Consider the following 56,481-nt stretch of genomic DNA (forward strand, 5'->3'; position numbering starts at 1 on the left):
TGGCCACCCCGTGCACCGCGCCCTCGTCGGGCCCGGCGACATCATCGGCATCGGCCACTCCGCGTTCAGCCTGGTCGGTGACCAGCTCCAGGAGTACGTCGACACCGGCGAGGTCTCACTCGACGTCCAGGATCTGATCGTGGAGGTCGACGAGGGCCGCAAGACCCTGCTGGACGACGTCTCCTTCCCCGTCGGCGCCAAGACCCTGCTCGCCGTCGTCGGCCCCAGCGGCGCCGGGAAGTCGACCCTGCTCAACGCCCTCACCGGGCTGCGCCCCGCCGACCGCGGCACCGTCCTCTACGACGGCCGCGACCTCTACCGGGACTACGCCGAGCTGCGGGCGCGCATCGGGCTCGTCCCCCAGGACGACATCCTCCACACCCAGCTGACCGTGCGCCGCGCCCTGAACTACGCCGCCGAGCTGCGCTTCCCCGGCGACACCGCCAAGGCCGAACGCCGGGCCCGGGTCGAGGAGGTCATCGGCGAACTGGGCCTGGAGCAGCGCGCCGACCAGCCCATCCACAGCCTCTCCGGCGGCCAGCGCAAACGCGTCAGCGTGGCCCTGGAGCTGCTGACGAAACCCTCGCTGCTCTTCCTCGACGAGCCGACCTCCGGCCTCGACCCGGGCATGGACCGCTCGGTGATGAACATGCTGCGCGGCCTCGCCGACGACGGCCGCACGGTCATCGTCGTCACCCACAGCGTGCTCAGCCTGGACGTCTGCGACCGGCTGCTGTTCCTCGCCCCCGGCGGGCGCACCGCCTACTACGGGCCGCCCGGGGACATGCCCGGTTTCTTCGGCTTCGGCCAATGGCCCGAGGCCTTCGAGGCGTTCGAGAACGACAGGGACCGGGACTGGGCGGGCGAGTACCGCTCCTCGGCCCACCACCGGCAGTACATCGCCTCCGCCACCGACCAGCCGCGCCTGGGCGCGCCGCCCGCGCCGGAGGCGGCCCCCGCGCCGGCCAAGGCGCAGACCTGGGGCGCCCAGCTGTGGACGTTGATGCGCCGCTATGTGATGGCGCTCAGCGCCGACCGGACCTTCCTGATCATCATGGTCGCGCTGCCGTTCCTCACCGGCGCCATGGCCCGGCTGTCCTCCGGCACCCGCTTCGCCTCCGCCGACAAGGCCAACACCGTGCTGCTGATCCTCTGCGTGGGAGGCGTGCTGACGGGCGCGGCCAACGCCGTGCGGGAGCTCGTCAAGGAACGCGTCATCTACCGGCGGGAGCGTGCCGTCGGGCTGTCCCGCTCGGCCTATGTGATGTCGAAGGTCCTGGTGCTGGGCGTGATCACGGTGGCGCAGGCGATCGTCCTGGGCGTCGTGGGCCTGGGCGGGGTGGACACCCGGGCCCCCAAGGGGCAGGGCGTGCTCATGCCGCCGCTGCTCGAGATGACGCTCGCCCTGGCGCTGCTGTCGTTCACCTCCATGCTGCTGGGCCTGCTGGTGTCGGCGCTGGTGCGCAGGGAGGAGGTCACCATGCCGCTGCTGGTGCTCATCACCCTCGTCCAGGTCGTCTTCTGCGGCGGGATGATCGAGCTCAACGGCAGGCTGGTGCTGGAGCAGCTCTCCTGGCTGGTGCCGTCGCGCTGGGCGCTGGCCGCGATGAGCTCGACCATCGACTTCACCCACATCCCGCCCGAGACCGGCCAGCTCCCGCCGAAGGGCGGCGGCGGGGCCGATCCGCTCTTCCGGCACGCCGTCGGCACGTGGCTGCTCGACATGGGCATGATGGTGGTGCTGGCCCTCGTCTTCGCGTTCCTGGTCGCCCGGCTGCTGCGCCGCCACGAGCCGGCGGTGATGCGGAAGTGACGGCGCTGCCATGAGTACAGCCCCCCTGTCGTCCGGCGCGGTGCCGGACGTCCCCGGTTTCCAGCCGACCCACGTCGTGCCGAACGAGGGCCTGCCGACGTGGGCGACGCCCGACGCGGCCGTCCCCAGCGAGCCGCTGGACCCGCTGCTGCCGGTGCGGCTGCTGGCCCGGCGCGGCGACTGGGGTCAGGTGCTGTGCTCCAACGGCTGGTCGGCGTGGGTGGACGCCCGGCTGCTGGTCACCCTGCCGCAGCGGCCGCCCGGGACGGGCGGGGCGCTCGTCCGCACGGCGGACGCGCGCGAGCTGCTGGCCGGGGTGGAGGAGACGCTGGGCCGCTACCGGCAGGCGGTGGAGGACCTGACGGCGGGCCGGACGGACGGTGAGACGTTCCGGCTCACGACGCGGGACCTGCGGATCGGGGTGGTCGTGGCGGGCGAGGAGGTCTGGCTGTACGACGCGGCGCACGACCGCTGGTGCTACAGCGACGGCGCGACGATGACGACCGTCACGGGAGGCGAGCCGTCCCCGGACCGGGACGCGGGCGCCGACGCGGCGTGGGCGAGCGGCGCGAGCGCGGGCTCGACCCGCCTCGACGCAGGCGGCCCCGCCGCCGGCTCAGGCCCCACCGGGCCGGGGCCCGGGGCGACGCGGCTGAACGGCGGGGGCGCGAGGCCTGTCGGCGACGGCGGGGGATCCGGCGCCACCGGGGCCGGAGCCGACGGCTCCGGAGCCACCCGGCTCGACGGTGGGGGCCGGTGATGGCCGGCGAGGAGGAGGGGCGGCCCGCGCGGCCCGATGTGTCGCTCGGGGCCGGGCCCGGGGGGCTGATCGGGCATCAGGTCGCGAGCTATCGCGTCGAGAGCGAGATCGGCCGCGGCGGCATGGCCGTCGTCTACCGCGCCACGGACCTCCGGCTCGACCGCACCGTCGCCCTCAAGCTCCTCGCGCCCGAGCTCGCCCGCAACGACACCTTCCGTCGCCGCTTCAGCCATGAGTCGAGGGTGGCCGCCGCCATCGACCACCCCCACATCGTGCCGGTGTTCGAGGCCGGCGAGGTGGAGGGCGTCCTCTACATCGCCATGCGCTACGTGCCCGGCCAGGACCTCCGGGCGCTCCTCGACCGCGAGGGACCGCTGTCGCTGTCCGTCACCGCCCGGATCGCCGGGCAGGTCGCCTCCGCCCTGGACGCCGCGCATGCCCACGACCTGGTCCACCGGGACGTCAAGCCCGGCAACATCCTGGTCGCCGAGGGCACCGACGCCGACCACCCCGAGCACGTCTACCTCACCGACTTCGGGCTCACGAAGAAGTCCCTGTCGCTGACCGGCTACACCCGGGTGGGCCAGTTCGTGGGCACGCTGGACTACGTCGCGCCGGAGCAGATCTCGGGCAAGCCGGTGGACGGGCGGTGCGACGTCTACAGCCTGGCCTGCGTCGTCTTCGAGATGCTGACGGGGGCGCCGCCGTTCCGGCGCGAGGACGACATGGCGCTGCTGTGGGCCCATCAGTACGAGCCGCCGCCACGGCTCTCGGAGCTGCTGCCAGGGCTGCCCGCGGACGTCGACGACGTCCTGGCGACGGCGCTGGCCAAGGCGCCGGACGACCGTTTCGACAGCTGTCTGCGGTTCGTGACCGCGCTGCGGCGCACGGGGCGGGCCAGGCCGGCGCCGGAGGCGGCGGAGCCGCCGCCTCCCCCGCCGGACTGGGCGGCCGTGGTCTTCCCCGGTCCGGGTCCGGATTCGAGTCCGGGTCCCGGTCCGGGCCCGGGTCAGCGTCCCTGAGGGATCGTGAAGGGCAGCTGCTGGGAGTGGAAGGACGCGTCGCCGTTGCCGACGGAGAATCCCGCGTCCGCGCGGGTCACGTCGCGCGGGGCCGTCCGGGCGACGGCGACCTTCAGCCGGTAGACGGCCGTCTCGCCGGGGGCGAGGACGCGCTTGCCGGTGGTGGGCAGCAGGGCGGCGCTCATGCCCGGGTCGCAGCCGCCCGCGACCAGCGGGACGCGCACCCAGCCGCGGTCCGAGCGGTACTGGGACAGCGTCAGGTCCTTGGGCGTCAGGACGTGCGAGCCGCCCGCGCCGTAGGCGAAGTACGAGGCGTTCAGGGCCGGGTAGGCCCGGTCGGTGGTGTTCTTCACGGTGACCGTGACGACGCGCCCCGTCCCCCCGCGCCGCAGGGTGGCACCCTTGTCCCATCCCGTCACGGTGACGTTCGGCCGGGTGGCCTCGGCGGTACGGGCGGGGGCGCGGTAGGTGTGGCCCCGGCCGTCGTCGAGGGAGGCGGCGACCGTGAGGGTGCCGGGCCGGTCGAGGTCCTGGAGCCGCAGGGCGATGCCGACCGGGTGCCGGGGGCTCGCGTCCGGCGCGGTCACCGGGAAGGTGAGGACGCCCCGGGTGGGGAAGGATTCCGAGCCCGGCTTGGTGTCGAGGTCGACCCAGCGGCGGTCGCGCGGCTCGTAGCGCTGCACCGTCAGGGAGTCGGTGCTGAAACCCTTGCTGGCGACGTCGAGCCGGACCGTGCCCTTGGTGACGGGCGTGCGCAGGGTGACGCCGGAGTCCGACCACAGCCCGATGGGCAGCTGGCCCGGCATGCCGTACGCGAAGCTCTGCGCGGCCGTCCCGGTGAGGGCCGGCACGGGCGCCGGCTGGTGCGCGGCGGCCCACGCGGGCGCGGCGCTCGCGGCACCGGCCCGGTCCGGGCTGTCACAGCCGGCCTTCGGCGTGGCGCCGGCGGCCTGGCCCGGCGCCGCCGTGCCCATGACGAGCGCCAGCCCGGCGGCCAGCGCGGCCGCCGTTCTGACCGTGGCCTTCCGTACCGCCGACGACCGCCGCTGCGCGACCTTGAATGTCATGTACCGCCCCCCGCGATGTGGGTGTGTATCCCGTGCTCGGCGTACGTGTGTACGCGTCCGGCCTCAGAGAGGGCCGTCCACAGCTGATGGTTCCCCACGGGGAACGGAAATCCCACGTTTTCCGTCAGTGGCCGCGCAGCTGCTCCATTTCGCGCCGGTCGCGCTTCGTCGGCCGGCCCGCGCCCCGGTCGCGGACACCGGCGGGGGCGACGGCCTCGCGCGGCGGTGGCGGCGGGCTGTTGTCCTCGTAGCACTCGACGGCGACGGGCGCGCCGACGCGCTTGCGGATCAGGCGCTTGACGACCACGACCCGTTCCCAACCCTCCTGGCGCACCCGCACCTCGTCCCCGGGCCGGACGGTCTGGGCGGGCTTGGCCCGCTCGTCGTTGAGCCGGACGTGCCCGGCGCGGCAGGCCGCGGCGGCGGCCGAGCGTGTCTTGCTGAGCCGTACGGACCAGATCCAGGCGTCGATCCGTACCGCCCCTCCCTCTGTCTCCATGTCCGTAAGCCTAGGGGACCCCACCGACATGGCCGATTACCGTCGGCGCGGCCCCGCCGGACCCGGGGAGTCCGTTGACTTCTGCACCTTCCCGTGCGACTGATGTCGTGTTCACCTCAACCCCGCTCTCCGCAGTCGGCGGCGGCCGCAGGGGCCGCTCCCGGCCGGAAGGGAGTACGGCGATGAACACACCCACCATCGGCGACCGGCACCGCGGGCGCGCCGCGGCCGCCGCGGCCTTCGTGGCCGCCCTGGCGTGCGCGGGCCTCGGCCTGGGCGCGCCGTCCGCCGCCGCGGACACGGTGTCCGTCAGCTACACCTGCACCGGACCGGGCGCGCCCAGCGACGTCCAGTCCCTGCAGGTCACCGTGACCGCCCCGGCGAGCGTCCCGCAGGGCGGCACGGCGGATCTCACCGTCGAGGCCAGCACCCAGCTGAAGGTTCCGATCAGCGTCCCCGCGCAGGCCGTCACCGGGGAACTCGACCTGACCCTCGGCGGCGCCGCGTCCGGCACCGTGACGGCCACCGGCTTCACCAACCCCGACCCTGTGCCCAGCGGTTCGGGCGTGACCCTCACCGGCGGCACGGCCTCCGTCAAGCTCGACAACGCCGGCACCACGACCTTCAGCCCCGGCACGGCGAAGGTGCACGTCTTCGGCGTGACGGTGGAGTGCGCGGTCTCCGGCAGCGCGCCTGTGGCGGCGAGCACGCAGGTGACGGGCGGATAGTCGCCTCGCGCGCCGGGCGGTCACGCCGCCGTCCGGCGCCCACCGGCCGGACCCGCGCCGGTTCTCCCCGGCGCGGCCGGTCAGCGCGCCTTGCGCAGGAGGGTGAGCAGATGCCGGTGACGCGCGCGCCGGTCGACCGCGCCGGCCGGACGGCGGGGCCGCCGGTGCCTCCGCCGCCACGGCCTTCACGGTAGGGGCCGTGCGCACGACGCGCCCACGGCACGAGCCGGCCAGGCGGGCCCGGCTCCGCCGCGCCCGCCACGCGCGCGGTTCAGTCCTCCTCGGCCAGGCGCGCGAGGAGGCCGAGCGCCTCGACGACCACGGCCTGTTCGCGCTCGTCCAGGCGTTCCGCCAGGGCCCGGGCGATCCAGCCCTCGCGCTCCCGGCGGACCTCCGCCAGCCGGAGGCGGCCCTGGTCGGTGAGGGACATGATGGCCTGGCGGCGGTCGCTGGGGTGCGGGGAGCGCTCGACGAGGCCGGCTTCCTCCAGGGCGGCGAGGGTCGCGCCCATCGACTGCGGGCGCACGCGCTCGGCGCGGGCCAGGGCCACGGTGGTGGCGGGCCCCTCGCGGTCGAGCCTGCTGAGCGCGGCGGCCTGCGAAAGCGTCACGTCCGTGCCCTCGGAGGCCGCGCGCAGACGGCGCGTCAACTGCCCGGTGAGCACGCGGAGCCGGGCGGCCGCCTCGGTCAGTTCGGCGGACGGGGCGGGGGCGGCGGTGGGCTGCTCTCGGTCCTTCATCAAGCAAGGGTACCTTTCGAACGGCCGGTGATCCGGGGCCGGGGCGAACCGGTCCGGACGGACCTCACCCCGCGTCGCCCGGGCCGCGCGGCAGCTCGCGGTCCGCCAGGGTCGCCACCAGCAGGAGCGCGCTCAGCGCGCCCAGGACGAGGGCGAGGGAGTGGAGCCCGGACGTGGAGGCGCGGTCCCCGTAGAACAGGCCGATCAGGCTGGAGGCGGCGATGGCGCCCGTGTACTGCGCGGTGCGGAAGAGGCCTGCGGCGGTGCCCGTCTGCTCGGCGGGGGCCTGGGCGTACAGGGCGGTCTGATTGCCCACGGCGTTCAGCCCGTTGGGCAGCCCGAAGAGGGCGCCGAGGACGACGAGGAGCACCACGGGGCTGTCCGGCCCGGCGCACAGCAGCACTCCGGTGGCCACCACCATCGCGCCGGTGCCCAGCAGCAGCGGAGCGCGCACCCGCTTGCGGCGCGAGCCCAGCCAGGAGGCCACGGCGGCCACCACCGACATCGGCAGCATCAACAGCCCCGCGGTCGTCGTCGAGCGGCCCGCCGACTCCTCCAGCCACTGCGCGTAGCCGTAGAGGACGCAGTAGAGGACGAGGAAGGCCGTGGCGTAGCGGATGTAGGTGCGCACCAGTGGGCGGTTGGCCGCCAGCATCCGCAGGTCGAGGAAGGGGCGGCGGGCCCGGAGCTCCCATGCGACGAGCGCCGCGGCGAGGGCGCCGCCCAGCGCGAGCAGGGACCACCGGGGGTGGTCGAGGCGCATCAGGAAGAGCACGGCGGGAAGGGTGACCCCGGCGAACAGGGTGGCGCCCAGCGGGTCGAGGGCCGTCCAGGCGGACTCCCGTTCGCCGGCCGGGCGCGGGGTGTCCTGGGGCAGCCAGGCCAGGGTGAGCAGAAGCCCCACCGCCGCGAGCGGGGCGTTGACGACGAAGATGGCGCGCCATCCGGCGAGTCCGGTCAGCAGCCCGCCGAGGGCCGGGCCGACCGCCGCGCTGGCGAGGCCGGCGACGGTGAGGGCGCCGAGGACGCCGCCCGGGGGTTCGCGCCGGAGGCGGGCGGACTGGGCGCGGATCATGGCCATCGCGGCGGGGTAGGCGGCGGAGGTCCCGACGCCCAGGGCGACCCGGACCGCGATCAGCTCGCCCAGCGAGTCCGCCCGTAGCGCGACGAGCCCGGCCAGGGCCACCAGGACCAGTCCGGCCGCGTAGACGCGGCGGGGGCCGTACCGGTCGGCGACCTTGCCCATGGCGGGCTGGGCGACGGCGCTGGCCGCGTAGAGGCCGGAGACCAGCCAGGCGGTGCCGGCCGCGCCCGTGCCGAGCGCGCGGCCGATGGGGACGAGGGCCGTGGAGATCATGGTCGAGTTGACCGGGTTGAGCATCGACCCGATGACGATCGGCACCACGAAGCGGGGGCCGAAGCCTATGGATCCGAGCGGCCCGGACGAGGAAGGCGACATATAGGAAGGCTAACTTCCCAGAAGCTCACCTTGCAAGGTTGTCTTTCTATTGTCGTCTTTCCATGCGGACGATCAGCAGCGCGGCGTCGTCCGCCAGCTCGCCCCCCGTGTAGTCCCGCAGATCGGCCATGATCCGGTCCGCCAGCTGCCCCGGCGTCAGATCGGGCAGCGCCGCCAGCCGCTCGCCCAGCGGGTAGAAGGTCCCGGTCGCGTCGCGGGCCTCCGTCACCCCGTCCGTGTAGAGCACGAGTGTGTCGCCCGGCGCGAAGGGGGTGCGCAGGACGTGGTACGGGCCGGGGTCCAGCTGCCGCAGCGCCAGCGGCGGGTCGGGCGTGGGCGACTGGATCTCGGCGACCTCGCCCGCACGCCACAGCAGCGGCGGCAGGTGCCCGCAGTCGACCAGCTCCACCGCGCCGTCCCCCACCGGCACCCCGAGAAGCACGGCCGTCACGAACTCCTCCCCGGCCCCGCGCCGGACGACGGTGGCGTCCAGCCGCCGGGCGACCCCGTCGAGCCCGGGCTCGACCTGGGCGGCCTCCCGGAAGGTGCCGAGGACGTCGGCGGCGGTCTCCACGGCGGCCAGCCCCTTGCCCCGCACGTCGCCGAGCAGCAGCCGCGTCCCGTACGGCGTGCCCAGCACCTCGTACAGATCGCCGCCCACCCGCGCCTCGGCCGCCGCCGAGGCGTAGCGCACCGCGATCCGCAGGCCGCCGATCCGCTCCGGCGCGGGGCGCAGCAGGGCGCGCTGGGCGGCCTCGGCGACCGAGCGGGACTGGAGGAGCTGGCGCTCGCGGGTCGAGACGAGGACGACGTTGGCGGTGGAGACACAGGTGATGGCAAGCACGGTGGCCCCGGCCGTGAGGTGGACGGGCAGGGCGACGCCGGGATCGGCGAGGGCCAGCGGGGCGACGAGCAGCAGCGCGATCAGCCCGGTCGCCAGGGGGACGCGGGCGCTGCGGGTGCCGAGGCTGGCGAGCGCGGGGGCGGTGGCCAGCACCGGGGAGAAGGTCAGCGAGGGGTTGGTGGCGAGGTCCAGCGCGACGGCGGCGGCGAGCAGCACGTAGGCCGCCACGACGAGCGGGCGCACACCGCGGGGCAGCGTCGGGGCCGCCCCGGGCACCTCGGGGCCGGGGTCTCGCTTCATGGCTGTCTTCCACCCTAGGGGCCGGGTGGGGTGCCGCAACCGCTGTGACGGCCGTGACCGGCCCGGGGCCACCGCTCATGGCACAGTGCGCCTTATGACCCGAAAAAAGGCCATTGCTCCATAAAGGTGATCGTTGACCCGTTCGGCCGTGCGCCCCCGGGGCGGCGCTCGATGATGGGCCCGTGAGCGGCAAGGTGGTGACGCGCGACGTCCTGATCGTCGTGTACGACGGAGTGCAATTGCTGGACGTCGCGGGGCCCTTGGACGTCCTCGACCGGGCCGGCGGCGACGGGGACGGCGGCTACCGGGTGCGCCTGGCCTCGCTGGGCGGCCGGTCCGTGTTCACCTCCGCCGAGGCGCAGTTGGGCGTCTCGGCGGACCTGACCCGGATCCGCAAGCCGCCGGACACCCTGATGGTGGCCGGCGGCCGGGGCTACGCCGCCGCCGCGTCGGACCGCGAACTGGTCCGGCACGTACGGCGGCTCGCCACCGGGGCGCGGCGGACGGGCTCGGTGTGCACGGGGGCGTTCGTCCTGGCCGAGGCCGGTCTCCTGGACGGGCGGCGGGCCACCACCCACTGGGCGTTCTGCTCCGAACTGGCCGCCGGGTATCCGGAGGTATCGGTCGAGCCGGACGCCATCTTCGTCCGGGACGGCGCGGTCGTGACCTCGGCGGGGGTGACGGCGGGCATCGACCTCACCCTGGCGCTGCTGGAGGACGACCTCGGCCCGGAGGCGGCCCGTGCCGTCGCCAAGTTCCTGGTCGTCTTCATACAGCGCCCCGGCGGCCAGTCCCAGTTCAGCACCTGGACGCGCGGCGACCCGCCGCGCGGGGGCGCCCTGCGCGAGCTGGTCGAGGACATCGACGCCCACCCGGCGGGCGACCGGTCGGTGCCCACGCTCGCCGCGCGCCTGGGCATGAGCCGTCGCCACTTCAGCAGGCTGTTCAGCCAGCAGGTGGGGACCAGCCCCGGCGCCTATGTGGAGCGGGCCCGGGTCGCGGCGGCGCGGGCCCTGCTGGAGAGCACGCCGGACAGCGTCGACGCCATCGCCGGGCAGTGCGGCTTCGGCACGGTCGAGACGATGCGCCGCGCGTTCGTCCGCGAGACGGGGGTGTCCCCGGCCGCGTACCGCGACCGCTTCCGCAGGGTCTGACGCCTCGTCCGGTGCGCTCGTCCGGTGCGGCCACCGGCCGTCGGTCCATGCCGGGGATCTCGCGGATGATCTCCCGTGGTGCAATTCACGAGTGAACGCGATGGTCAATTCCGCTGGTCCCGCCGCTGATCCAACCGCTGGTCCCACTGGTGGGACGGCCCTGGGCGGCCCCGGCGGCGATCTCCACCTCGAGCTGCCGGACGGCCCCGGCGGGCGGCGCGGCGCGCTGATCCGGGCCCTGCGCGACGCCGTCCGCACGGGCCGGCTGACGCCCGGCACCCGGCTCCCGCCCTACCGCTCCCTCGCCGCCGACCTGGGCCTGGCCCGCAACACCGTCGCCGACGCGTACGCCGAACTCGTCGCCGAGGGCTGGCTCACCGCCCGGCAGGGCTCCGGCACCCGCGTCGCCCACCGGGCGGACCCGCCCCGCGCCGAGCACCTCCGCCGCCCCACGGCCCCCACCCCGCTCCGCGGTCCCGTCCACGATCTGGTGCAGGGCACCCCCGACGCGTCCTGCTTCCCCCGCACCGCGTGGGTAGCCGCCACCCGCCGCGCCCTGACGGCCGCGCCCAGCGAGGCCTTCGGCCCCGGCGACCCCCGGGGCCGCCCCGAGCTGCGCCACGCCCTGGCCGACTACCTCGCACGGGCGCGCGGCGTACGGACCGACCCCGAACGGATAGTCGTCTGCGGCGGCTTCGCCAACGCCCTGCGGCTGCTGGGCCGGGTGCTGGAGGGGACGGTCGCCGTGGAGTCGTACGGGCTCGGCTTCCACCGCGGCCTCCTCACCGAGGCCGGGCTGCGGACGGTCACCCTGCCCATCGACGAACACGGCGCGCGGGTCGACCTGTTGCCCGCCACCGGCGTGAGCGCGGCCCTGCTCACCCCCGCCCACCAGTTCCCGACCGGCGGCCCCCTCCACCCCGGGCGCCGGGTCGCGCTCGTCGACTGGGCGCGGAGATCGGGCGGGCTGGTACTGGAGGACGACTACGACGGCGAGTTCCGCTACGACCGCCGGCCCGTCGGAGCCGTTCAGAGCCTCGACCCGGAGCGGGTCGTCTACCTCGGCACGGCCAGCAAGAGCCTCTCCCCCGCGCTGCGGGTGGGGTGGATGGTGCTGCCGGGGCACCTCGTGGACCCGGTGCTGGAGGCGAAGGGCGAGCGGGAGTCCTGGACGAGCGCGCTGGAGCAGCTGACCCTCGCCGAGTTCATCGCCTCGGGCGCCTACGACCGCCACGTCCGCCGGATGCGCCGCCACTACCGGCGGCGCCGCGACCGGCTCGTCGCGGCCCTCGCGGAGTCCGCCCCGCACGTCCGGGTCACCGGGATCGCGGCCGGGCTGCACGCGGTGCTTGAGCTCCCGCCGGGCACGGAGCGGGCCGTCGTCCGGGCCGCCGCCCGGCGGGGGCTGGCCGTGGAGGGGCTCGGCGTCTACCGGTACGGGGAGGCGGCCGGGGTGCCGGGCGACGGCCTGGTCGTGGGATACGGCACTCCGCCCGAGCACGCCTTCGCGGGCGCGCTGGAGGCGCTGTGCGGGGCGCTGCCACCGGCGGACGGGGTACAGTAAAAAGCACCCTTTGGTTCATGATGTTGCCCTAAAGGACCCGAGGAACCGTACCGACCCGAGGAGCAGGCATGACAACCGGCACCGGCACCGTCGACACCGCCGACATCGGGACCTGGCTCGAGGCCGTGGCCGTCGACCCCTCCGTACGGGAGCTGCGGCCCGACTACCGGGCCCTGGTCGTCGTCGCGGAGGGCCTCGTGCCCGGCCCGAGCGACGACGCCAGTGAGAAGCTGCTCGCCGGGGCGGAGGAGACCGCCCGCGAATGGCTGGCGCACACCGCCCCGGAGGACCACCCCCACCTGGCCGCCTGGCGCGAGGCGTTCCGCGCCTTCGGCGCCAAGCCGCAGCGCACCCGCCCCAGCGCGGAGGCGCTGCTGCGCCGCGTGCCCGCCGCCGGGCTGCCCCGGGTGGACCGGCTGACCGACATCTACAACGCGATCTCGGTCGCCCACGTCCTGCCGCTGGGCGGCGAGGACCTCGACCACTACCGGGGCCCGGCCCGGCTGGTCCGCGCCACGGGCGAGGAGCCGTTCGAGACGACGGGCGGCGGCGAGAGCGTGACCGAGCTCTGCCCGCCCGGCGAGGTGGTCTGGCGCGACGACGCCGGAGTCACCTGCCGCCGCTGGAACTGGCGCCAGTGCGCCCGCACCCGGCTGACCCTCACCACCACCCGAGCGGTCTTCATCCTCGACGCCCTCGGCCCCCTCGACGACCCGTCCCTGACGACCGCCGGGGACGCGCTGATGATGGCACTCGGGGAGAGCAGCCCGGGGGCGCGGGTGGCCTCGCGGCTGGTCCGATAGGGGGCCGGAGCCCTGAGGGCGGTGCCGCTCGGCCGACGAGGCCAACGAGCACGAGATGCTGATGGTTCTGCTCCAGCGGATCGCCGCCCACCTCGACGCCCTGGCGGCCGAAACGCCCCGGTAGCAGTCGTCGGCGGCGTTCTCCCTGCGAGGTGGTGGCCATCCAGCCAGGCGTCAGGCGAGGACGCCGACGCGGGCGGCGAGCCCGCGTAGTTCCGTGGTCGTCCGCCCGGAGAGCAGCAGCCCGGAGACCAACGACTTCACCGCCGGGCGAGCGTGGGTCTCCTCGGGGGCGTGATGCTCGGCGGCCAGGAGTGCGCGGATGCAGTCGTCCCGGCGGTTCCAGCGGGCGAAGGCGGTGGCGACGTCGGTGTAGTAGCGGGCGCGGCGCTCGGTGCTGGGCAGGCTCCCGGGCGCCACCGCCTTGGCCGCGGCGAGCGCGGCCGCCGGGTCGCCGGCGGAGTTCTCCGCGGACACCAAATGCAGCTGAACGGTGGTGGGGCTGAATCCGCCGCCGTGGTCCCGCAGCGACGTCGCCTTGCCCAGCTCCTCGGCGATGGCGGCGGCTTCGCCGGTCAACTCCCGCATGCCTGCGGCGTCACCGGCACGGGCGGCGGTGTAAGCGGCGGACTGGATCAGCAGGCCCCGCTGCGCCGCGAGGACCCGAGCGCCGCCGCGCAGACGGGGATCGTCGGCGGCGGTGAGCGCAAGGGAAAGGGCCTGCTCGTGCCAGTCGGCCTTGCGGGCGAGTACGGCGAGCTGCCGCGCGGCCTCGGCGACCAGCAGAGCATCGTCGGCGGCTTCGGCGGCCTGGCGGGCACGGTCCGCGGCCATCCAGCCGAGCTGTTGTTCGTCCAGCTTGATCAGCATGCGTGTGGCCAGCAGGTAGCTGTGGGCCAGCAGTCCGTCGTCCTCTGCCGCCCGGGCGTGCGCGGCGCTCAGGAGCCGGGGCAGGCGGATGGCAAGACTGCTGTAGGCGCAGGCGCGGAAGTCGGTGAAGGCACGGGCCAGGTCGGTGCGCAGGACCGTGGCCGAAGGCACGGCGGTGTCGGTGTGGAGACCCAGCATGGCGTCGCGGACGCGCGCGACCAGGGTCTCACCAGTATCGGCTTCGGCGGCGGGTGTCTTGCCGGTGGGCAGGATCGGGGCGCCGACGGCCGCGGCAGCGGTGACCGCGAGATCGGCGAGCAACTGCCTGCGCCGCACCGGATCCTCCCCGTCTCCTCGACGAGCCGTCCCCGCCAGCCTAGGGGCTGGCAGGCGCGGGTAGGCGGTAGTCTGCACGACCGCGCGCCCGTGCCGGATCTCGGGTGGGTCGGTCAGGCCCAGGGCCTGCGCCGGGATACCGAGCGCTCCGGCGAAACGCCGCAGCACGGTGATGTCCGTCAGCGGCGAAACGCCCCGTTCGTAGCGGGATACCTGGGCGGCGGAGTACCCGGTCAGCGCGCCGAGCTGGGCCAAGGTCAGCCCATGTTTTTTACGCGTCAGCCGGACCAGCTTCCCGGAATCGCCGTCCTTCGCCGGTGCTGGCTGTGCTGGGACCGCGTCCATACCCGTCCCCCGTTCGCCGGGAGTGCGCCGCGGCAACCGTAGCGGTACCGGCCGCCCAGGGACAGGGGCTTTGCACCGGATGCAAACGGCTTTGCGGCTCACGGTTACGCCCCTGACGCCGCGTTGCCGGTCGCGGTGTCCTCGAAGGGCAGGCGGCCCGGACGGCGGGCCACCGCCGCGCATCCGAAGGGGGATGTGAGCGATGACCGTACGCAAGAGGGCGGTTGTGGTGGGGCTCGGTGGCCAGTCCACGGGAGACCATCTTCCCGGCCTGGCCGAGTGCCGCCTCGCCGAGCTCGTCGGCGTCTGCGACGTCGACCCCGATCGGATCGCCCCCGTGGCCGACAGGTACCACGTGCCGGGCTTCACCGACATCGAGCAACTGCTGAAGTCGGTGCGGCCGGACTTCGTCATCATCGCGGTCCCGCACCACTCCGGCCGGGAGGTCATCAAGGCGTGCGCCAAGGCGGGGGTGCACGTGCTGAAGGAGAAGCCGTTCGCCACCGACCCGCACGAGGCCGCCGACCTGGCCATGCTGTGCGAGAAGGCAGAGATCGAGCTGATGGTCACCGTCCAGCGCCGCTTCCACCCCGTCTACGCGGCCGCGCTCGCCCTGCTGGAGCGGATCGGCGACCCGTACCTGGTCGAGGGCCGCTACACGTTCCACTGCCCGGACCCGGCCGCCGGATGGCGTGGTCGCGCCGAGCTCGCCGGGGGCGGGGCTCTGGCGGACATGGGCTACCACCTCGTCGACCTGCTCCTGTGGTACCTCGGCCTTCCCGACCGCGTCCTCGCCGGCATCTCGGCCGCCGCGGCGCCGGAGAGCGAGTACGACGCGGAGGACACCGCCCTGGTGCACCTCGCGTACGACCGTGGGCTGTACGGGTCGCTGTTGGTCTCCCGCTCGGCCGGTCCCAAGACCGAGCACCTGGCCATCACCGGCCCCAACGGCACCCTCGCCATCGAGCGCGGCACCGCCCGCCTCCTCGCCCCCGGTGGTCAGGTCGTCGAGTCGCTGTTGCGGGAGCCCGCCTGGCCCTGCCCGCCCGCCACCGTGATCGACCGCTTCTGCCGAGTCCTCGATGGCACCGCCACCAACCCGTCGGGCCCGGCCGAGCACCTGCCGCACGCCGCGTTCCTGGCCGCCGCCTACGCCTCCACGGCCACCAACCAGCCCGCCGACCCCAAGGAGTACCTGCCATGAACGACTCCACTCTGGCCCTGCTCGGCGGCGCCCCGGCCATCACCGCCTCGGGCCCGCACTTCGCCTGGCCGCCGATCACCGAGGCCGACCGCCGAGCGGTGGACCGCCAGTTGGAGACGGCCGTCTCGATCCCGGACCGCTCCGGCGTCGTCGCCGACCTGGAGGACGCCCTCGCCTCCTACTTCGGCGTCCGGCACGTGGTAACCACCTGCACAGGGACAGCGGCGCTGCACTCGATGTACGCGGCCGCCGGCATCGGCCCCGGCGACGAGGTCATCATCCCGGCGCTCACCTTCCACGCCACCGCCACCCCTTTGTTCCACCTCGGCGCCCATCCCGTTCTCGCCGACGTCGACGAGCGCGGCCGACTCGATCTGGAGGAGGCAGCGCGCCGTGTCACCGACCGGACGAAGGCGGTGGTGGCTGTGCACCTGTGGGGGCTGCCGGAGGACATGGACGCGTTGACCTCGTTCGCCGATGAGCACGAGCTCATGCTGCTGGAAGACGGCTCACACGCCCACGGCGCCGGCTGGAATCGCCAGATGGTGGGCACCTTCGGTACCGCTTCGGCGTTCAGCCTCAACGGGCCCAAGCCGTTGTCCGCCGGCGAGGGCGGCTTCGTCGCCACCGACGACACCGAGCTGTACTACCGGGTACTGCTGCACGGCCAGTACAACAAGCGCTGCCGCCGCGAGATCCCCGCCGCCCACCCGCTCGCGCGCTTCGCCGTCACCGGCATGGGCCTGAAGCTGCGTATCCACCCCTTGGCCGCCGCGCTCGCCCGCGCCCAGCTCACTCGTTTGGAGGACCACCTCGCCGGGCGTCAGGCGGTCGCGGCCCGGATGTGCGCTGTACTGGACGGCGTCCCCGGCATCAGCGTTCCCGACCTGCCGGCGGCGACGCGGCCGTCGTGGTACGCGCTGCCACTGCGCTACGAGCCGGCCGAACTCGACGGCCTGCCGATCGAGAGGTTCCTCGACGCCCTCCACGCCGAAGGCGCCACCGAGGCCGACCGCCCCGGCTCCACCTGCCCGTTGCACACCCATCCGCTCTTCCGTACCCCGGGCGCCCTGCTGCCTGGCTACGCTGACGGCCACGGCCTGCCCGCCGACGGCTTCCCGGCGGCGGAGCACGTGCATGCCACGACGCTGAAGCTGCCGGTGTGGCATCACGAGGGCGACGTTCGCCTCGCCGACGCCTACACCACCGCCATCACCAAAGTCGCCACCAACGCGAAGGACCTGACGTGACCTTCTCCACCGTCACCCCTGACCTTCTGGACGACCTCGCCCGTACCGCCGCACAGGACGGCATCGAGAAGACCGTCGTCGGCGCTGTCATCACCGACCCGGACGACAGGGTGCTGCTGCTGCACCGGCCTGCCGACGACTACCTGGGCGGCCTGTGGGAACTGCCCTCGGGCGGTGTCGAGCCCGGCGAGAGCCTGACCGAGGCCCTGCAGCGCGAGGTCACCGAGGAGACCGGCCTGATCGTGACAGCGGTCGATGACTACCTGGGGCACTTCGACTATCGATCCGGCTCCGGCCGCCGCACCCGGCAGTTCAACTTCACCGCCGCAGTCACCGGGCAGACCGTCAAGCTCACCGAGCATGACGCGCACCTGTGGGCCGGTGCCGGCCGGCCGAGCCAGGTCTCCAGCGCCGTCCAGGCCATCCTGGACACCTGGTGCCGACAAACGGCCTGACCGCCATCGCAGGCAGGGCCCCCGCGAAAAAAATTCGGGCGGCGATGTCGAGAACCCGCGTCCGGCTCCGTCCCCGGGGTGAACGCGACCACAATGGGTCGCACCCGCACCGAGGAGAACCACCATGGCGAAGTACCTGCTGCTCAAGCACTACCGCGGCGCCCCGGCTCCGGTGAACAACGTGCCGATGGACCAGTGGACGCCCGAGGAGATCTCGGAGCACATGCGGTACATGAACGACTTCGCGGCCCGGCTGGAGAAGACCGGCGAGTTCGTCGACGGACAGGCGCTCGCCCCCGAGGGGGCGTGGGTCCGCTACGACGGCGAGGGGCGCCCGCCGGTCACCGACGGACCGTTCGCCGAGACCAAGGACCTCATCGCCGGGTGGATGGTGATCGACGTCGACAGCTACGAACGCGCCGTCCAGCTGGCCGGGGAGCTGTCGGCCGCCCCGGGGGCGGGCGGCGAGCCGATCCACGAGTGGCTGGAGGTGCGCCCGTTCCTGGCCTGCCCGCCCACCATCACCGAGTGACCTCATCGATGGACGAGGCCCTGCTCCGCGGCCTCACCCCGAGCGTGCTCACCGTCCTCGTCCGCCGCGGAGCCGACTTCGCGGCGGCCGAGGACGCCATGCAGGACGCGCTCGTCGAGGCGCTCCGCGTCTGGCCGACCGACCCGCCGCGGGATCCCAAAGGCTGGCTGGTCACCGTGGCCTGGCGCAAGTTCCTCGACGCGACGCGCGCCGACACCGCCCGCCGCCGGCGTGAGGACCGCGTCGAGGAGGAGCCGGCGCCCGGGCCGACGCCCGCGGTGGACGACACGCTCCAGCTCTACTTCCTGTGCGCCCACCCCTCGCTGACCCCGGCGTCCGCCGTCGCGCTCACCCTGCGCGCCGTCGGCGGGCTGACCACCCGCCAGATCGCCCGCGCCTACCTGGTGCCCGAGGCCACCATGGCGCAGCGGATCAGCCGGGCCAAGCGCACCGTATCCGGCGTGCGGTTCGACCGGCCCGGCGACGTCGCCACCGTGCTGCGCGTCCTCTACCTGGTCTTCAACGAGGGCTACTCCGGCGACGTCGACCTCGCCGCCGAGGCCATCCGGCTCACCCGGCGGCTCGCGGCCGCCGTCGACCACCCCGAGGTGGCGGGGCTGCTCGCCCTCATGCTGCTCCACCACGCCCGGCGCGCCGCCCGGACCGCGTCCGACGGCAGCCTGGTGCCGCTCGCCGAGCAGGACCGCGGCCGGTGGGACACCGCGGCGATCGCCGAGGGCGTGGGGATCCTCCAGGCGGCCCTCGCCCGCGACCGGCTGGGCGAGTTCCAGGCCCAGGCCGCCATCGCGGCACTCCACGCCGACGCGCCCACGGCCGAGGAGACGGACTGGCCGCAGATCGTCGAGTGGTACGACGAGCTCGCGCGCCTGACCGACAGCCCGGTCGTCCGGCTCAACCGCGCGGTCGCCGTCGGCGAGGCCGACGGACCGCGCGCCGGCCTCGCGTCGCTCGCCGCGCTGGACCCCTCACTGCCGCGATACACCGCGGTGGCGGCGTACCTCAACGAGCGCGACGGCGACCTGGCGACGGCGGCACGGCTGTACGCCGAGGCGGCCCACAAGGCGCCCGACCTCGCCGAACGCGACCACCTCACGCGCCAGGCCGCCCGGCTCAACGCCAGGCGGCGCCGCTGACGGTCAGCGGCGGCCGGCCGCCAGCGTGGTGGCGATGCGGTCGGCGGCCTCCCGCAAGAGGTCGCGGCAGTGGCCGGAGGCCGGAAGGGCCGGGTCCAGGGCGGGGCGTGGGCCGGTGAGGCCGAGGGCGCAGGTCGTGGGTTCCGGGCCGGGGCAGTGGATCGTGGTGGCCAGGGAGGCCGTCCCGTGACCGTCCGTGTCCGTCGCGTAGACGAAGCGCCCGTCGTGCGGGGCGGCCAGGGCGCGGGCCAGGGCGCCCGTCGCGGGGCACATCTCGCCCGTCTCCAGGCGCTGCGGACTGTTGTCGGGGCGGAAGACGTGGTGGACGATCCGCGCCCCGTCCGGGTGCGCCACGGCCAGGCGGACGCTCATGCCGCTGTGCGCGGCCAGCTTGTCCGCCCAGTTCATGGCGGCGGCCCGCAGGTCGTTGCAGTCGGCGGCGGGGCCGCCGAGCGGCCCGGCCGGCCGGAAGGCGCCGTCCGGCTCCCGCCGGACCAGCCCTTCGGCCTCCAGGCTCCGCAGCAGCGCCGTGACGCCGTCCTCCGGGTGCCGGTCCAGAAGCCGCAGCGCGGCGGCGGTGCGGCCGACGAATGCTTGGTTCTGGTACATGCGGCCCAGGCTAGGAGGGCCGCGGCCGGACGCGGGTCGTCCGAATGGCCGATTCCGCGAGACTGCCGTCATGGATCTCCTGTCGCTGCGATATTTCCGGGCCGTGGCCCGCCACCAGCACATCAGCCGGGCCGCCGAGGAACTCAGGGTCGCCCAGCCGTCACTGAGCCGGACCATCATCCGGCTGGAGTCGGAACTAGGTGTTCCGCTCTTCGACCGCCACGGTCGCCGCATACGGCTCAACGAGCACGGCGCGGCCTTCCTGCGCCGCGTCGAGCGGATACTGACCGAGCTCGACGACGCCCGGCGCGAGATGGCCGACGCCGCCGGTGACGGCCCGGGCCGGGTCGCCGTCGCCGCCGAGACCCTCGTCCAGCTGGGCGGGGTGCTGGCCGCCCTCCGCGCCCACCGCCCCGGGGTGGGGGTGCGGCTGTTCCAGGCGCCGCCGGAGTCGATGCGGCGCCATCTGAGCTCCGGCGAGGTCGACTTCGCGGTCGCCTCCCAGCCGCTGGCCGGCCCCGGGCTGTGCGCGGTGGAGCTGGTGCGGGAGGAGGTGATGCTGGCCGTGCCGCCCGGGCATCCGCTGGCCGGCCGGGAGCACGTGACGGTGGCGGAGCTGGCGGACGAGGAGTTCGTCAGCACGCGCCCCGGCCACTGGCAGCGTGCCCTGCTGGACCGGCTCTTCGCCCGCGAGGGGCTCACGCCGAGGGTGGTCTGCGAGGGCGACGAGGCCGCCGCCACCCCCGAGCTGATCGGCGCCGGACTGGGCCTCGGCCTCATGCCGGCCGTCGCGCGGCAGACCCTCGGCGGGCGCAGCCCGGTGGTCTGGCTGCGGCTGGACGCCGCGGACTGCCACCGGACGCTGACCCTCGTATGGCGGCAGGACGCCTATCTGTCCCCCGCCGCCCAGGACTTCCGTCGGCTGGCCATGGACGCGGCTCATGCCTCCGGGGTCATGAGTTCATGGCGGAACAGGTCGTGGAAGGTATGAGGGGCCACCACTAGCGTCGGATCCGTCCACCGGTTCCGACGAGGGAGACCAGCGATGAGCCAGCGAGACGATACCCGGGACGGCGGTTTCGACAGCTATGTGGAGGCCGTCCTCGACACCCTGGCCGAAGGGCCGGGACGGCCGGCCGTCACCACCGCCGAAGGGCGGGTGATCAGCGCGGGCGAGCTCCGGGACCAGGTGCTCCGGCTCGCCGGGGAGCTGGCCGAGCGCGGCGTGGTCCGTGGCACCACGGTCACCCTGCTCACGGGCAACACCGCCGAGGCCCTCGTCGCCCGCTATGCCGCCAATCTCGCCGGCGCCCGCGTCGTCGGCCTCTACGAGGGCATGAGCCCGCCGACCATGGCCGAGATCATGGCGAGCGTGGAGTGCGCCCTCCTGCTGGTGGACGACCGGCGGCACGACACCGCCGAGGAGCTGGGGAAGATCGCCGGCGTTCCCCCGATGCTCGCCCTGGGGCCGGCCGGCTTCGCCGAGGACGTCCTGGCCGCGGCCGCCGGTCGGCCGGCCCGGCCGATGGGCGGCCTGGTGGGCCCGGACGACGACTGGTGCGTCCGGCACACCGGCGGCACCACCGGGGTCCCCAAGGGCATCCGGACCACCCACGGCCCGTACCGGCAGGGCCTGGACCACCGGTTCGCCGGCGCGGGCGACCCGCCCCGCTTCCTGGCGTGCACCGCGCTCGCCCATCTCGCGGGCGTCTTCATCGACATGACGCTCCGTCAGGGCGGCTCGGCCGTCCTGCGGCACGGCTTCGAGCCCGGGGACGTGCTGGCCACGATCGAGCGCGAGCGCGTCACCCACACCTGGCTGCTGCCGCCGCTGCTCTACCGGCTGCTGGACCACCCGGACCTGCCCGGCGCCGATCTCTCCAGCCTGAGCCGGATCAGCTACGGCGGCACCGCCGCCTCGGCGGCCAGGATGCGGCAGGCGGCCGAGGTCCTGGGGCCCGTCCTCTACGGCCTGTACGGGCAGGCCGAGGCGCAGCACATCACCGAGGCGGGCCCCGCGGAGCAGACGAGGACCGGCAGCGGCGGGCACCTGACGGTCGGCCGGGCCGTGCCGGGCGTGGAGATCGCCATCCGGGACCCCGACGGGACGACCCTGCCGCCCGGCGAGCGGGGCGAGGTGCAGGTGCGCACGCCCCATGTGATGGCCGGCTACTGGAAGCGTCCGGACCTGACGGCGGAGGTGCTGCGGGACGGCTGGGTGCACACCGGCGACGTCGGCTATCTCGACGAGGACGGCTACCTCTACATCGTGGACCGGATCAAGGACATGATCGTGGTCGTCGGGGGCCATGTGTATCCGACGGAGCTGGAGGAACTGTTGCTGAGCCACCCCGGCGTCGCCCGGTGCGCGGTCTTCGGCAGCCGGGACGCGGAGTCGGTGGAGCACGTCCACGCCGCCGTGGTGCCCGTGGCGGGGCGGCGGCCCTCACTGGAGGAGGTCCGCGAGTTCGTCACCTCCCGCAAGGGGCGCCTCTACGCCCCCGAGTCCCTGCATCTGCTGCCCGACATCCCGCTGACGGCGGCGGGCAAGCCGGACAAGCGGCTGCTGCGGGAGCGACTGGTGGGCTGAGCCGGCGGACGGGGCCCGCCGGACCGGTCGTCACGCGGCCCGGCGGGCGCGGGCTAGGCCGTCAGTTGTTCCTCCATCGGGTCCAGATCCGCGACACAGGCGTCGGCCAGGGTGTCCATGGACAGCCCCAGCGCGTTCGCCAGTGCCGAGATCGTGAAGAACGCCGGTGTCGGCGCCCGGCCCGTCTCGATCTTCCGCAGGGTCTCGGACGACAGCCCGGCGCGGGCCGCCACCTCCACCATGCTGCGCCCACCACGGGCCTCGCGCAGCAGCTCGCCCAGCCGCTCGCCGCGCTGCCGCTCCCAAGGGGTCAGAGGAGTCCTCACCATGCCCACGATCCTAGTGGGCGTGATACTAATACCGGTATAAGAATTGGAATACTGCCGGTGGGGAGTCAGTAAACGTGGTGGAGATAAAGACGGACGCGGCACTTACGGCCATGCGGGAGGCGGGGCGCGTGGTGGCGCACGCGCTGGCCGCCGTCGAGGAGGCCGCCGCCGTGGGGGTGAGCCTGCGGGAGCTGGACGGGGCGGCCCGGGACGTCCTGGAGAAGGCGGGGGCCAGTTCGCCCTTCCTCGGCTACCGGCCCTCGTTCGCGCCCGTGCCGTTCCCGGGGGTGATCTGCGCGTCGGTCAACGACGCCATCGCCCATGGCGTCCCCGACGACTACCGGCTGCGCGACGGCGACCTCGTCAGCGTCGACTGCGGCGCGGTGCTGGACGGCTGGGCCGGCGACGCGGCGGTCAGCTTCGCCGTGGGCACGCCCCGGCCGGCCGATCAGGAGCTGATGGAGGCCACCCGGCGCGCCCTCGACGCGGGCATCGCCGCCGCCACCGTCGGCCATCGCGTCGGCGACATCTCCCACGCCATCGGCGCCGTCGCCCGGGCCGCCCGGCTGGGGATGCCCGCCGACTTCGGCGGGCACGGCATCGGCCGCCACATGCACGAGGATCCGCACGTGCCCAACCGGGGCCGGGCCGGGCGCGGCCTCCCGCTGCGGCACGGGCTGGTGCTGGCCATCGAGCCGATGTTCATCGCGGGCGGCCGCGACGACTACGCCACCGCGGCCGACGGCTGGACCCTGCGCACGGCCGACGGCAGCCGCGCCGCGCACTTCGAGCACACCGTCGCCATCACGGACGACGGCCCGCGCGTCCTGACCCTGCCCTGACGGGGCGGGCGAGGGGGAGACGCGCGGGCATCCCCGTCTCCCCCGCTATTTCTTCGCGACGATTACTTCTTCGCGACGATCTCGACGAGGGTGAAGTCGCGGCCCTGGCCGTCGGCGGTCTTGCCGATCGGCGTCCAGCGGTTCTTGTCCAGCTCGAAGGACTTCTCCTCGGCGCCGGTCACCATGCTGACGTTCACGTTGTAGTCGTTGTTGCCCATGCCTCCCACGACACGCGGGATCTCCAGGCTCAGGTAACCGGACGCGCCGGTGACGCGGAAGCAGAACCGGCCCTGGCCGACCTTGTCGGTCTGCTTCATGCCCTGGGCCATGATCTCGATCAGGCCGGGCTCGCTGTCGCACGTGGCCAGCATGAGGTGGCCGTCGCCACTCTTCAGCTTGATGCCGCGCTCCTGGAAGATCTTGTCGGCCTGCGGGTACTCGAAGTCCTCGACGTTGGAGGGCGGCATCTCGTCGGCCACGGCCGTGGCCGCGCCGGTCAGCACGGTGGCGGCCACGACGGCGCCGGCGGCGAGCGTACGGGTGAACAGACGCATGGATTCGGTTCCTTGCTTCTCGGTCGGCGATGCGATGGGTGAAGGCCGTGCCGCGACTGCGCGCACGGACGCAGGCCCGCCCGGCAAGGAACCGGAAAGTTCGGTCGTACCCCCCAGTGACGGGCGGACGTCAGCCCTCTGACGATCCGTCCGCATTCCCCCGTGCTCGGACTGGCGAGCGAGCTATTGATATCACCCGGGCCGCTTGTCCCGGAAGTCGGTCCGGTGCCGGTACTCCCCCTCTGACCTGCTCTGCAGCCGTGTGTCATCTCCTCGGGCTTTTACGGAACTTGAGGCTCCACATCCGGATCGAGCGATGTCGGCCGATTCGCTTACGATCATGCGCTGTGTGCCGTGCTGACCGCCGCGCACCCGACAGGCCCGTTTTGGCCTGCGAACTTTCGAGGGGATATGACCGACAAGAGACCGACAGCGGGTCCGTCGCGCGGGGGGACCATGCGCGCGAGACTCATCGCTGTCGCCGCATTGAGCATGGCCGCCACCGTCTTCGGGACCACGGTGGCGGGCGCCGCGCCCGCCACACCCGACGGGCCGCCACTGCCGGAGAACGCCCGGGCCCAGGTCGTGGAGGCCTGGAGAGCCGGTGGCTCGGCGACGAGGGACGCCGCGGAGAAGGCGCTGCTCGGCTCCGAGAGCGACATCGCCACGTTCCTCCGGTCGGGGCAGGACCGGGCCAGGGCCGAGGACGAGCGCTTCGCCGTGCTCAAGTTGCTGAGCTCCTCGGGCGACAGCGTCCGCGCGGCCGCCTCCAAGGCGCTCAGCGGATCCGACGCGGACATTCACGAGTTCGTGAGGTCCGGGTACAAGGACCCGCTGGAGGAGGACCAGCGCGCGGCCGTCCTCACGGCGATGAACAACGCCGGGGACGAGGTCCGTGACGCGGCCGACCAGGCGCTCAAGAAGAACACCGCGGACGCCCTGGAAGCGTTCCTCCGGACGGGCCTGCCCGAGGCCCAGGAGGAGGACGACCGCTTCCAGGTCCTGAAGGTCATGAACAACGCCGGGCCGGAGGTGAAGAAGCTCGGCGACCGCGCCCTGAAGGGGACGGCGGAGGACCGCCGGGAGTTCCTCGAGACCGGCCAGCACGTGGGCCGGGCCCGGGACCAGGAGAGCCTGACCGTCGCCCAGCTCGCCCAGGTCGCCGAGGACGCGGGCAAGCGGGCCCAGGTGGAGACCGAGGCGGCCAAGGAGGCCGGCAAGCGGGCCGAGGACGCGGCGGAGAACGCCAAGAAGGCCGCGCTGAAGGCCGCCGAGGAGACCGCGGCGGCCAAGGACGACCTCCAGAAGGCGGGCCGGTCCGCCAACGCCGCCGCCGCGGCGGCCGAGGGCGCCGCCGACGCCGCGCGGACGGCCATCTCCGCGTCGAACACCGCCGTGTCCGCCGCGCGGACGGCCGCGAACGCCGCCCAGGCCGCCGCCTCGGCCGCGGCCGCCGCCGGCCGGGCCGCCGCGCGCGCCTACTCCGCCGCCTCCGCGGCCGCCGGGAACGCGGGCGAGGCCGCCGCGGCCCGGCAGGCCGCCCAGGCCGCGCGGAACGCCGCCGCCGGTGCCCGCACCGCCGCGAACGCCGCCGCCAACGCCGCCGACGCCAGCGCCAAGGCGGGCCTTTCGGGCGCCGCCGCCGCGCGGGCCGCGCGGAACGCCGCCGCCGCCGCGGACGCCGCCGCGAGCGCCGGCAGCGCCGCGGGCCAGGCGAGCAGCCAGGCGCGCCGGGCCCGTGAGGCCGCCGCCACCGCCCGGGGCGCCGCCGCCACGGCGACCGCGGCGTCCGACCGGGCGCAGTCGCTCGCGGCCCGCGCCGCCGACGCGGCCAACGACGCGCGCACGTACGCCAACGGTGCCGCCGACCACGCCGAGAAGGCCGCCCAGGCGGCCGACGAGGCCGCCGCTCAGGCCGGCCAGTCCCAGGACTGGGCGGACAAGGCCACCGCGCACGCCAACGCCGCCGCCGAGGCCGCCAAGACCGCGTCCGGCGCGGTGGCGCAGGCGCAGAAGACCGAGCAGCTCGCCCGCGACGCGGAGAAGGCCCAGCTCGAGGCGGACACGCAGGCCGGCATCGAGGACGCCAAGGCCCGCAAGAAGGCCGAGCAGGACGCGTTCAAGCAGGTCAACGACGCGCGGAAGCAGTCCGGAGCCGTCGACGACGCGACCAAGGACCTGCTGGCCAAGGCCGCCGCGGCGGGCAAGGACACCAAGTCCGCCGCCCAGCTCGGCCGCAAGGCCGCCGTCAACCTGCTGCGCAGCACCGGCACCTGGACGCGCGGGGCCAGCGAGGCCGCGCTGTCCGGGACGGACAGCGACGTCGTCAACTGGGTGAAGACGGAGTACCAGCGGGGCCGGCAGCTGGACAACCGGGACCAGGCCGTCTTCCTCGCCAAGGTCGGCGGGCCCACGCTCGCCGAAGCGGCCCGGAAGGCGCTGGAGAGCAAGGACCCCGGCCAGGTCGACAAGTTCCTCGACGAGGGCGCGTACGACGTCCAGACCGAGGATTACCGGGTCCAGGTCCTCAAGCTCATGAACGGCGCGGGCGACGCCGTCAAGGACGCGGGCAGCGCGGCCATCAAGGACGGCGGCGTCAAGGCCCTCCACGCCTTCCTCCTGAGCGGCTACCAGGACGCCCTCGAGGAGGACGACCGGGTCCGCACCCTCACCATCATGAACAACGGCGGCGCGGCCGTGAAGGCCGCCGCCCAGGTCGCGATGGCCGGACCCGCCTCCATGCAGCACGACTTCGTGACGCGGATCCAGTACAAGGCCGCCCAGATGGACGCCGACACCGCCACCCACGTCGCTTCCGTGCGGGCGCTGATAGCGGGCGCCGCCCAGTCGGCCGCCACGGCGAACGAGAACGCCGCCCTCGCCTCCGAGGTGGCCGCCCGGGCCCGGGACAAGGCCCAGGAGGCCGGCGAGTGGGCCGACAAGGCGCGGGCCTCGGCCGACGAGGCCAAGGGCTACTCCGCGGAGGCGCAGAAGAAGGCCCAGGAAGCCGACGCGTCGGCGGCCTCCGCCGCCAGCTCCGCGCAGAAGGCCAAGGACGCCGCGTCGACCGCCCAGCGGGCCTCCCGCCAGGCCAACTACTCGGCCAACCAGGCCACGGCGTCCGCCCAGCGGGCGGCCGCGTCGGCCGCCAACGCGGCGGCTTCGGCCGCCAGTGCCCGCCAGTCGGCCACCAGCGCCGGCCGGGACGCCGCGGCGGCCTCCGCCGCCGCGTCCGAGGCCCAGGGCATCGCCGCCGCGAAGTACCAGGCGGAGCAGGCGGCCGCCGCCGCCCAGGCCGCCCAGGAGGCCCGCGAGAACACCGCCAAGGGCGTCGACCCGGCCGACAACCCGGCCAACGACATCGCCCTCGCGGCCGTGGCCGCCCCGCTGCCCGGCGAAAAGGGCAACGAGCACGAGACGGCGCAGAAGTGGGCGAACTACCTCGGCATCGTCGGCACCATCTCGGGGTTCGTCTCCGGCTGGCTGGCCAAGGTTCCGAAGGGCATTCCCGTCGTCGGGCAGCTGTCGACGATCGCCGCGGGCGTCACCAAGGGCATCAGCATGGCGGCGGGCGCGGGCAGCGCGTTCCTCAGGTTCTACGCGACGGGCGCCCTCGACGACTCCCTCCGCAGCGCCGGTAACTCCCTCAACGAGTACATGCACGGGCACACCGGACCCGGCGCGAGCCCCGGCGCCCGCGCCCTGGGCATCGTCACCCGGAAGACGAACGAGGTCGTCGACAGCGTCAAGTCCGGCTTCAGACGGCTCTTCGACTGACCGGTCCATAAGACACACAGTCCATAAGGCACACAACCGAGGGGCCCACCATGTGGGCCCCTCGGTCCTATCCCTGGGGCATTCCATGCACTCCCCCTCGTTCCCCCTGTCGGTCTGGTGGGTCGTCTCCGCCGTCGCGACAGTGATCTACCTCGCCTTCTACGCCCGGCTGATCCCGGATCGGGGCATCACCGTCCGGCTGTGCGCCGTGCCGGCCTGGATGGTGCCGTTCGCGGCCGTGCTCATCCTGGTCCGGTGGCTGGACGCGCAGGAGGCGCTCGCCTGCTACAGCGCCACGCTGCTGGGCATCGTCCTCGCCTTCGCGGGCCGCGGCAGGACGATCAGGCAGGCGTACCTCGACGGCGCCGGCCGCCCCGGCGTGGACCCGCCGAAGCCGACGCCCGGCATGTACGCGCAGCTCTTCTGCGCCTGCACGGGAGTGATCGCGCTCACCGTCTGGCTCTGCGCTTGAGAGTTCCGCGCGTAAGACTTTCGTCATCGGAAATCCGGATCCCCGGCCCGCCTCCCCGGCGTTCTCCCCTGTGAGAACGGAACGGCTTCGGGAGGCGGAACATGGGACGCGTGCGGCGACTGCTGGGCAAGAAGGTGGTCATCGGCATTCTGGGCGTCGGGATCCTGCTGGTGGGCGCGGGGACGTACTGGTTCCAGCCGTGGAAGCTCTGGGTGAGCGAGACGGTGCGCGAGGCCGCGCCGACCGCCGGGGACGGGCGCGGCGAGGCGCCGCGCACGCTGGCGACCGGCCGGCTGATCAGCCACGAGCACGCCACGAGCGGCACCGTGCGGATCCTGCGGCTGCCCGACGGCTCGCGCACCCTGCGCCTGGAGAACCTCGACACCAGCAACGGCCCCGACCTGCGCGTCCTGATCACCGACGCCCCGGTGAAGGAGGGCCGGGCCGGCTGGTTCGTCTTCGACAAGGGAGCCCACACCAGCCTCGGCAAGCTCAAGGGCAACAAGGGCGACCAGAACTACGTCCTGCCCGCCGGCCTTGACCTCAACCGCTACACCAGCGTGAGCATCTGGTGCGACCGCTTCGACGTCTCCTTCGGCGCCGCCGCCCTGACCCGCGTGTGACCATGCATCCGTATGCCCCCGCCCGGGCAGGGTGAGAGGGCGAACGGGAAGGGAAGGTGCCCATGGGACCGAGCGGGCAGGCCGGGCAGGACGCGGCATGTGACACGGCGTGTGACGCGGCGCGTGATGTGGTGATCGTGGGAGCTGGGGTCGCGGGAACCAGCGTGTTCCTGTGCCTGGTGCGCGCGCTCAGTCGGGAGAACGCCGGGCGGATGCGGTCCATCCGCATCGTCGACCCGAATCCCGTCGGCTGGGGCCTCGCCTTCGGCGACACCGACCCGCTGCTGCTGTGCAACAGTGCCGCCGAGGTCAACTCCCTCCTCGCCGACGAGCCCGCCGACTTCGTCGCGTACCTGCGGCAGCACGGCTGGACGGGCGAGCCGCGCGACTGCGTGCCCCGGGTGCGGATGGCCGAGTACTGCCGGGACCGCTTCGAGGAGGCCCGCGAGGCCGCCGAGGCCCTGGGCGTCGAGGTCGCCCACGTACCGGCGGTGGTCAACTCGATCGCGGCCGGTACGGTCCGGCTGAGCACCGGTCAGGAGCTGTACGCCGACGCCGTCGTCGTCTGCACGGGCGTCCACCGCCCCCGCGTCCCGGACGGCTTCGCCGCCTTCACCGGGCACCCCCGCTACTCGCCCGCCCCCTACCCCGCCGCCCGGCTGCGCGACCCCGAGCTGGGGCCGCCGCCCGGAGCGGAGGTCCTGGTCCTGGGCAGCCGCCAGTCGGCCATCGACGCCTCCCTGCTGCTGTGCCGGGAGGGCCACCGGGTGACGATGGCCTCGCCCTCGGGCGTACTGCCCGCCGTACGGGTCTCGCTGGGCGCGCCCGTAGGGGACTTCCCTTCGCTGGAGGGCCTCGCGCGGCTCGACCCGGACGATCCCCTGCTGGAGGAGAAGGTGCGGCGCGCCGTCGTGGAGGCCGTCCGGTCGCTCGACCCGACCCCGCTGCGCCTGCAGTCCTCGTCGGCCGGCGACCCCGTGGCGCGGCTGCGCGAGGAGACGGCGCTGGTGGAGGCGGGCGCGTGCGCCTGGCCGGGGGCCGTCATGGCCGCGCTGGAGGCGGTCATCGAGCTGGGCGCCCGGCTGCCCGCCGAGCGGCGGGCGGCGCTGCTGGAGCGCCACGGCTGGTTCGTCGCCCGGTATGCCACGGCGATGACGGTCGTCAACGCGCGCAGGCTGCTCACGCACATCGACTCCGGGGCGCTGCGCCTGGCCGGCGGCTACCCGGACGCGGTGGCCTTCGAGGCGGGCGCCTGGCGGGTGGAGTGGCCCGGTGGGGGCGGGCCGGAGCGCTTCGGCCACGTGGTGAACGCCACGGGCTTCGACCAGCCCCGGCTGTACTGGTCGGAGGACGGCACCGCGCTCCACCCGGCGGAGCCGCCGCGCCACTCCGGCACCGTGGACTTCCTGGCGGACGACCTGCGCGTCCGGCGGAGCCCCGGGGCCCGGCCCGAGCGGGTGTGGGTGGTGGGTGTCGGAACGCACGTACGGTTTCCGTTCTCGAACCACCTGCGCCAGGTGGTCCGGCAGGCCCGCCGGGTCGCCGGGGAGGTATCGGGGACGGCGGACGGCACCGGGGTGTGAGGCGGGGCCGCCGCCGGGCGCGCCTTCCCCTCGGGCGCCGGTCGGGCGGCGGACAATACGGTCGCCCGTCCGCGACCGGCCGCCGAGGAGTCGCATGCGCCACAGCCCGCCCCGCTGGACCACCGAGGACATGCCGAACCTGGAGGGCCGGCTGGCCGTCGTGACCGGCGCCACCGGCGGCATCGGCTATGTCACCGCGCGCGAGCTGGCCCATGCGGGCGCCGAGGTCGTGGTGACGGGACGGGACGCGGGCCGGGCGCGGCGGGCGGCGGAGGACATGGCGAGCGAGGTGCCGGGCGCGCGGGTGCGTCCGGACCTGCTGGACCTCGCCGACCTGGCCTCCGTTACGGGGTTCGCCCACCGGGTGGAGCACGGCGGGCGCCCGGTCGACCTGCTGGTCAACAACGCGGGGGTGATGGGCATCCGGCACCGGGCCACCACCAAGGACGGCTTCGAGCTGACCGTCGGCACCAATCACCTGGGCCACTTCGCGCTCACCGGCCGACTGCTGCCCCAGCTGCTGGCCGCGCCCGCGCCGCGCGTGGTGACGGTCAGCGCGGCGATCTCCCGCAGCGCGATCGCGGAACTCTCCGACCTGCAGAGCACCCGCAAGTACCGGGCCCTGAACGCCTACGCCAAGTCGAAGCTGGCCAACGTGCTGTTCGCCCTGGAGCTCCAGCGCCGGGCCGACGCGGCGGGCGTCGCGCTGACGAGCGTGGCCGTCCACCCGGGCTTCAGCGCGACGGGCCTCCAACGGCACGCCACCCGGCCCGTCCGCGCGCTGGCCCGGCTGCTGCCGGGGCACTTCGTGGGCCAGTCGGTGGAGTCGGCCGCGCTGCCGACGCTGTACGCGGCGACGGCTGCGGACGTCGCCCCCGCCGGCTTCTACGGCCCGACCGGCCGCTTCGAGACCCGTGGCGCCCCCGGCCCGGTGGACCTCCCCGTCCCCGCCGCGAGCACCACGCTCGCCGCCCGGCTGTGGCACACGTCCGAGTCCCTCACCCACGTCCGCTACCGCTGGCCGGAGGGTGCTTCCTGACGGGCGGGTCACCGCCGGAGCACCTTGCGGGCCAGGAAGTTGCCCAGCAGTTGGGCGATCTGCACGAGGAGCACGAGGACGGCCACGGTGACCACCATCACCGAGGTGTCGAAGCGCAGATAGCCGTAGGTCATGGCCAGGTTGCCCACGCCCCCGCCGCCGACGGTCCCGGCCACGGCCGAGAAGTCGATGAGGGCGACGAGCATGAAGGTGAAGCCCAGCACCAGGGGCCCGAGGGCCTCGGGGACGAGCACGGTGAGCAGGACGCGCAGGGGGCCCGCGCCCATGGAGCGGGCGGCTTCGATCACTCCGGGTTCGACGGACAGCAGGTTGCTCTCGACGATCCGGGCGACGCCGAAGGTGGCCACGACCGTCATGGGGAAGATGGCGGCCTCGGTTCCGATCATGGTGCCGACGACGCCGCGGGTCACCGGGGAGAGCGCGACGATGGCGATGATGAAGGGGACCGGGCGGATGACGTTGACGAGGGCGCTCAGGACGGCGAAGACCGCGCGGTTGCGGAGGAGGCCGCCCTTACGGGTGGCGTAGAGGGCGAGGCCCACGGCCGTGCCGAGCACGGCGGACAGGGCCAGGGTGACGAGCACCATGTAGACCGTCTCGCCGGTGGCGTCGACGACCTTGACCCAGAAGGTGTTCCAGTCGGCCTTCATCGGGCCACCACCTCTTCCTCGGCGGTCAGGCGGGCCAGGACGGCGGCCACGTCCCGTTCGGCGCCGCGCAGTTCGAAGGTGACGCCGCCCAGGGTGCGGGCCTGGACCTCGGTGACGCCGGCGTGGGCGATCGTGAAGTCGACGTCGTGTTCGCGGAAGAGCCGCGAGAGGTCCTCGCCGCCGCCCACCGGGACGGTCACCAGCCGTCCCGGATGGCGGGCGCGGAGCCGGGCCAGGGTGGCGGCGTCGGGCACGTCGTGGAGCGCGGAGCGGACGAACGTCCCGGTGACGGGGTGCGCGGGGCGGGAGAAGACGTCGTGGACGCCCCCGGTCTCCACGACCTTGCCGGCGGCCATCACGGCCACGTGGTCGCAGAGCGAGCGGACCACCTCCATCTCATGGGTGATCAGCACGATCGTCACGCCCAGTTCGCCGTTGACGCGCCGGAGGAGGTCCAGGACCTCGCCCGTGGTCCGCGGGTCGAGGGCGGAGGTCGCCTCGTCGCACAGCAGCACGCCCGGTTCGGTGGCCAGGGCGCGGGCGATGCCGACGCGCTGGCGCTGGCCGCCCGAGAGCTGTTCGGGGTAGCGGCGGGCGTGGGCGTCCAGGCCGACGAAGCGCAGGGCCTCCCCGGCCCGCTCGCGGGCCTCGGCGCGGCTCAGCCCGGAGAGCCGGAGCGGGTAGGCGACGTTGCCGAGGACGGTGCGCGAGCGGAACAGGTTGAACTGCTGGAAGACCATCCCGATGGAGCGCCGGACCTCGCGCCGCCGCCGTTCGCCCAGGGCGCCGAGGTCCTGGCCGTCCACGAGCACGGTGCCGGAGGTGGGGGTCTCCAGGTAGTTGATCAGGCGCAGCAGGGTGCTCTTGCCGGCGCCGCTGTGGCCGACGACGCCGAAGACGCTGCCGCGCTCGACGGCCAGGGAGACGCCGTCGACGGCGGGCGCCCCGGCGCCGGGGCTCTTCTTGGCGGCCGGGAACACCTTGGTGACATCACGGAGTTCGATCACGGTTCAGCCCCGGTCCTGGCGGGTGAGGCGGTCGAGCTCGTGGCGGAGCTCGCCCTGGGGGATGTCGAGGACGTACCGGGCGCCGTGGGCCGATTTCCTGACGGCCTCCTGCACCGTGCGCGAGCGGTAGAGCTCGACGATCTTCCGGATGTTCTTGTTGTCCTTGTCCTTCGCGCGGGCGGCGATGACGTTGACGTAGGGGCGGGCGACGGCGCTCTCGGGGTCGTCGTGGAAGACGGCCTGCTCGACCTTGTAACCGGCCAGTTCGGCGACTCCCGCGTTGATGACGGACGCGGCGGTGTCCTTGAGGGCGCGCGGGGTCTGCTGGGCGTCGACCGGTGTGATCTTCAGGTGCTTGGGGTTGTCGGTGATGTCGTCGGGCGTGCCGTGGATGCCGGCCTTGTCCTTGAGGCCGATGAGCTTGGCCTGGCGGAGGACGAGCAGGGCCCGTCCCTGGTTGGAGGGGTCGTTGGGGATCGCGACGCGGGCGCCGTCGGGGATGTCCTCCACCTTCTTGTGCTTGAGCGAGTACAGGCCCATCGGTGCCACGGAGGTGGAGGTGACGGGCACGATGTCGGTGCGGTTCCGCTTGTTGAACTCGGAGAGGAACGCCAGGTGCTGGAAGGCGTTCAGTTCGATGTCGCCGTCGGCCAGGGCCCTGTTGGGCAGCTGGTAGTCGTCGAAGTTGACGATCTTGACGTCGATGCCCTCCTTCTTGGCCTCCTCGGCGAGGACGTCCCACTCCGGGTCGGCGCCGTTGACCCCGATGCGCACCCGGTCGCCGCCGGCCGCGTCCGACATGCCGCAGGCCGACAGCAGGAGCGTGAGGGCGGCGGCGACGGAGGCCGCGGCGGCGCGGCGGCGGGAGAGGGAGATTCTCATCGGAGCTCATTCCACGAAAGAACGTACGGGGCTTGCTGTGCCGATGATCGTAGGCGCTCAACGCCACTTCGCCTGGAAATGAAAGGAGGCATTCACGTTTTCGCAATAGAAGCAAGGAAGGGCCGGTCACGGCGGGAGCCGTGGCGGGAACACCTCCCTTGCCGCGCGCCGCACGCGGCGCTGCAATCGGCTCATGGTGACGACCCGACACAGACCCCGCCCTCTCAACCACCCGAAGATGGCCACCGGGTTCGACCAGGTCCTCCACGCCCTGCGCGGCCGGAAGCCCCGGCGCGCCGCCGGGCTGCCGGGCGAGCCCCGCTGGCGCGCCGAGTTCGTGGCGCGGGACGCCCAGGGGCCGCGCCTGGGGCTCCAGGACTTCGGCTACGCCTCCCACGAGCTCAGCCGCGGCTACGGCGCGGTGGACGACACGGCGCTCGTCGGGCCGGTGCGGCTCCTCACGCCGGACGGCCTGGCCTGTCTGACCGAGGTGTGCGACCGGCTGGAGAGCTCGGCCGGCACCGCCCGGTTCATCACCACCCGCCGGGTGCGCAACGCCGATCTGATGTCGGCGTTCATCAACAACATGATCCGGGACAAGGGCTTCCTGCTGGCCTGTTCCCGGCTTGCGGGGGTGCCCCTGATCCCGCATCCGCTGCGGATCCCCACCGTGCAGATCAACTACTTCGAGGCCGACGGCCGCGCCGACATCGTCAAGTGGCACCACGACGGCATGGACCACGTCCTCACCCTCCAGCTCAACGGCTACGAGGACTACGACGGCGGGCGCTTCCACTACTTCCTGGGCCGCGTGGACGAGTTCACCGGCGCCCGGCAGGGCGATCCCCGGATCCGGGAGGCGCCCTGCGGGGAGCGCGGGGCGGCACTGTTCCTCCACGGCAGCCGGATCTACCACGCCGTCACCCCGGTGACGCGGGGCCGCCGGGTGACGGTCGTCGTCTCCTTCCTCTGCCCGTACTTCGCCCGCCGGGACTCCAACACCTTCTGGCACCTGGCGGCCGACGACGGCATCCCGGCGACGATCCCGGGCTGGCTCCGGCTGAAGTGGCCGGTGCGGGACCCCGCGATGGACTACAGCCTGCGCGCGGGGAGCCCGGTCGTCACCTGGGAGGACCTGCGGGGGTAGCGGGCCCCCGTGGCGCGTGCCGCAGATAGGCGAGGACGGCGCTGACGCGCCGGTGCAGCTGGGGCTCCTCCGCGAGGCCGAGTTTGGCGAACGTGGAGTTGACGTGCTTCTCGATCGTCGATTCCGACAGGACGAGCTCCGCGGCGATGGCGCGGTTGGTCTTGCCCTCGGCCATGTGCCGCAGGACGTCGAGCTCGCGGCGGGTCAGGCAGGCCAGCGGGGCGTCGGCCGCGCGGGTGTGGCTGCCCATCAGGACCTCGACGATGCGGGGGTCGACGACGGAGCGGCCCGCCGCCACCTCGCGCAGGGCGCGCAGCAGTTCGTCGAGCTCGCCGATGCGTTCCTTGAGGAGGTAGGCGAGGCCGTCGGTGCCGCGCCGGAACAGGTCGAAGGCGTAGTTCTCGTCGGCGTGCTGGGAGAGCATGACGACGCCGATGCCGGGGTGGCCGGCGCGGATGGCGTGGGCGGCGGTGATGCCCTCGGTGTGGTGGCCGGGCGGCATGCGGATGTCGGCGATGACCGCCTCGGGGCGGAGCTCCTCGACGGCGTCGAGGAGCTCCGCCGCGTCGCCGACCGCCGAGACGACGGAGATGTCGCCGGTGTCCTCCAGCAGCCGGCGGGTGCCCTCGCGCACCAGGTAGTGGTCCTCGGCGATGACGACGCGCATCGGTCCCTCCGTCACCTCAGTCAACGGTCTCCTCTTCTCTGAGCCTCTCGGCCAGCCGGGAGCGGATCGTGGTGCCGCCACCGGCACGGCTGGTGATCCGCAGGTCCCCGCCGACCGCCTCGATGCGGTCCCGCATGCCCGTCAGCCCCGAGCCCCCGGTGGTGTCGCAGGGGAAGCCCACGCCGTCGTCGACGACCTCCACCACCAGCCAGCCGTCCGCGCGCGATATGCCGATCGTCACCCGGCCGGCCCGGGCGTGCTTGAGGACGTTCGTCAGCGCCTCCGAGACCAGGTAGAACGCCGACTCCTCGATCTCCAGGGCGAAGCGCACCCGGTCCAGGGACTCGTCGACGCGCACGGTGACGGGGATCGGCATCCGCCGGGCCCGGGAGGTGACGGCCGCGACCAGTCCCTGGTCGGTGAGGACGGGCGGGTGGATGCCGTGGGCGACCTCGCGCAGCTCGTCGATGACGCGGTAGGCGTCGTCCTGCACCTCGGTCAGCACGGCGTCGACGTCGCCCCCGCGGCCCAGCCGGTTGCGGGCCAGGCGCAGTTTGGCGACGAGGGCCACGAGGTCCTGCTGGATGCCGTCGTGCAGCCGCCGTTCGATGCGGCGGCGTTCGCTGTCCTGGGCGTGGACGATCCGCGCGCGGGAGGCGTCCAGCTCGCCCGCCTGGCGCTGCACCTCCAGGACGCGGGTGGAGAGTTCGGCGGCCAGGCGCGCGTTGTGGACGGCGAGGGCCGCCTGCCGGGCCAGGGTCTCCACCAGGTCGTGGTCCTCGGGGGTGAAGCGGCCCTCGGCCTTGGGCCCGTACTCGATCAGGCCGAGGACGTCGTCGCCGTAGCGCAGCGGGAAGCCGCCCCCGGGGCCGGCCGGGCGGCCCCGGCCGGGGGGTTCGCCGGCCGTGCCCAGGTGGACGGGCAGGTCCCCGCCGCCGAGCCGGACGCGGGTCCAGCTCAGGGTGAGCCCCTGCTGGAGGCCGGCCGCGAGCTGGGGCGCCAACCGGCTGAGGTCGTAGGCGTGTTCGAGGGCGCTGCCGAACTGGACGAGCAGTTCGAAGCCGCTGAGCCGCTCGCCGAAGACCCGCCGCTGGGCGAGCCGGTTCAGCCGCTCCCGCACGGGCTGGAACAGGGCGGTCGCGGTGACCGCGACCAGCACGGACAGCCCGATGGGGAAGTACTGGCCGGCCGTCAGCCCGAGCGTCATCGCCATGCCCAGGTACCAGCCGCTGATGATCAGCCACAGGGTGCCGTAGACGACCGAGCGGCGGATGACGATGTCGACGCCCAGGAGCCGGTAGCGGAAGGCGGCGTAGACGACGGACAGGGAGATCAGCACATAGGGCAGGGCGCCGAGCGCCGAGCCGACGAGGTAGAGGACGCCCGTCTCGCCGTGCCAGGGCCGGAACAGCCGCGAGGCGCCCCGGCCGAGGAAGAGGACGGTGGCCGCGGCGGCGACGGGCAGCACCCCGGCGAGGTCCCGGTCCCCGGCGGCCCGCGCGCGCAGGGCGCGCAGCACCAGCAGCGCGGCGCCCACGCCGGGCAGCCAGGCCTCGGGGTAGTAGAAGACCACGTACTCCACGACGCGCGTGGGCACGCCCGCCAGCGGCAGGAGGAACGGCAGGGCCAGCAGCGCCCACAGCGAGCGCAGCACGGGGCGTTCGTAGCGGAACCGGGGGCGGCCGTCGGGCAGCAGGGCGAGCAGGTGGACGACGAGGATACTGACGGCGAGGTTGTCCCACTCGGTGGGCAGGACGAGGCAGGACGCCGTCAGGGACGGCAGGCCGTTCTCGGGCGCGGTGAGGTCCCAGCCGAACGAGGTCGTCAGCAGCGCGGAGGTACAGCGGATGCCGATGCTCACCGCCAGCGCCGCGCCGATCAGCAGCAGCCGGCGGGCGACCGGGCTCGCGGGGGCGTGCCACCACGCGAACAGGCCGGCGCAGTAGCACGGGAGGACGGAACCGAGGATCCACGGCAGGGTGACGGTGTTGTTCCGCAGCAGAAACGCTCCGGTGGTCACCGCCCACAGCAGGCACAGCCCGCCGGAGAACGCGGCGACCTGTATCGCACGGCCGTTACCCCTCACATGCACCCCTCACGCGCGACATTATCGGGGGCGCCCAGGTGCCAGTCCAGACGATCCCGTTCGGCGCGTATAGCGGAAAACCCCCAGTGAGATCGGAGGATTCCGGGGTACGCACGGCGGTCCCGGCGCGGCAGACTCGGTATATACGCCCTTTACCCGGCCCTCGGCGGTCCCGGTAGGACGATCGACTGTGCGATTCTGCGATTCAAGGAAAGCCGAAAGGGAACCATGAGCGTGTCTTCCGGTCCCGAGGTGGTCGTCTGGGACACCACCTATGCCTGTCCCCTGCGTTGCTCGCACTGCTATTCGGAGTCCGGCAGGCGGGCACCGCGGCAATTGAGCCACGAGGACATGCTGCGGGTCGCCGACGCCCTGATCTCGCTGAATCCCCGGGTGGTGGCGCTCTCCGGCGGGGAACCCCTCGTCGTCAAGGGGATCTTCGAGGTCGCGGGCCGGCTCTCGCGGGCCGGGGTGCGCACCGCCGTCTACACCAGCGGCTGGATCATGGAACCCTGGATGGCGGCCGAACTCGGTTCGGTGTTCGACGAGGTGATCGTGAGCCTCGACGGGGCGACGGCCCAGGTCCACGACCGGATCCGCGGCCGGCGCGGCTCCTTCGACCGGGCGCTGAGCGCCCTCACCCTGCTCGACGGGGTCGCCCGGGAGCGCGCCCGGCGGGGGCGCGCGCCGCTGTGGTTCGGCATCGACTGCGTCGTCGTGCGCAGTAATTTCCCGCAACTCGAGGAATTCTGCACGGCCATCGCCCCGCGCTTCCCGGAATTGCGCACGCTCACCTTCAACGCGGCGGTGCCCGAAGGGCTCGCCAGCCGCCCGGAATTCTGCCGCTTCGAACTCCTCGACGACACCCAGGTCGCCGAGTTGACCAGTGACGGGCGGCGGGCCCGGCTCCAGCGGCTCGCACCGGCCGGGGTACGGGTCTTCACCACCGACAATCAGAACCTCGTGATGCGCCCGGATCGTTTCGCCAGTGGCGTCGACACACTGGTGATGCAGATCGAACCGGACGGTGATGTCAGAGCGCTGCCCGTGTACGAGGGCACGGTGGGAAACATTCTCCAGGAATCGCCGCTCGATCTGTGGCACCGGGGCGTCTCCCGGCTCAGCGATCCCTTTGTCGTGGAAACGCTGTCGGCGGTGCGCACCATGCAGGACTGGGCGGCGGCCGTGCGCCGCATGGACTATCACTTCGGCTCCCCAGAGGTCCGTTCCCGTATCGACCGCCGCGCGATCCGTACGAATCCCCCGGAGTTCAGCGCCCTCGCCCACTGACCCCCGCAGTCCTCGCCCCGAAAGGGACGCGCCGTGCTGACGCTCAAGGACTACGACCGCTTCTGCCTCGCCGACCCCGTCTTCTACGAGGTGCCCGAGCGCTACCCGGACGACCACGAGAGGTTCGCGGCGGCCCGCCGGGAGCCGCCGAGGGGCTGGCAGCGGGGCGAGTCCGGCTGGTGGATCACCCTGCGGCCCGGTCCGGCGGCGCCCGGGGCGGGCTGGCGGATCCATGTGTCGGTGGCGCTGCCGGAGCTCGCCCGGGCCGTCGAGATCGTCTGGGGGCACTGCGTGGCCCACGCCCTGCCCTTCGACTTCGTCCGCAGCCGCGCCACCGCACGGGAACTGTGCGGCCACCGCGCCGAACCGCTGCCGGGCAACCGGCTGATCACCGTCCACGCGGGCGACGGCGCGACGCTCACCCGGAGCCTCGAAGAACTCGGCGTCCTCCTCGCCGGGCTGCCCGGCGCGTACGTGGCGGGCGCGCTGCGGCACGGGCCCGGCCCGCTGTACGTCAGCCACGGCCCGCCCGGCCCGGAGGGCCTGCCCCGGCCCGGCGACCGGACCGTCTTCGCCCCGCCGGGCGGGGTACCGCTGCCCGAGCCGCTGCGGGCCGACCTGGAGGCGCTGCGCGCCCGGCCGGCGGGCGGCTTCCCCTACCGGGCCGAGCGGGCGCTCGGCAGGTCCCACGGCGGCGGCACCTACCTCGCGGTCGACAAGCGCACCGGCGAGCGCGTCGTCCTGCGCGAGGCCCGGCCGTACGCCGGGCTCGACGAGCGCGGCGAGGACGCCGTCACCCGGCTCGACCGGGAGCGGGCCGCGCGCGAGCGCCTGGTGGGCCTGGACTGCGTACCGCGCGTCCTCGGCCACCTCACCCACGCCGAACACCGCTTTCTCGCCGAGGAGTTCATCGAGGGGACCTCGCTGCTGCGGGCCGCCGCCGACGCCTTCCCGCTCACCTCGCGGGAGCGCGCCGCGCGGGAGGCCGCCCCCTACACCGCCTGGGCCCTGGACGTCGTGGACCGGACCGAGCGGGCCCTGCACGCCCTGTACGCCCACGGACTGCGCCTCGGCGAACTCCGGCCGGAGAACATCGTCGTGCGGCCGGACGGGCGGGTGGCGCTCGTCGGGCTCGGCACGCTCACGGACGCCGGGGACGACCGGGCCCCCGCCACCGGCGACCCCGGCTTCGCCGCACCGCCCGGCCTTACGGCCCCCGACGCCCTGCGCCATCTGCTGGACCGGCTGCGCCTGTGGCTTTTCCTGCCGGTCCCCCACCGCGGCCCGGGCAAGCTCCACACCCTCACCGCCGCGATCGAGCGGCACTACCCGGTCCCCCGGGGGTTCGGCGCCGGGCTGCTGACGGGGCTGTGGCCCGAGGGCCACCCGGCCGAGGACGACCGGGCGGGCGCGCTGCTGGCGGCGGACCGGCCCGACTGGCCGGCGATCCGCGACTCCCTCGTCCGGGGCATCCACGCCACCGCCACCCCGGACCGCGCCGACCGGCTCTTCCCCGGCGGCCCCACCGGGACCGGGGAGCTGGGCGGCCCCGGGCTCGCCCACGGCGCGGCCGGGGTCCTGTACGCGCTGCACCGGACCGGGGCGCGGGTTCCCGAGGAGTACACCGCGTGGCTCCTGGACGCCGTGCGGCGCGACCCCGAGCCCGCGCCCGGCCTCCACGAGGGCCTTCACGGCGTCGCGTTCGTCCTCGACGCGCTCGGCCTGCGCGCGGAGGCCCTCGACGTCCTCGGCCTCTGCCCGCCGGAGCGCGACGCGGTGCCCGACGCGGGCCTGGCCGCCGGCCGGGCCGGCATCGCCCTGACCCTGCTCCACTTCGCCGGCGCCACCGGGGACCCCGCGCTCCTGACCCGCGCGCTGGGCCTCGCGGGCGAGCTCGGCCGCGCCGTCGAGGACGGCCCCCCGCCCGCCCCGCCGGGCCGCCCCGCCCCCTACGGGCTGCTGCACGGCGCGACGGGAGCGGCCCTGCTCTTCCTGCGGCTGTACGAACACACCGGCGACGCCTCCCTCCTCGGCCTCGCCGGGCGCGCCCTGCGCCACGACCTGGTGCGGCTGCGCACCCTCCCCGACGGGATGCTCACCCTCTTCGACGGCACGGCCAACCTGCCGTACCTCCACGGGGGCAGCACCGGGCTCGCGTTCGTCCTGCGCGACCTGCTGCGGTACCGGCCCGACCCCCGGCTGGCCGCCGTGCTGACCTCGCTCCGGCTCACCTGCGACGCCGTGTACGTGCGCAACGCGGGCCTGCTGCGCGGCCGGGCCGGGTCGGTGGCCGTGCTCGCGGCGCTCGGCGAGCCGGTGACAGGCACGGCGCTCGGCGGGCAGATCCGCCGGCTGTCCTGGTACGCCCAGGCCTACCGGGGGCACCTGGCGTTCCCCGGGTTCCGGATGCTGCGGCTGTCGGCGGACCTGGCGACGGGCGCCGCCGGTGTGCTGCTCGCGCTGGGCTCGGCGTTCGGGGCGACCGGGCCCGTGCTGCCCTTCCTCGACCCCCGTCCCGTGGCCGTACCACCCGCCCGGGAGGGAGGTGAACGACGTGTCGGAGATCCTGGAGCTGCAGGAGCTGGAGGAGGAGACCCCCGCCCAGTGGCCGTGTAGCAACAGCTACCAAAGCACCCTCGGACAGGTCTGAGCCGCCCTCGGAGGACGGCGAGCCGGCCGCCGCACCGCACGGCGACGGCCGGCCCGCCGGAATCGCGAGGCCCGACATGGCACCGGAGGAGCACGGCATGCTCGCTCAAGGCCACCTCGTCGCCGACCCCCTCTTCGTGGACGCCCCTGAGCGCGTGGAGGACACCGCCGTCCGCTTCGCCCACGCCGCCCGCCCGGCCCCGCCGGGGTGGCGGCGCGCCGAACGCGACGGCTGGGTGATGCTGCGGCCCCGGGACGCGCGGCTGCCGCCGCAGGGCTGGAAGATCCACGTCTCGGCGACCGCCGAGGAGGCCTCCCGGGCGGTCGCCACGGTCTGGGAGTACTGCGTCGCGCGCGGCATCGGCTTCAAGTTCCTGCGCAGCCGCACCCTGCTGGCCCTCGTCAACAGCAAGCGGGCCCCGCGCTCGGCGGGCGGCAAGCTCGTCACCGTCTACCCGCGCTCCGAGGAGCTCCTGGAGCGCGCGCTCGAGGAGCTGTCCACCCTCTTACGGGGCGTCAAGGGCCCCTATATCCTCAGCGATCTGCGCTGGGGCGAGGGGCCGTTGTACCTGCGCTACGGGGGTTTCACGCCACGGTTCTGCTTCTCCGGCGACGGCGAGTACGTGCCCGCCGTCGTCCGGCCGGACGGCAGGGCGGTGCCCGATGTGCGCGGGGCCGCGTTCAAGGTGCCGCCGTGGGCGGGCGTGCCGCCGTTCGTCGCCGGGCGGATCCGCGCCGCTCGGGCGGACGGCGCCGGTGGCTTCCCCTACCGGGTGGAGAAGGCCCTGCGGTTCTCCAACAGCGGCGGCGTCTACCGCGCTCTCGCCCCCGGCACCGGGCGGCGCGTGGTGCTGCGCGAGGCCCGGCCGTACGCGGGGGTCGACGACAACGGCATGGACGCGGTGGCCCGGCTGGGGCGCGAGCACGCCGTGCTGGAACGCCTCGCGGGACTCGGCTGCGTACCACGGGTGCTCGCCCGGACGCGTCACTGGGAACACCACTTCCTCGTCGAGGAGTTCGTCGAGGGGAACGGCTGGAGGAGGCCATGGGCCGCCGCCACCCCCTCTTCCGGCCGGGCGCGAGCCGCGCGGAGCTGGCCGCGTACACCGACTGGGCGTGCGCGGTCGTCACCCGCCTCGAGGAGGCGATAGCGGCCCTCCACGGGCGGGGCGTGGTCTTCGGGGACCTACAGCCGGGCAATGTGCTGGTCCGGCCGGACGGCAGCGTCTGCCTCGTCGACTTCGAGACGTCCTTCGGGATGGACGAGAACTTCACCCCGGCGCTGGGCACGGCGGGCTTCACGGCTCCCTGGGCGCGTACGGGGCCGGCGGTCGACGCCTACGCGCTGGACTGCATGCGGCTCGCGGTCTTCTGCCCGCTCACCGAGCTGCTGCGCTTCGACCCGCGCAAGCACGAGCAGTTGATCCGGCACGTGGAGGACCGCTTCCCCCTCCCGCCCGGCTACGGCGAGCGGCTGCGCGCCGGTCTCGCCCCGCCCCCGGACCCCGCGCCGCCGCCCGCGCCCACGTGGCCGGGCGCGGCGGCCGGGCCGACCGGTACCTGGGACGAGGTCCTCGGCTCCCTGTGCGACGCCGTCGTGCGCAGCGCCACCCCGGAGCGGGCGGACCGGCTCTTCCCCGGTGACGTCCGGCAGTTCGACGGGCAGGGCGCGGCGCTGGCGTACGGCGCGGCGGGCGTGCTGCACGCGCTGCACCGCACCGGGCACGGCGGCGGCGCGCGCTTCGAGGGATACGTGGACTGGCTGGCCCGGGCGGCCGAGCGGGCGGACTGGCCCCGGCCGGGGCTGTACGACGGGCTCGCGGGCGTGGCCTACGTCCTCGACGAGCTCGGGCGCCCGCAGCAGGCGCGGGCGGCCCTGGCCCGGCTGGCGGCGTTCGACCTGCGCGGCTGTGGGGCGGGGCTGTTCGGCGGGCTCGCCGGGATCGGCCTGGCCTTCGCCCACTTCGGGGACCTGCGGGCGGCGGCCCGGCTGGCGGAGCGGCTGGCGCGCGGCCTCTGCGAGGACGTTCTCGCGCCGGTCCCGGCGGCGGGGCTGATGCGGGGCTGGTCGGGGCCGGCCCTGCTGTTCAGCCGGCTCTTCGCCGAGACGGGCGAGGACCGCTGGCTGCGGTGGGCGGAGGCCGCGCTCGCCCGCGACCTCGCGCACTGCGGGGTGTCCCCGGGCCGGCACGTCCATGTGCGCGCGGGGCGGCGCCGGCTGACCACGCTGGGCGGGGGCGGCGCCGGTGTGGCCATCGCCCTCCACGAGTACCTGCGGCACCGCGAGGACCCGCACTTCGCCGGGCTGCGGGACCGGATCCGCGCCGGGCTGGGAGCGGAACTGCTGCTGTCCTCGGGCCTCTTCGAGGGCCACGCCGGGCTGCTCTACGCGCTCGTCCACCTCGGCGGCCCGGCGGACGCGCGCGAGGCCCAGCTGCGCGGGCTGGGGCTGCACGCGGTGCGGTTCCAGGGGCGGCTGGCGTTCCCGATGGACGGGTTGCTGCGGCTGTCGATGGACCTGGCGACGGGCACCGCCGGGGTGCTGCTCGCCGTCCACGCGGCGTTGCGGGGCACGACGGCGGGCGCGTCGCTGCCGCTCCTGCGCACCGGTTGAGCGCGCCGCGCCGGGGTGCGCGCGCTGTGGCGCGGGCGGGCCGGGGGTGCTGCGGGAGCCGGGCGGTGCCGGGTGGTTCCCGTGGCCGGCGGGGGTAGAGAGGGCCGGAACGCGCCCGTCCGGGTGCGTCGAGGCTTCTCGAAGGGGTACGGCATGTTCGGAAAGCGTGGCATCGGGGTCGCGTCGGTCTCACTGGCGCTGATCGCCTCCTGCCTGGGCTGGGCCGCTCCGGCGGCCGGGGCCCACGACGACCACGGCGCCCACGGGGGCCACGGGGGCCACGGGCCGGTCACGTGCCAGGGGCGGGAGAGCACGACGTACAGTCCGGGCCTGACGCTCACGCCGCAGTCGGTCGGCATCCGGGCGGCCACCGCGTACACCTGCTCCGACCGCCCGGGGCACACGATCGCGGCCACCGGATCCGCCAACGGCCGGTCCCCGGAATCCACTTGTCTCGGACTCCACGCGCCCGCGGGGCACGAGGTCCTGCGGTACGGGGACGGCTCGGTGTCGGAGATCTCCTACCCCGTCGGCAACGCCGAGCGGGTCCTCGGCGTCAACACGGTGATGCTCAAGGGCGTGGTCGTCGCCGGGCGCGACAAGGGCGCGGAGGCGGAACGGTTCGTCGAGGTGGCACCGGCCCAGGGGCTTCCGCTGGCGTGCCTGACCCCGGAGGGCGTCCGGCGGTCGACCGGTGTGACGCAGCTGCGCATCATTCCGTGATCCGGGCCTGACCCGGTCCTGATCCGGCCTTGATCCGGCCTTGATCCGGGCGGCGGGCGGCCGGCGTTCAGTGGCCGCCGCCCGTCACCTTGAAGCCGCGCGGGACCATGAACACGGTCAGCAGGGTCACGGCGACGACGATGCCCGCCGAGACGTAGGCGGTGGTGGTCAGCGCGTGGTCGAAGGCGCCCCGCGCGGCCGTCAGCACCCGCCGTCCCGTGTCCCCGCCCACCTGCCGCGCCACGTCCGCCGCGCCGCCGACGGAACCGCGCGCGGTGTCGAGGTCGTGCCCGCGCAGCGGCAGGTTCGCCGTCCGGTCCGTCATCCGGTGGGAGAAGACGGCGCCGTGGATGCTGCCGAGCAGGGCCACGCCCAGGCCGACGCCGAGCTCGTAGGCGGTCTCGGAGACCGCGCCGGCCTGCCCGGCCCGTTCCGCCGGGACGGCGGAGACGAGGACGGACGCCGAGGCGGTGATGGCCAGCCCGTCGCCGAGGCCGAGCCCGGCCAGGACGACGGCGACGACCGGGTAGGTGGTCGGCTCCGGGGCCAGCGCGAGGAGCAGGAACCCGGCGGCCAGGGCGCCCAGTCCGGTGGCCAGCACGGCGCGCACCCCGGCGTGGTGCATCAGCCAGGGCGAGCTCAGCGAGCCGACCAGCATGGCAAGGGCCGAGGGCAGGGTGCGCAGTCCGGCCTCCGAGGGCGAGTAGCCGTGGACGTACTGGAGCCACAGCGAGATGAGGAACAGCGCGGCCCCGATGGCGAGCATGGCGAGGAGGGTGGCCAGCGCTGCCGCGAGGAACGGGCCCTCGCGGAACAGCCGGACGTCCAGCAGCGGGTCCTCGAGCCGTAGTTGGTGCCAGGCGAACAGGGCGAGCAGGGCCACGCCGAGGACGAGGGCGCCCACGTCCGAGGGGTTGGGGCTGCCCTTGGCGACGTGCTTGATGCCCCAGGCGAGGGCCACGATGCCGACGATCGACAGGCCCGCGCCGGGCCAGTCGAGACCCCCGGGGTGCGGAGCGCGGTACTCCGGCAGCAGCCGCACGCCCACGGCGACCGTCACAACGACGACCGGGACGTTCACCCAGAACGCCGCCTGCCACTCGAAGTGCTCGACGAGGAACCCGCCCACCAGCGGCCCCACACAGGCGCCCGCCCCGGCCACGGCGGCCCACACGCCGATGGCCAGGGCCCGTTCCCGGGCGTCGGTGAAGATGTTCCGGATGAGGGAGAGCGTCGAGGGCATCACCATGGCGCCGCCCAGCCCGAGCAGCACCCGGCCACCGATCAGCTGGAACGAGCTGTGCGCGGTCGCGGCGAGGACGGAGGCGACGCCGAAGAGCACGAAGCCGACGAGGAAGAGCCGCTTGCGGCCCCACCGGTCGCCGACCGCGCCGGTGGTGACGAGGAGGCCGCCCAGGATCAGCCCATAGATGTCGATGATCCACAACTGCTCCAGCGGGCCGGGCCGGAGGTCGTCGATCAGCGAGGGCAGGGCGACGTTGAGGATGGTGGCGTCCATGGCGACCAGCAGCAGGCTGGCGCACAGCACGGCCAGCATCGCCCAGCGGCCGGGGGCGGGACCAGTTGTGGAGTGGGGGTCCCCGGAAGCTCGCGCCATCGGACGACAACACCTCACCGATCTCGGGAACCCGAGCGTCCGGTGGCCGGAAGGCACCGGTCAGGCCAGTCGACCGGATCCCCGGGGCACACGCAACCGGAGCGTCGTCCGAGCCCGCGAAGCGCTGAGCCCTCGGCGGGCTTTAGTCGAGCAGGCCCCGGCGCACGGCCTCGGCGACCGCGGCCGCCCGGTCGGGCACGCCGAGCTTCTCGTACAGCCGGTGGGTGACGGTCTTGACGGTGCTCGCCGCCAGTCGCAGCTCGGCCGCGAGCTGGGGGATGCCCTTTCCCTCGGCGAAGCCGCGCAGGACCTGCCGCTCGCGCTCGGAGAGGGCCGCGGCGTCCCCGTCGGCAGCCGGCCGGGGACCGGCCTCCGAGGGCACCGGCCTGCCGTCGGCGGCCGCCAGCACCGCCTCGACGAACTCGGGCCGTTTGGCGTCCTTGGCGAGGTACCCGGCGGCTCCCTCCCGGAGCGCCCGGTAAACGACGGTCGCGTCGGTGGCCGCCGACAGCAGCACGAGCCGGGTCGGCAGGCCCTCCCCGACGACGGCGTGGATCACGGCGACGCCGTCCATCTTGGGCAGCCGGTAGTCGATCAGGGCCACGTGCGGGACGAGCTCCCGGATGGCGGTCAGCGCGGCGACGCCGTCCTCGGCCTCGGCCCGCACGTCGATACGGCCGTCGGCGCGCAGGCCCCGGACGACGCCCTCGCGGTAGGCGGGGTGCTCGTCGGCCACCACCACGGTCACTCTCGTCGCGGAATCCGGCACGTCGCCACCGCCTCTCGCGCCTCTCACGCGTCTTGCTTTCGCGCACGCGTCGTCGCGTCCGCCCACGCGTTCCACGATAGGCGCGCGCCTAGGGCTGCGCGGGCGGTTCCGGGGCGGGCGGAGGAGGTGTCTCGGGCTCGCCCTCGCCGGGGATGGCGTTCTTCGCCGCTTCCTTGCCCTTTTCGATCTTGTCGGAGTACTTGTGGCCGGTCTTCTCGTCGATGAACGTCCCGGCCTTGTCCACCGCTTGTTCGACCTTTTCGGGGTTCTCGGCCGCGGCGGCCTTCCCCTTGCCGACGAGGCCCTTGAGCGTGTCGATGAGCGACATGGCGTTCTCCTCACTGAATGCCGGGCCCACGCTGGAGAAGGCCCCGCCATCAGCATGCGCACGGCCGGGGAGGGGGCATGCGGGCCACGGGGCGGACTAACCCGAACGGGTGACGGCGTACGGGGCGCGGACGATCCGTGCGACGTCCTCCGCCACGCCCGTCAGCCAGGCCTCCGCGTCCACCGTCAGCAGGACGCGCGCGGCGTCCACGTGCCCGGCGTGCAGGGCGGCGCCGCGCAGGAGGCCCGACGTGGCGGCGGGGCGCGGGGGCGGGCCGGGGATGCCGGGGGCCGGGCGCGGCGGGGCGGGGGCGCGCAGCGCCTCGGCCGCGCGGAGGGCGTCGTCGGCCACGCGGTCGGCGAGGAAGGTCAGTTCGGCGGCGGCTCCGGGTGAGAGCGGGGTGGCCCCGAGGGCGGCGCCTTGCCGCAGGAGCATCAGTTCGCCGCCGCGCAGCATGTGGTAGCCGGCCAGCATGGCCATCTCCCACGGCGGGTCCACGGCGCGCCGGAGGAGGCGTTCGCCCTGGTACTGGCAGTACGAGGCCTCGGCCAGGAGCATGGCCACCCGGACCGGGCGCAGGGGGTCGGCGGGCGCGGGGCGGCCGCAGAGGAGGTCCGTGACGCCCCGGCACCCGGCGGCGCCCGCGGCGAGGAAGTCGGCGACGGCGCAGCGCAGTTCGCCCCCGGCGCCGCGCGGCCAGGCGAGCAGGCTCGCCAGGACGCCGATCGCGCCGCCGACGAGGACGTCGACGAGGCGCACGGCGGACAGCTGCCACTGCGGCGTGGAGAGCTGGGCGAACATCAGCACGATGACGACGGTGAACGTCGCCTGCCCCCACGCGGGACCGAGCAGCGGGGCCGCGGTGAACCCGACGAGCAGGACGACGGGCAGCGCGACCGCGTAGAAGAGCGGTACGTCGCCGACGGCGCGGAGCGCGAGGGCGGCGAGCAGGGCCCCGGCGGTCGTACCGGTGACGGCGGGGCGCAGGGCGGTACGGGTGTCGGCGGCCGAGGTGCGCATGAGGCTGAGGGTGGCCAGGAGGACCCAGAAGCCGTGCGAGAGGCCGAGGGCGCCGACCAGGAGCCGGGCGCCTGCCATGGCCGTGGCCACCCGGAGGGCGTTCTGGAGGTGGACCGAGCGGAGGGTCAGGTGCACCCGCATCCGGTGCCACCACAGCTCGGGGGCGGGCACGGCGGCGTACCAGAACGGTCCGTCGCGCCCCGCCCCGGCCGTCGTGGAGCGGGCGCCCAGGGCGATCCGCGATGCCTGGCCGGCCAGCCGCGCGCCCTCGGCGGCGGAGCGGACGACGGCGTCGCGGCGGAGCCGCTCGGGCGGGGCGCCGGGGATCTCGTCCGCGCGGACGGCGTCGAAGGCGGCGACGGCACGGCGCAGCGCGTCGTCGTCGGTGCCGTCGTTGCCGTCGTTGCCGTCGTTGCCGTCGTTGCCGTCGTTGCCGTCGGGGGGTGGAGTGCCGCTGGTCAGGCCGGTGGCGACGGGGCGCAGGGCGGTGGCGGTGCGCTCCAGCAGGGCGGTGGCGGGGTCGTCGGGTCCGGCGGGGCCGGGGGCGCCGGGGCCGCGACAGAAGCGGTCGAGCTGGTCGTGGACGTGCCGGACGCACGCGCGGGTGTGGTTGAGGGCGCGATCGCGGGCGGAGGGCGAGGTGGGGCGCTCGGCGGGTGGGATCCGGGAGGGACGCGCCTCCTGGAGCGCCAGCTCGGCGGCGGGCCGGACGTCCTCGCCGCCGCGCGCGGCGGCGGCGCAGCTGTCGGCCACGGCGGCCGTCGCGCGGCCGAGCCGCACCCGGTACGGGGTGGGCGGGGGCTCCCGCAGGCCGAGGAGGTCCAGCAGCCGGTCGACGAGGGCGGTGAGCAGGATGCCGGCGGTCAGGCCCGCCAGGCGGGAGCCGAGGGTCTCGGGAGCGTAGGGCGGGAAGCAGGGCAGGATGTAGAAGAGCTGGCAGGCCACGCTCAGCCCGGCCGGGCCGGGCCCGGCCGTCGCCGCGAAGGCGACGAGGAAGCCCACGACGAACATGCCGGCCGCGGCGGCCCAGCCGCGCACGGCCAGCAGCGTGCCGGACGTGACCATGATCCAGCCCACCGGCACCATCGCGAGGAGGACGCGGGTGCGGTGCCGGGCGGGGCCGGGGATCTGCGAGAACAGCACCAGCGGGAGGACGCCGAAGGTGGCGTAGAGGCCGACGGTGCGGTCGCCGAGGGCGTGCGCGAAGCCGTAGAAGCCGGCGCAGCCGGCGAGGGTGGCCCAGGCGGCGCGGCGGGCCGCGCCTGCGGGCGGGGTGCGGGCCATGGTGCTTTCCCAGGCTAGGCGGGGTGCCGCAGGTCGCAACCGGGGGAAGACTTGCCCCGGTCCCGCCCTTTCACCGTTTCCCGGGGCTCCGCCCCGGACCCCGGTCCTCAAGCGCCGGACGGGCTGCTGTGCTCTGTCCTCAAGCGCCGGACGGGCTGCTGTGCTCTGTCCTCAAGCGCCGGACGGGCTGAATTAGCTCCCTGCCGCCACCAGCCGCGCCGCGACCTGGTCGGCCGTGGCGTGTCCCACGGCCAGGACCGTGACACGCTCGCCGTCGACGGCGAGCAGCGTCGGGAAGCCCTGGACGCCGTACTCCGCAGCGCGGCGGAAGTCCGCGCGGGCGGCCTTGGCGGCGCCGGGTGCCGAGAAGGCGGCGGCCACGGCGTCCGCGTCGAGGCCGGCGGCCTCGGCGACGGTGCGGTAGGTGCTCTCCTCGGAGAGGCTGAGCCCGTCCGCGTAGAACGCGTCCTGGAGGGCGGCGGCCAGCTCGGCGGCCCGGTCCGGGGCGGCTTGGCGCAGGGCGGCCATGCCGCGCGCGGCGGCCTCGGAGTCCATGACGAAGGAGCCGTCCGCGATCAGCCGGTCGTAGGCCGCGCCGAACTCCGCCCCCGTCAGCTCAGCGATCTTCGCGTTGGCGCCCTGGACGTAGCCGAACTCGCGGATCGGCACGCGGCGGGCGCCGGTGAACAGTCCGCCGGAGACGACCTCCACGGGCAGCTCCGGGTGGCGCCGGGCGGTCTCGGTGAGCGTGGCCGAGAAGCCGTGGGACCAGCCGCAGTAGGCGTCGAAGACGTAGACGAGCTTCATGGGGGGTGCCTCCAGGAGGGTGTGACGCGAGCTATTCACCTGCCACAACAGTATCTGCTCAGTCAGATATTCCGGACGGCCGACCGCACTCCTCGGCGCGGCCCTCAGCGCAGTCGCGGCAGCGCGTCCCTCGCCGCGTGGCTGAGGACCTTCAGGTCCTCGGCGAACCGCTCCCGGTGCGCCTCCGGCAGCGGCTCCAGGAAGAAGCGGCGGATGTTCTCGCGGTGGATCCGGGCGGCCCGGACCGCCGTCTCCTCCCCCGCCGGGGTCAGCCGGACGAGCCGGCCCCGCCGGTCGCCGGGGTCGGCGTCCCGGACCACCAGGCCCGCCGCCTCCATCCGGTCCACCAGCCGGGTCACCCCGCCCGTGCTCAGTACCCGCTCCTGGGCGATCGCCCGCATGGGCAGCCCCGCCTCCCCGGCCCGGCCCAGGATCAGCAGCACCTCGAACATCAGGTGGCTGATCCCGCACTCCTCCTCGATCGCCCGGCCCAGGATGTACTCCAGCCGGTTCGCGGCCCCCTGGAGCCGGCCGAAGGCCAGCACCAGGCCGTCGTCCGCCGCTTCCCTGGCCGTCGCGATCCCGCTCTCGTGTGCCACGTGGCCCCTCTCGCCCGTCACCCGTCACCCCTGGCTGTGCGTGGCACCCGTGCGCCACTGGAGGAGCCTAGAGCTACGCCGAGAACTGCCGCACCAGCCGCACCCCCTGGACGGCCGTCAAGTGCGGCAGATACGCCTTGCTGACCGCCCGGGTGATGGCGGGCAGGGCCGCCGGGTCCGGGTAGGCCATGTACATGGGCCGGTAGCGCGGCTGGAACTTCGCCTTGAACGCGAGCAGCGACCGGAAACCGTAGACGGGCTCCAGCATCTTCCCTCCGTAGTCGAGGACCCGCTGGAGGGCGACCGGTGGCTCCTCGGTCGCCTTGCGGGCCAGCGGGGCGCCGGAGAGGCTGAGGAAACGGGCGCCCTCCTCCTTGAAGCCGAGCGCGGCGGAGGCGATCAGGAACTCCATCGAGCCGCGGAAGCCGTCCGCCCTGCGCCGCATGAAGTCCAGCGTCCAGCCGGCGGGCCTGCCCTCCTCGTACACCGGCATCCAGCTGGTGATGCCGTGCACGGTGTGCTCGGCGTCGACGGCGAGGAGGCAGCGCACGGCCGGGTCGTCCAGCTCGTCGAGGCCGCCCAGGGTGAAGTTCATCTCCGGCAGGCCCTTGTCGGCGACCCACTCCTCGGAGATCGACCGGATCTGGTCGGTGACGGCGACGGGCGCGTCGGGGAAGGACCACCACTCGGCGGTGACGCCCTCCTTCTTCGCCTTGTTCAGCGCCGTGCGCACGTCCTGCCACTTCTTCCCGGTGAACGCCAGGTCGGGCAGCGGCACCACGGTGTCCTCGGCGACCTGCACCGAGCGCCAGCCCAGCCGCTCGGCGGCCTCGCGGGTGGCGGCGCCGACGCTGTAGAAGCACGGCGTCCAGCCGCGCTCGTCGCAGAAGCGGGCGAAGCCGCCCACCGCGTCCACCCGCTCCTCCGGCACCCCGAAGGGGTCGCCGGTGGTCAGCGCCACCGTGGCGATGACCCGGTAGGCGACGGCGGTGCGGCCGTTCGCGGCGAACCAGTAGTAATTGCCGTCCCAGGTCGTCAGGTACGACAGCGTCGAGCCGCCGTGCGCGACGAGCAGTTCGCGGGCGCGCACGGCCGCGTCGGCGTCGGTGTGGAGCCGGGGCCTGCGGAAGGTGATCAGCAGCGCGATCAGGGTCACCAGCCAGAAGAGGAGCCCGCAGTAGCGGTAGAGCGTCTCGGCCGTGCCGCCCACCGGCACCGGCCAGTCCGTGAAGTAGCCGAGGAACGCGGGCGGCAGGTACTCCGACACCAGGCCGCTCAGCAGCAGGCCGAAACCGGCCTCCGGGTCGTACTGGTCACGCACGGCCCAGCCGATGCCCACGTACGCGGCGGACGCCAGCAGCAGAGCGCCGCCGGCCACGGCGGCCAGGCCCCACAGGGCGGAGCGCGGCAGGCGCAGGTCGAAGCGTTTACGGGTGACCAGCAGGAGCAGCAGCACCAGGACGGGCAGCAGCATCTGCTCGGCGAAGTACTGGACGTAGTCCACGTGCTCGGTGGGCTCGGCGCCGTAGGCGGAGGGGTTGCCGAGGAAGTCGTGGAGCCAGTAGGCGAACAGGGCGATCCAGCCGAGGTGGAGCAGGACGGCCAGGCTCCAGGCGAGCCGCAGCCCCCGGCGCAGCCCCTCGGCGAGGACGAGGAGGACGACGGGGACGACGACGGCCATGGCGATGGCGGGCGAGTCGTAGAAGCCGCGGACGGCGTGGGCGGCGTGGCAGTCGCGGACCGACTGGGCGCAGGCGTCGGCGACGTCCTGGGCGCTGGGCCGGGTGGAGACGTAGAGCTCGTTGAAGGTGCTGAAGGGACCGTAGGCGTCCTTGTAGAGGATGGCGGTGATCGGCCCGATCGCGGCGGCGGCCACGACGAGGGCGACGAGCACCCGGGCCTCGGTGTGGGAGGAGTGCAGCGGCCGCAGGGGGCCGCGTCGGCGCAGGAGCAGGGCGCCCACGGCGAGCCCGGCGACCGCGCCGCCGAGCCGCAGCACGCCCTGGAGGTGGCCCACGTACAGGGCCATGACCAGGGAGAAGGCGACGATGCCGAGCCGTACCCGGCGCCGCCACAGGGCGGTGAGCCGGTAGCTGAGGACGGCTCCGGCGGCGAGGGCGCCCACGGTGGGAGTGACGGACAGGTCTTGGGTGAGGCTGTCCAGCCACTGCTCGCCCGCGAGGGAGCCGAGCTTCACCACCCCCACGCCCAGCAGGGTGCCCAGGATCTGGCCGCCGAGGAGCGCGGCGGCGGCGCGGGCGACGCCCAGGCGCCGCTCGGCGGGGGTGACGAGCAGCAGCACGATGACGGTCGAGCCGATGTACGCGCCGAGCCCGGGGCACCACAGCAGGGAGCTGACGGGCGTCCACCAGCGGCCTTCGGCGAGCGCGGGCACGCCGACGGCGATCCGTTCCATGCGATGCGGCCGGGGGCCGGAGCCCAGGGAGCCGGTGACGGCGCCGACGATCCACAGCACCGCGAGGAAGCCCAGGGTGAAGGGGGCGTGGCGGACGGGTACGAGGAGCCGGTCGAGGGTGGCCCGCCAGGGGTGGGCGCTGTCGCCGACGCCGGGCACGTCGCCGGGCGCGGGCACGGGTGGCGGGGCGGCCGGGCCGCCGCCGGGCGCGCTCACCGGATCAGTCCCGTCTCGCGGGACAGCCAGGGCAGTTGCCGCTCCAGGCCGGGGCGCCAGACGGCCCAGCTGTGGCCGCCGGGCAGCAGCACGAACTCGGCCCGCATCCCGGCCTTCACGGCGGCCTCGTAGGCCTTCCGCTGCTGTGGCCGGTAGGTGCTGTCGTCGCTGCCGGCGACGAAGGCGGCCTTGGTGTCGGGGAAGCGCTGCCGGGCCAGCACGTCCAGCGGGTTCACCTTCTCGTAGGCGGCCGCGTCCCCGCCGAAGGCCTTGTCGATCGTCTTCTGCCGGCTGCCGAGGGTGGGCGCGTCCTGGCCGGAGATGTCGTTGACGACGCCGTAGACCTGGGGGGCGTTCACGCCGAGCTGGAGGGAGCAGGTGCCGCCGAAGGAGAGGCCGGAGACGGCCCAGGAGGTGCGGGCGCCGGCGACCTGGAGGTGGGAGCGGATCCAGTCGGGGACGTCGGTGGCGAGGTAGGTCTGGACGTTCCCGAGCCGGGAGTCCAGGCAGAGGGTGTTGGCGAACTGCGAGCCGAGGGGGTCCACGACGGCGACGACGGGGGCCAGGCCCCGGTGGTCGCGGGCGAAGGCGTTCATCATCTCGACGAGCCGGCCGGAGTTGATCCAGTCGTCGGGCGAGCCCGGCTGACCGGCCATCAGGACGAGCACGGGCAGCAGCGGGCGCGGGGTGGCCTTGTAGGCGGGCGGCAGATAGACATAGGCGCTGCGGGCCTTGAATCCCGAGACGGTGCCGGGGATGTCGGTCCGGGAGATCGTGCCGGTGTCGGCCATGCCCGCCGGGGGCCGCCACACCTCGGAGAGCGTCTTGCCCGGCGGCACGGCCAGGGTGGGCCCGGCGGTGCCGGTGGCCTCGGAGAGGCGGGTGGTCTTCTGCAGCCAGGCGTTGAGGGCGCTGCGCGCCGTCGGGTACTGGTCGAAGTGGCGGTTGATCTGCGAGGCGCCCATGAGGACGACGAGCAGGCCCGCGAGCACGGCCGGGAGCCAGTGGCGCGGCCGCAGCAGCGGCAGCCGGAAGGCGGTGAGGCACAGGCCGAGGGCGGCGACGCCCGCCCAGAGGACGACCTCGGTGGGCAGGGGGTCGGGGAAGGGCTGGAGCCAGTCGTCGACGGCCACCTGGAGGAGCAGGGTGAGCAGGGCGGCGAGCACCACGGCCGCGGGCGCCCAGCGGGCCCGCCACACGCGCCGCCGCGAGAAGAACAGGGCGGCGAGGGCGCAGAGGCCGGCGGCCAGGACGGCGAACGGGATCCACCCGCTCACCAGGGACCAGTCCAGTGGGCCCGCCGCGAGGCCCAGTGGGCCCGCCGCGAGCCGCGGCGGGCCGTCCGGTATCCGTATCCGCACCACGACAAAATGCTACGCACGTTCTGAATTCCGGCAAATCGGCGCATGTGGGCGCGGTCTTGCCGGAACTCTTCCCTCCCGCCGGATTCCCAGCACAATCGCTGATTCGCGCGACTGCCGCGACAGCGGCGACGGACGTCACCTCAGGAGGACGAAGTCATGGACGTGCCCCGGAGAATGAGCCGAAGAGGGCTGTTACGGGCGGGGCTGGGGGTGGGGGGCGCCGCCGTGGTGGGGCAGCACCCGGCGCTCGCCGGCCCCGCCTCGGCCGCCTCACCCGCCGCACCCGCCTCGCTGCCGCTGGACCGGGCGGCGTGGGCCGCGCCCGCCGTACGGGCGGGGGCCTTCCCCGAGTGGAGCCGGTTCGCCCGGCTGGCCGACGGGACGTTCGACGAGGACGCCGACCCGGTCCGGGACATGAAACCGGTGATCGACGCCCTCAAGGCGCAGAACGTCAGCGTGATCGAGCTCGACACCATCCTGTCCAACTGGCTGACGGACCAGGAGTTCACCCAGCACGTCGGCAAGGTGAGGGACTTCGTCGGCCTCGCCCACGCGGCGGGCCTCCGCGTGGTCATGTACTACCCGTCGATGGAACTCATCAGCGTCGGCGGCGAGAAGGGCCGCTCCTTCTACAAGAACGACCGGGGCAAGGACTGGGTCCAGCGCTCCCTCGACGGCAAACCCAACGTCTTCTACGGCAGCCTGGTCGTCTGGGTGGACCCGGGCGACGAGAGCTGCTGGCTCAGCCCCAACTCCCCCTGGCGCGACTACTACCTGGGCCGGATCAAGGCCCTCGCCGGCACCGGCCTCGACGCCATCTGGCCCGACGTCCCCATCTACTTCGACGGCGCGCTGAGCTGGTGCGACGGCTCCTCCTGGGCCGCGACCGCCTTCAAGGCAGACACCGGCCTCGCCCTGCCCCCCAAGGCCGACTTCACCAGCCTCACCTTCCGCCGCTACGTCGAATGGCGCCACCGCAACCTCCACCAGTGGCAGCTCGACATCGCG

49 protein-coding genes (2 of these 49 only partly in view) are annotated in these 56,481 nt (G+C 74.3%); 27 read left to right on the forward strand and 22 right to left on the reverse strand.

Annotated elements, in window-relative coordinates:
* The 3 genes in view from EKH77_RS03230 to EKH77_RS03240 are tightly spaced (at most 10 nt apart) and all read left to right on the forward strand, a layout consistent with a single transcriptional unit that may run on beyond the window.
* Positions 1-1,813 carry the 3' portion of an FHA domain-containing protein gene (locus tag EKH77_RS03230; RefSeq protein ID WP_126912925.1) on the forward strand. The gene continues 557 nt to the left of window position 1, outside the view, so only the last 1,813 of its 2,370 coding nucleotides appear in the window; its start codon lies off the left edge, out of view; it ends in the stop codon at positions 1,811-1,813.
* A 10-nt stretch (positions 1,814-1,823) separates the two neighbouring features.
* Positions 1,824-2,573, forward strand: coding sequence for a hypothetical protein (locus EKH77_RS03235; RefSeq protein WP_206279803.1), 750 nt, complete (start codon positions 1,824-1,826; stop codon positions 2,571-2,573).
* Positions 2,573-3,595 carry a serine/threonine-protein kinase gene (locus EKH77_RS03240; protein ID WP_126912926.1) on the forward strand — a complete coding sequence of 341 codons (1,023 nt, stop codon included), beginning with the start codon at positions 2,573-2,575 and terminating at the stop codon, positions 3,593-3,595. Before EKH77_RS03235 ends, EKH77_RS03240 begins: the two co-directional genes overlap by 1 nt.
* Here EKH77_RS03240 and EKH77_RS03245 read toward each other — a convergent pair.
* Both EKH77_RS03245 and EKH77_RS03250 read right to left on the reverse strand, forming a co-directional pair.
* Positions 3,583-4,662 carry a hypothetical protein gene (locus tag EKH77_RS03245; protein ID WP_126912927.1) on the reverse strand — a complete coding sequence of 360 codons (1,080 nt, stop codon included), beginning with the start codon at positions 4,660-4,662 and terminating at the stop codon, positions 3,583-3,585. The genes EKH77_RS03240 and EKH77_RS03245 overlap by 13 nt on opposite strands.
* A 124-nt stretch (positions 4,663-4,786) precedes the next feature.
* A complete protein-coding gene (locus EKH77_RS03250; RefSeq protein WP_126912928.1) occupies positions 4,787-5,191 on the reverse strand; it encodes an RNA-binding S4 domain-containing protein in 405 nt (134 codons plus the stop codon).
* A 152-nt stretch (positions 5,192-5,343) separates the two neighbouring features.
* On the opposite strand from EKH77_RS03250, the gene EKH77_RS03255 reads away from it, so the two are divergent.
* Entirely contained in the window at positions 5,344-5,889 is a 546-nt protein-coding gene (locus EKH77_RS03255; protein ID WP_126912929.1) for a hypothetical protein, read from the forward strand.
* 271 nt (positions 5,890-6,160) lie between these two features.
* On the opposite strand, the gene EKH77_RS03260 is transcribed toward EKH77_RS03255, so the two are convergent.
* The 3 genes from EKH77_RS03260 to EKH77_RS03270 form a co-directional block, all read right to left on the reverse strand.
* Positions 6,161-6,628, reverse strand: coding sequence for a MarR family winged helix-turn-helix transcriptional regulator (locus EKH77_RS03260; RefSeq protein ID WP_126912930.1), 468 nt, complete (start codon positions 6,626-6,628; stop codon positions 6,161-6,163).
* Positions 6,629-6,692: 64 nt separating this feature from the next.
* Complete coding sequence (locus EKH77_RS03265) at positions 6,693-8,087, reverse strand: MFS transporter (protein ID WP_126912931.1); 1,395 nt, start codon at positions 8,085-8,087, stop codon at positions 6,693-6,695.
* 46 nt (positions 8,088-8,133) lie between these two features.
* The gene (locus EKH77_RS03270; RefSeq protein ID WP_126912932.1) at positions 8,134-9,231 is read right to left on the reverse strand and encodes a PP2C family protein-serine/threonine phosphatase; all 1,098 of its coding nucleotides are present in this window, start codon (positions 9,229-9,231) and stop codon (positions 8,134-8,136) included.
* Between the two features lie 194 nt (positions 9,232-9,425).
* On the opposite strand from EKH77_RS03270, the gene EKH77_RS03275 reads away from it, so the two are divergent.
* The 3 genes from EKH77_RS03275 to EKH77_RS03285 all read left to right on the forward strand — a co-directional run bounded on the left by EKH77_RS03275 (position 9,426) and on the right by EKH77_RS03285 (position 12,752).
* Complete coding sequence (locus EKH77_RS03275) at positions 9,426-10,385, forward strand: GlxA family transcriptional regulator (RefSeq protein WP_164737943.1); 960 nt, start codon at positions 9,426-9,428, stop codon at positions 10,383-10,385.
* 100 nt (positions 10,386-10,485) lie between these two features.
* Positions 10,486-11,949 carry a PLP-dependent aminotransferase family protein gene (locus tag EKH77_RS03280; RefSeq protein ID WP_126917852.1) on the forward strand — a complete coding sequence of 488 codons (1,464 nt, stop codon included), beginning with the start codon at positions 10,486-10,488 and terminating at the stop codon, positions 11,947-11,949.
* Positions 11,950-12,017: 68 nt separating this feature from the next.
* Complete coding sequence (locus EKH77_RS03285) at positions 12,018-12,752, forward strand: B3/B4 domain-containing protein (RefSeq protein ID WP_126912933.1); 735 nt, start codon at positions 12,018-12,020, stop codon at positions 12,750-12,752.
* A 174-nt stretch (positions 12,753-12,926) separates the two neighbouring features.
* Here EKH77_RS03285 and EKH77_RS03290 read toward each other — a convergent pair whose 3' ends face one another.
* Positions 12,927-14,486 carry a helix-turn-helix domain-containing protein gene (locus tag EKH77_RS03290; protein ID WP_346429098.1) on the reverse strand — a complete coding sequence of 520 codons (1,560 nt, stop codon included), beginning with the start codon at positions 14,484-14,486 and terminating at the stop codon, positions 12,927-12,929.
* 19 nt (positions 14,487-14,505) lie between these two features.
* Between EKH77_RS03290 and EKH77_RS03295 the strand changes: the two genes are divergently transcribed.
* From EKH77_RS03295 to EKH77_RS03315, 5 genes are all read left to right on the forward strand, one after another.
* Positions 14,506-15,507 (forward strand): Gfo/Idh/MocA family protein, encoded by a 1,002-nt coding sequence (locus tag EKH77_RS03295; RefSeq protein WP_126912935.1) that lies wholly within the window; start codon positions 14,506-14,508, stop codon positions 15,505-15,507.
* Positions 15,504-16,757, forward strand: a complete 1,254-nt coding sequence (locus tag EKH77_RS03300; protein ID WP_126912936.1) for a DegT/DnrJ/EryC1/StrS family aminotransferase — start codon at positions 15,504-15,506, stop codon at positions 16,755-16,757. The genes EKH77_RS03295 and EKH77_RS03300 overlap by 4 nt, the downstream gene beginning before the upstream one ends.
* A complete protein-coding gene (locus EKH77_RS03305) occupies positions 16,754-17,212 on the forward strand; it encodes an NUDIX hydrolase (RefSeq protein ID WP_240667199.1) in 459 nt (152 codons plus the stop codon). The genes EKH77_RS03300 and EKH77_RS03305 overlap by 4 nt, the downstream gene beginning before the upstream one ends.
* Before the next feature lie 124 nt (positions 17,213-17,336).
* Entirely contained in the window at positions 17,337-17,744 is a 408-nt protein-coding gene (locus tag EKH77_RS03310) for a YciI family protein (RefSeq protein ID WP_126912937.1), read from the forward strand.
* An 8-nt stretch (positions 17,745-17,752) separates the two neighbouring features.
* A complete protein-coding gene (locus EKH77_RS03315) occupies positions 17,753-18,898 on the forward strand; it encodes an RNA polymerase sigma factor (RefSeq protein ID WP_126917854.1) in 1,146 nt (381 codons plus the stop codon).
* A gap of 3 nt (positions 18,899-18,901) precedes the next feature.
* Here EKH77_RS03315 and EKH77_RS33320 read toward each other — a convergent pair whose 3' ends face one another.
* Entirely contained in the window at positions 18,902-19,507 is a 606-nt protein-coding gene (locus tag EKH77_RS33320; protein WP_206279804.1) for an IclR family transcriptional regulator, read from the reverse strand.
* A gap of 70 nt (positions 19,508-19,577) precedes the next feature.
* On the opposite strand from EKH77_RS33320, the gene EKH77_RS03325 reads away from it, so the two are divergent.
* Positions 19,578-20,498 (forward strand): LysR family transcriptional regulator, encoded by a 921-nt coding sequence (locus tag EKH77_RS03325; RefSeq protein WP_126912938.1) that lies wholly within the window; start codon positions 19,578-19,580, stop codon positions 20,496-20,498.
* 54 nt (positions 20,499-20,552) lie between these two features.
* The gene (locus EKH77_RS03330) at positions 20,553-22,097 is read left to right on the forward strand and encodes an AMP-binding protein (RefSeq protein WP_126912939.1); all 1,545 of its coding nucleotides are present in this window, start codon (positions 20,553-20,555) and stop codon (positions 22,095-22,097) included.
* Between the two features lie 53 nt (positions 22,098-22,150).
* Here EKH77_RS03330 and EKH77_RS03335 read toward each other — a convergent pair whose 3' ends face one another.
* Positions 22,151-22,426, reverse strand: coding sequence for a helix-turn-helix domain-containing protein (locus tag EKH77_RS03335; RefSeq protein ID WP_126912940.1), 276 nt, complete (start codon positions 22,424-22,426; stop codon positions 22,151-22,153).
* Positions 22,427-22,500: 74 nt separating this feature from the next.
* Between EKH77_RS03335 and map the strand changes: the two genes are divergently transcribed.
* The gene (gene map, locus EKH77_RS03340; protein ID WP_126912941.1) at positions 22,501-23,268 is read left to right on the forward strand and encodes a type I methionyl aminopeptidase; all 768 of its coding nucleotides are present in this window, start codon (positions 22,501-22,503) and stop codon (positions 23,266-23,268) included.
* Positions 23,269-23,330: 62 nt separating this feature from the next.
* Here the strand turns inward: map and EKH77_RS03345 are convergent, their stop codons facing one another.
* Entirely contained in the window at positions 23,331-23,822 is a 492-nt protein-coding gene (locus EKH77_RS03345) for a hypothetical protein (RefSeq protein WP_126912942.1), read from the reverse strand.
* A gap of 456 nt (positions 23,823-24,278) precedes the next feature.
* On the opposite strand from EKH77_RS03345, the gene EKH77_RS03350 reads away from it, so the two are divergent.
* The 5 genes from EKH77_RS03350 (at position 24,279) to EKH77_RS03370 (ending at position 31,316) form a co-directional block, all read left to right on the forward strand.
* Entirely contained in the window at positions 24,279-27,599 is a 3,321-nt protein-coding gene (locus tag EKH77_RS03350; RefSeq protein WP_164737728.1) for an ALF repeat-containing protein, read from the forward strand.
* Between the two features lie 85 nt (positions 27,600-27,684).
* Positions 27,685-28,071: a hypothetical protein gene (locus EKH77_RS03355; RefSeq protein WP_126912944.1), complete on the forward strand. Its 387-nt coding sequence runs from the start codon at positions 27,685-27,687 to the stop codon at positions 28,069-28,071.
* Between the two features lie 101 nt (positions 28,072-28,172).
* Positions 28,173-28,694 (forward strand): DM13 domain-containing protein, encoded by a 522-nt coding sequence (locus EKH77_RS03360; RefSeq protein ID WP_126912945.1) that lies wholly within the window; start codon positions 28,173-28,175, stop codon positions 28,692-28,694.
* Positions 28,695-28,756: 62 nt separating this feature from the next.
* Positions 28,757-30,277 carry an FAD/NAD(P)-binding protein gene (locus EKH77_RS03365; protein WP_126912946.1) on the forward strand — a complete coding sequence of 507 codons (1,521 nt, stop codon included), beginning with the start codon at positions 28,757-28,759 and terminating at the stop codon, positions 30,275-30,277.
* A 94-nt stretch (positions 30,278-30,371) separates the two neighbouring features.
* Positions 30,372-31,316, forward strand: a complete 945-nt coding sequence (locus EKH77_RS03370; protein ID WP_126912947.1) for an oxidoreductase — start codon at positions 30,372-30,374, stop codon at positions 31,314-31,316.
* Positions 31,317-31,324: 8 nt separating this feature from the next.
* Here EKH77_RS03370 and EKH77_RS03375 read toward each other — a convergent pair whose 3' ends face one another.
* Genes EKH77_RS03375 through EKH77_RS03385 form a run of 3 tightly spaced genes read right to left on the reverse strand, consistent with a single transcriptional unit; the run spans position 31,325 to position 33,876 of the window.
* Positions 31,325-31,987, reverse strand: coding sequence for a methionine ABC transporter permease (locus EKH77_RS03375; protein ID WP_126912948.1), 663 nt, complete (start codon positions 31,985-31,987; stop codon positions 31,325-31,327).
* Positions 31,984-32,994 (reverse strand): methionine ABC transporter ATP-binding protein, encoded by a 1,011-nt coding sequence (locus tag EKH77_RS03380; protein ID WP_126912949.1) that lies wholly within the window; start codon positions 32,992-32,994, stop codon positions 31,984-31,986. The genes EKH77_RS03375 and EKH77_RS03380 overlap by 4 nt, the downstream gene beginning before the upstream one ends.
* 3 nt (positions 32,995-32,997) lie before the next feature.
* Positions 32,998-33,876, reverse strand: coding sequence for a MetQ/NlpA family ABC transporter substrate-binding protein (locus EKH77_RS03385; protein ID WP_126912950.1), 879 nt, complete (start codon positions 33,874-33,876; stop codon positions 32,998-33,000).
* Between the two features lie 193 nt (positions 33,877-34,069).
* Here EKH77_RS03385 and EKH77_RS03390 point away from each other — a divergent pair, with 193 nt between their 5' ends.
* Positions 34,070-35,023 (forward strand): 2OG-Fe(II) oxygenase, encoded by a 954-nt coding sequence (locus EKH77_RS03390; RefSeq protein WP_126912951.1) that lies wholly within the window; start codon positions 34,070-34,072, stop codon positions 35,021-35,023.
* Here the strand turns inward: EKH77_RS03390 and EKH77_RS03395 are convergent.
* The gene (locus tag EKH77_RS03395; protein WP_126917855.1) at positions 34,998-35,690 is read right to left on the reverse strand and encodes a response regulator; all 693 of its coding nucleotides are present in this window, start codon (positions 35,688-35,690) and stop codon (positions 34,998-35,000) included. The two genes, EKH77_RS03390 and EKH77_RS03395, sit on opposite strands and share 26 nt — an antisense overlap.
* Before the next feature lie 16 nt (positions 35,691-35,706).
* A complete protein-coding gene (locus EKH77_RS03400) occupies positions 35,707-37,776 on the reverse strand; it encodes a GAF domain-containing sensor histidine kinase (RefSeq protein WP_126912952.1) in 2,070 nt (689 codons plus the stop codon).
* 228 nt (positions 37,777-38,004) lie between these two features.
* Here EKH77_RS03400 and EKH77_RS03405 point away from each other — a divergent pair, with 228 nt between their 5' ends.
* From EKH77_RS03405 to EKH77_RS03425, 5 genes are all read left to right on the forward strand, one after another.
* Positions 38,005-39,066, forward strand: a complete 1,062-nt coding sequence (locus EKH77_RS03405) for a radical SAM protein (protein WP_126912953.1) — start codon at positions 38,005-38,007, stop codon at positions 39,064-39,066.
* 33 nt (positions 39,067-39,099) lie between these two features.
* Positions 39,100-41,682 (forward strand): class III lanthionine synthetase LanKC, encoded by a 2,583-nt coding sequence (gene lanKC / locus EKH77_RS03410; protein WP_126912954.1) that lies wholly within the window; start codon positions 39,100-39,102, stop codon positions 41,680-41,682.
* 131 nt (positions 41,683-41,813) lie between these two features.
* On the forward strand, positions 41,814-42,866 hold the full coding sequence (locus EKH77_RS03415) for a hypothetical protein (protein ID WP_126912955.1): 1,053 nt from the start codon (positions 41,814-41,816) through the stop codon (positions 42,864-42,866).
* The gene (locus EKH77_RS03420) at positions 42,761-44,329 is read left to right on the forward strand and encodes a protein kinase/lanthionine synthetase C family protein (RefSeq protein WP_126912956.1); all 1,569 of its coding nucleotides are present in this window, start codon (positions 42,761-42,763) and stop codon (positions 44,327-44,329) included. The genes EKH77_RS03415 and EKH77_RS03420 overlap by 106 nt, the downstream gene beginning before the upstream one ends.
* 153 nt (positions 44,330-44,482) lie before the next feature.
* Positions 44,483-45,052, forward strand: coding sequence for a hypothetical protein (locus tag EKH77_RS03425; protein WP_126912957.1), 570 nt, complete (start codon positions 44,483-44,485; stop codon positions 45,050-45,052).
* A 67-nt stretch (positions 45,053-45,119) separates the two neighbouring features.
* Here the strand turns inward: EKH77_RS03425 and EKH77_RS03430 are convergent, their stop codons facing one another.
* The 8 genes from EKH77_RS03430 to EKH77_RS34270 all read right to left on the reverse strand — a co-directional run bounded on the left by EKH77_RS03430 (position 45,120) and on the right by EKH77_RS34270 (position 55,473).
* Positions 45,120-46,670, reverse strand: a complete 1,551-nt coding sequence (locus EKH77_RS03430; RefSeq protein ID WP_240667201.1) for an MFS transporter — start codon at positions 46,668-46,670, stop codon at positions 45,120-45,122.
* Between the two features lie 142 nt (positions 46,671-46,812).
* A complete protein-coding gene (locus EKH77_RS03435) occupies positions 46,813-47,439 on the reverse strand; it encodes a response regulator (RefSeq protein ID WP_126912958.1) in 627 nt (208 codons plus the stop codon).
* An 88-nt stretch (positions 47,440-47,527) separates the two neighbouring features.
* Positions 47,528-47,767, reverse strand: a complete 240-nt coding sequence (locus tag EKH77_RS03440) for an antitoxin (RefSeq protein ID WP_126912959.1) — start codon at positions 47,765-47,767, stop codon at positions 47,528-47,530.
* 96 nt (positions 47,768-47,863) lie between these two features.
* On the reverse strand, positions 47,864-50,071 hold the full coding sequence (locus EKH77_RS03445) for an FUSC family protein (RefSeq protein WP_126912960.1): 2,208 nt from the start codon (positions 50,069-50,071) through the stop codon (positions 47,864-47,866).
* Positions 50,072-50,263: 192 nt separating this feature from the next.
* Complete coding sequence (locus EKH77_RS03450; RefSeq protein WP_126917857.1) at positions 50,264-50,878, reverse strand: DsbA family protein; 615 nt, start codon at positions 50,876-50,878, stop codon at positions 50,264-50,266.
* Between the two features lie 104 nt (positions 50,879-50,982).
* Positions 50,983-51,477, reverse strand: coding sequence for a MarR family winged helix-turn-helix transcriptional regulator (locus EKH77_RS03455; protein ID WP_126912961.1), 495 nt, complete (start codon positions 51,475-51,477; stop codon positions 50,983-50,985).
* 73 nt (positions 51,478-51,550) lie between these two features.
* Positions 51,551-54,109, reverse strand: a complete 2,559-nt coding sequence (locus EKH77_RS03460; protein ID WP_126912962.1) for a bifunctional lysylphosphatidylglycerol flippase/synthetase MprF — start codon at positions 54,107-54,109, stop codon at positions 51,551-51,553.
* Positions 54,106-55,473, reverse strand: a complete 1,368-nt coding sequence (locus EKH77_RS34270; protein ID WP_206279805.1) for an alpha/beta hydrolase — start codon at positions 55,471-55,473, stop codon at positions 54,106-54,108. The genes EKH77_RS03460 and EKH77_RS34270 overlap by 4 nt, the downstream gene beginning before the upstream one ends.
* Positions 55,474-55,629: 156 nt before the next feature.
* Here EKH77_RS34270 and EKH77_RS03470 point away from each other — a divergent pair, with 156 nt between their 5' ends.
* On the forward strand, positions 55,630-56,481 hold the start of the coding sequence (locus EKH77_RS03470; protein ID WP_164737730.1) for a hypothetical protein. Its footprint extends 1,323 nt past the window's final position; 852 of the gene's 2,175 nt are visible here — the first part of the coding sequence; its start codon is at positions 55,630-55,632; its stop codon lies off the right edge, out of view.

Source organism: Streptomyces luteoverticillatus (genome assembly GCF_003970715.1).
In the GTDB taxonomy this organism is placed as follows: Bacteria; Actinomycetota; Actinomycetes; order Streptomycetales; family Streptomycetaceae; genus Streptomyces; species Streptomyces abikoensis.

Coding starts and splice junctions, on each gene's coding strand:
- EKH77_RS03235 (WP_206279803.1), top strand. CDS start 1,824: ATGAGTACAGCCCCCCTGTCGTCCGGCGCGGTGCCGGACGTCCCCGGT.
- EKH77_RS03240 (WP_126912926.1), top strand. CDS start 2,573: ATGGCCGGCGAGGAGGAGGGGCGGCCCGCGCGGCCCGATGTGTCGCTC.
- EKH77_RS03245 (WP_126912927.1), bottom strand. CDS start 4,662: ATGACATTCAAGGTCGCGCAGCGGCGGTCGTCGGCGGTACGGAAGGCC.
- EKH77_RS03250 (WP_126912928.1), bottom strand. CDS start 5,191: ATGTCGGTGGGGTCCCCTAGGCTTACGGACATGGAGACAGAGGGAGGG.
- EKH77_RS03255 (WP_126912929.1), top strand. CDS start 5,344: ATGAACACACCCACCATCGGCGACCGGCACCGCGGGCGCGCCGCGGCC.
- EKH77_RS03260 (WP_126912930.1), bottom strand. CDS start 6,628: ATGAAGGACCGAGAGCAGCCCACCGCCGCCCCCGCCCCGTCCGCCGAA.
- EKH77_RS03265 (WP_126912931.1), bottom strand. CDS start 8,087: ATGTCGCCTTCCTCGTCCGGGCCGCTCGGATCCATAGGCTTCGGCCCC.
- EKH77_RS03270 (WP_126912932.1), bottom strand. CDS start 9,231: ATGAAGCGAGACCCCGGCCCCGAGGTGCCCGGGGCGGCCCCGACGCTG.
- EKH77_RS03280 (WP_126917852.1), top strand. CDS start 10,486: ATGGTCAATTCCGCTGGTCCCGCCGCTGATCCAACCGCTGGTCCCACT.
- EKH77_RS03285 (WP_126912933.1), top strand. CDS start 12,018: ATGACAACCGGCACCGGCACCGTCGACACCGCCGACATCGGGACCTGG.
- EKH77_RS03290 (WP_346429098.1), bottom strand. CDS start 14,486: ATGCGCGGCGGTGGCCCGCCGTCCGGGCCGCCTGCCCTTCGAGGACAC.
- EKH77_RS03295 (WP_126912935.1), top strand. CDS start 14,506: ATGACCGTACGCAAGAGGGCGGTTGTGGTGGGGCTCGGTGGCCAGTCC.
- EKH77_RS03300 (WP_126912936.1), top strand. CDS start 15,504: ATGAACGACTCCACTCTGGCCCTGCTCGGCGGCGCCCCGGCCATCACC.
- EKH77_RS03310 (WP_126912937.1), top strand. CDS start 17,337: ATGGCGAAGTACCTGCTGCTCAAGCACTACCGCGGCGCCCCGGCTCCG.
- EKH77_RS03315 (WP_126917854.1), top strand. CDS start 17,753: ATGGACGAGGCCCTGCTCCGCGGCCTCACCCCGAGCGTGCTCACCGTC.
- EKH77_RS33320 (WP_206279804.1), bottom strand. CDS start 19,507: ATGTACCAGAACCAAGCATTCGTCGGCCGCACCGCCGCCGCGCTGCGG.
- EKH77_RS03325 (WP_126912938.1), top strand. CDS start 19,578: ATGGATCTCCTGTCGCTGCGATATTTCCGGGCCGTGGCCCGCCACCAG.
- EKH77_RS03330 (WP_126912939.1), top strand. CDS start 20,553: ATGAGCCAGCGAGACGATACCCGGGACGGCGGTTTCGACAGCTATGTG.
- EKH77_RS03335 (WP_126912940.1), bottom strand. CDS start 22,426: ATGGTGAGGACTCCTCTGACCCCTTGGGAGCGGCAGCGCGGCGAGCGG.
- EKH77_RS03345 (WP_126912942.1), bottom strand. CDS start 23,822: ATGCGTCTGTTCACCCGTACGCTCGCCGCCGGCGCCGTCGTGGCCGCC.
- EKH77_RS03350 (WP_164737728.1), top strand. CDS start 24,279: ATGCGCGCGAGACTCATCGCTGTCGCCGCATTGAGCATGGCCGCCACC.
- EKH77_RS03355 (WP_126912944.1), top strand. CDS start 27,685: ATGCACTCCCCCTCGTTCCCCCTGTCGGTCTGGTGGGTCGTCTCCGCC.
- EKH77_RS03360 (WP_126912945.1), top strand. CDS start 28,173: ATGGGACGCGTGCGGCGACTGCTGGGCAAGAAGGTGGTCATCGGCATT.
- EKH77_RS03365 (WP_126912946.1), top strand. CDS start 28,757: ATGGGACCGAGCGGGCAGGCCGGGCAGGACGCGGCATGTGACACGGCG.
- EKH77_RS03370 (WP_126912947.1), top strand. CDS start 30,372: ATGCGCCACAGCCCGCCCCGCTGGACCACCGAGGACATGCCGAACCTG.
- EKH77_RS03375 (WP_126912948.1), bottom strand. CDS start 31,987: ATGAAGGCCGACTGGAACACCTTCTGGGTCAAGGTCGTCGACGCCACC.
- EKH77_RS03385 (WP_126912950.1), bottom strand. CDS start 33,876: ATGAGAATCTCCCTCTCCCGCCGCCGCGCCGCCGCGGCCTCCGTCGCC.
- EKH77_RS03390 (WP_126912951.1), top strand. CDS start 34,070: ATGGTGACGACCCGACACAGACCCCGCCCTCTCAACCACCCGAAGATG.
- EKH77_RS03395 (WP_126917855.1), bottom strand. CDS start 35,690: ATGCGCGTCGTCATCGCCGAGGACCACTACCTGGTGCGCGAGGGCACC.
- EKH77_RS03405 (WP_126912953.1), top strand. CDS start 38,005: ATGAGCGTGTCTTCCGGTCCCGAGGTGGTCGTCTGGGACACCACCTAT.
- EKH77_RS03415 (WP_126912955.1), top strand. CDS start 41,814: ATGCTCGCTCAAGGCCACCTCGTCGCCGACCCCCTCTTCGTGGACGCC.
- EKH77_RS03420 (WP_126912956.1), top strand. CDS start 42,761: ATGGGCCGCCGCCACCCCCTCTTCCGGCCGGGCGCGAGCCGCGCGGAG.
- EKH77_RS03425 (WP_126912957.1), top strand. CDS start 44,483: ATGTTCGGAAAGCGTGGCATCGGGGTCGCGTCGGTCTCACTGGCGCTG.
- EKH77_RS03430 (WP_240667201.1), bottom strand. CDS start 46,670: ATGGCGCGAGCTTCCGGGGACCCCCACTCCACAACTGGTCCCGCCCCC.
- EKH77_RS03440 (WP_126912959.1), bottom strand. CDS start 47,767: ATGTCGCTCATCGACACGCTCAAGGGCCTCGTCGGCAAGGGGAAGGCC.
- EKH77_RS03445 (WP_126912960.1), bottom strand. CDS start 50,071: ATGGCCCGCACCCCGCCCGCAGGCGCGGCCCGCCGCGCCGCCTGGGCC.
- EKH77_RS03450 (WP_126917857.1), bottom strand. CDS start 50,878: ATGAAGCTCGTCTACGTCTTCGACGCCTACTGCGGCTGGTCCCACGGC.